35 protein-coding genes and 1 pseudogene are annotated in these 43258 nt (G+C 72.0%); 21 read left to right on the top strand and 15 right to left on the bottom strand.

Features of this window, described 5'->3' with window-relative positions:
* On the bottom strand, positions 1-1913 hold a 1913-nt coding region (locus ACFFNX_RS03365; protein WP_378194872.1), incomplete at its 3' end, for a WGR domain-containing protein.
* A 386-nt stretch (positions 1914-2299) separates the two neighbouring features.
* Here ACFFNX_RS03365 and ACFFNX_RS03360 point away from each other — a divergent pair.
* Positions 2300-3076, top strand: a complete 777-nt coding sequence (locus ACFFNX_RS03360; RefSeq protein ID WP_378194869.1) for an alpha/beta fold hydrolase — start codon at positions 2300-2302, stop codon at positions 3074-3076.
* 180 nt (positions 3077-3256) lie between these two features.
* Here ACFFNX_RS03360 and ACFFNX_RS03355 read toward each other — a convergent pair whose 3' ends face one another.
* Positions 3257-4516 (bottom strand): glycosyltransferase 87 family protein, encoded by a 1260-nt coding sequence (locus ACFFNX_RS03355; RefSeq protein ID WP_378194865.1) that lies wholly within the window; start codon positions 4514-4516, stop codon positions 3257-3259.
* A 160-nt stretch (positions 4517-4676) separates the two neighbouring features.
* Here ACFFNX_RS03355 and ACFFNX_RS03350 point away from each other — a divergent pair, with 160 nt between their 5' ends.
* Complete coding sequence (locus ACFFNX_RS03350; RefSeq protein WP_378194862.1) at positions 4677-5648, top strand: TAXI family TRAP transporter solute-binding subunit; 972 nt, start codon at positions 4677-4679, stop codon at positions 5646-5648.
* On the opposite strand, the gene ACFFNX_RS03345 is transcribed toward ACFFNX_RS03350, so the two are convergent.
* The 3 genes from ACFFNX_RS03345 to ACFFNX_RS03335 all read right to left on the bottom strand — a co-directional run bounded on the left by ACFFNX_RS03345 (position 5638) and on the right by ACFFNX_RS03335 (position 9522).
* Positions 5638-7026: a sensor histidine kinase gene (locus ACFFNX_RS03345; protein WP_378194859.1), complete on the bottom strand. Its 1389-nt coding sequence runs from the start codon at positions 7024-7026 to the stop codon at positions 5638-5640. The two genes, ACFFNX_RS03350 and ACFFNX_RS03345, sit on opposite strands and share 11 nt — an antisense overlap.
* A 7-nt stretch (positions 7027-7033) precedes the next feature.
* A complete protein-coding gene (locus ACFFNX_RS03340; protein ID WP_378194856.1) occupies positions 7034-7762 on the bottom strand; it encodes a response regulator transcription factor in 729 nt (242 codons plus the stop codon).
* Between the two features lie 119 nt (positions 7763-7881).
* On the bottom strand, positions 7882-9522 hold the full coding sequence (locus ACFFNX_RS03335) for an APC family permease (RefSeq protein WP_378194853.1): 1641 nt from the start codon (positions 9520-9522) through the stop codon (positions 7882-7884).
* 201 nt (positions 9523-9723) lie between these two features.
* Here ACFFNX_RS03335 and ACFFNX_RS03330 point away from each other — a divergent pair, with 201 nt between their 5' ends.
* On the top strand, positions 9724-10596 hold the full coding sequence (locus ACFFNX_RS03330) for a 3-hydroxyacyl-CoA dehydrogenase family protein (RefSeq protein WP_378194850.1): 873 nt from the start codon (positions 9724-9726) through the stop codon (positions 10594-10596).
* A complete protein-coding gene (locus tag ACFFNX_RS03325; RefSeq protein ID WP_378194847.1) occupies positions 10593-11399 on the top strand; it encodes an enoyl-CoA hydratase/isomerase family protein in 807 nt (268 codons plus the stop codon). The genes ACFFNX_RS03330 and ACFFNX_RS03325 overlap by 4 nt, the downstream gene beginning before the upstream one ends.
* A gap of 13 nt (positions 11400-11412) precedes the next feature.
* On the opposite strand, the gene ACFFNX_RS03320 is transcribed toward ACFFNX_RS03325, so the two are convergent.
* Positions 11413-12480, bottom strand: coding sequence for a permease (locus tag ACFFNX_RS03320; protein ID WP_378194844.1), 1068 nt, complete (start codon positions 12478-12480; stop codon positions 11413-11415).
* A 214-nt stretch (positions 12481-12694) separates the two neighbouring features.
* Here ACFFNX_RS03320 and ACFFNX_RS03315 point away from each other — a divergent pair, with 214 nt between their 5' ends.
* From ACFFNX_RS03315 to ACFFNX_RS03305, 3 genes are read left to right on the top strand one after another with little or no spacing between them, the layout of a single operon-like run.
* Positions 12695-13717, top strand: coding sequence for an alpha/beta hydrolase (locus tag ACFFNX_RS03315; protein ID WP_378194841.1), 1023 nt, complete (start codon positions 12695-12697; stop codon positions 13715-13717).
* 8 nt (positions 13718-13725) lie between these two features.
* On the top strand, positions 13726-14577 hold the full coding sequence (locus tag ACFFNX_RS03310) for an SDR family NAD(P)-dependent oxidoreductase (protein ID WP_378194838.1): 852 nt from the start codon (positions 13726-13728) through the stop codon (positions 14575-14577).
* A gap of 44 nt (positions 14578-14621) precedes the next feature.
* The gene (locus ACFFNX_RS03305) at positions 14622-15245 is read left to right on the top strand and encodes a carboxymuconolactone decarboxylase family protein (protein WP_378194835.1); all 624 of its coding nucleotides are present in this window, start codon (positions 14622-14624) and stop codon (positions 15243-15245) included.
* 316 nt (positions 15246-15561) lie between these two features.
* On the opposite strand, the pseudogene ACFFNX_RS03300 reads toward ACFFNX_RS03305, so the two are convergent.
* From ACFFNX_RS03300 to ACFFNX_RS03290, 3 genes and pseudogenes are all read right to left on the bottom strand, one after another.
* Positions 15562-15672, bottom strand: a pseudogene (locus tag ACFFNX_RS03300) (TetR/AcrR family transcriptional regulator); the annotation flags it as partial.
* Positions 15673-15870: 198 nt separating this feature from the next.
* Positions 15871-16266, bottom strand: a complete 396-nt coding sequence (locus tag ACFFNX_RS03295; protein WP_378194832.1) for an STAS domain-containing protein — start codon at positions 16264-16266, stop codon at positions 15871-15873.
* Between the two features lie 393 nt (positions 16267-16659).
* On the bottom strand, positions 16660-17724 hold the full coding sequence (locus ACFFNX_RS03290) for a fatty acid desaturase family protein (protein WP_378194829.1): 1065 nt from the start codon (positions 17722-17724) through the stop codon (positions 16660-16662).
* 326 nt (positions 17725-18050) lie between these two features.
* On the opposite strand from ACFFNX_RS03290, the gene ACFFNX_RS03285 reads away from it, so the two are divergent.
* From ACFFNX_RS03285 to ACFFNX_RS03270, 4 genes are all read left to right on the top strand, one after another.
* A complete protein-coding gene (locus ACFFNX_RS03285) occupies positions 18051-18254 on the top strand; it encodes a cold-shock protein (protein WP_378194826.1) in 204 nt (67 codons plus the stop codon).
* 262 nt (positions 18255-18516) lie between these two features.
* Positions 18517-19338: an SAM-dependent methyltransferase gene (locus ACFFNX_RS03280; RefSeq protein WP_378194823.1), complete on the top strand. Its 822-nt coding sequence runs from the start codon at positions 18517-18519 to the stop codon at positions 19336-19338.
* Positions 19339-19528: 190 nt separating this feature from the next.
* On the top strand, positions 19529-19744 hold the full coding sequence (locus ACFFNX_RS03275) for a hypothetical protein (protein ID WP_378194820.1): 216 nt from the start codon (positions 19529-19531) through the stop codon (positions 19742-19744).
* A gap of 107 nt (positions 19745-19851) precedes the next feature.
* Positions 19852-20832 carry a DUF5954 family protein gene (locus ACFFNX_RS03270; protein ID WP_378194817.1) on the top strand — a complete coding sequence of 327 codons (981 nt, stop codon included), beginning with the start codon at positions 19852-19854 and terminating at the stop codon, positions 20830-20832.
* A 62-nt stretch (positions 20833-20894) separates the two neighbouring features.
* Here ACFFNX_RS03270 and ACFFNX_RS03265 read toward each other — a convergent pair whose 3' ends face one another.
* The gene (locus ACFFNX_RS03265) at positions 20895-21326 is read right to left on the bottom strand and encodes a VOC family protein (RefSeq protein ID WP_378194813.1); all 432 of its coding nucleotides are present in this window, start codon (positions 21324-21326) and stop codon (positions 20895-20897) included.
* 64 nt (positions 21327-21390) lie between these two features.
* On the opposite strand from ACFFNX_RS03265, the gene ACFFNX_RS03260 reads away from it, so the two are divergent.
* Both ACFFNX_RS03260 and ACFFNX_RS03255 read left to right on the top strand, forming a co-directional pair.
* Positions 21391-22392 (top strand): helix-turn-helix transcriptional regulator, encoded by a 1002-nt coding sequence (locus ACFFNX_RS03260; protein ID WP_378194809.1) that lies wholly within the window; start codon positions 21391-21393, stop codon positions 22390-22392.
* Positions 22393-22486: 94 nt separating this feature from the next.
* On the top strand, positions 22487-27934 hold the full coding sequence (locus tag ACFFNX_RS03255; RefSeq protein ID WP_378194806.1) for an AAA family ATPase: 5448 nt from the start codon (positions 22487-22489) through the stop codon (positions 27932-27934).
* Here ACFFNX_RS03255 and ACFFNX_RS03250 read toward each other — a convergent pair.
* Positions 27931-28515 carry a TetR/AcrR family transcriptional regulator gene (locus ACFFNX_RS03250; RefSeq protein ID WP_378194803.1) on the bottom strand — a complete coding sequence of 195 codons (585 nt, stop codon included), beginning with the start codon at positions 28513-28515 and terminating at the stop codon, positions 27931-27933. The two genes, ACFFNX_RS03255 and ACFFNX_RS03250, sit on opposite strands and share 4 nt — an antisense overlap.
* Before the next feature lie 100 nt (positions 28516-28615).
* Here ACFFNX_RS03250 and ACFFNX_RS03245 point away from each other — a divergent pair, with 100 nt between their 5' ends.
* Complete coding sequence (locus ACFFNX_RS03245) at positions 28616-29539, top strand: NmrA family NAD(P)-binding protein (RefSeq protein ID WP_378194800.1); 924 nt, start codon at positions 28616-28618, stop codon at positions 29537-29539.
* Between the two features lie 124 nt (positions 29540-29663).
* On the opposite strand, the gene ACFFNX_RS03240 is transcribed toward ACFFNX_RS03245, so the two are convergent.
* Both ACFFNX_RS03240 and ACFFNX_RS03235 read right to left on the bottom strand, forming a co-directional pair.
* Complete coding sequence (locus tag ACFFNX_RS03240; RefSeq protein ID WP_378194797.1) at positions 29664-30572, bottom strand: NAD-dependent epimerase/dehydratase family protein; 909 nt, start codon at positions 30570-30572, stop codon at positions 29664-29666.
* A gap of 84 nt (positions 30573-30656) precedes the next feature.
* Positions 30657-32171: an MFS transporter gene (locus ACFFNX_RS03235; protein WP_378194794.1), complete on the bottom strand. Its 1515-nt coding sequence runs from the start codon at positions 32169-32171 to the stop codon at positions 30657-30659.
* A 75-nt stretch (positions 32172-32246) separates the two neighbouring features.
* On the opposite strand from ACFFNX_RS03235, the gene ACFFNX_RS03230 reads away from it, so the two are divergent.
* Positions 32247-33143, top strand: coding sequence for a LysR family transcriptional regulator (locus ACFFNX_RS03230; RefSeq protein WP_378194791.1), 897 nt, complete (start codon positions 32247-32249; stop codon positions 33141-33143).
* A 10-nt stretch (positions 33144-33153) separates the two neighbouring features.
* On the opposite strand, the gene ACFFNX_RS03225 is transcribed toward ACFFNX_RS03230, so the two are convergent.
* A complete protein-coding gene (locus ACFFNX_RS03225) occupies positions 33154-33573 on the bottom strand; it encodes a RidA family protein (protein ID WP_378194788.1) in 420 nt (139 codons plus the stop codon).
* Positions 33574-33689: 116 nt separating this feature from the next.
* On the opposite strand from ACFFNX_RS03225, the gene ACFFNX_RS03220 reads away from it, so the two are divergent.
* The 6 genes from ACFFNX_RS03220 to ACFFNX_RS03195 all read left to right on the top strand — a co-directional run bounded on the left by ACFFNX_RS03220 (position 33690) and on the right by ACFFNX_RS03195 (position 40883).
* Positions 33690-34172, top strand: coding sequence for a cupin domain-containing protein (locus ACFFNX_RS03220; protein WP_378194785.1), 483 nt, complete (start codon positions 33690-33692; stop codon positions 34170-34172).
* Positions 34169-35074 carry an acyl-CoA thioesterase gene (locus tag ACFFNX_RS03215; RefSeq protein WP_378194782.1) on the top strand — a complete coding sequence of 302 codons (906 nt, stop codon included), beginning with the start codon at positions 34169-34171 and terminating at the stop codon, positions 35072-35074. The genes ACFFNX_RS03220 and ACFFNX_RS03215 overlap by 4 nt, the downstream gene beginning before the upstream one ends.
* Before the next feature lie 38 nt (positions 35075-35112).
* Entirely contained in the window at positions 35113-36774 is a 1662-nt protein-coding gene (locus ACFFNX_RS03210; protein ID WP_378194779.1) for an AMP-binding protein, read from the top strand.
* An 11-nt stretch (positions 36775-36785) separates the two neighbouring features.
* On the top strand, positions 36786-39167 hold the full coding sequence (locus tag ACFFNX_RS03205) for a bifunctional salicylyl-CoA 5-hydroxylase/oxidoreductase (RefSeq protein WP_378194776.1): 2382 nt from the start codon (positions 36786-36788) through the stop codon (positions 39165-39167).
* Between the two features lie 53 nt (positions 39168-39220).
* Positions 39221-40084, top strand: a complete 864-nt coding sequence (locus ACFFNX_RS03200; RefSeq protein ID WP_378194773.1) for a PaaX family transcriptional regulator — start codon at positions 39221-39223, stop codon at positions 40082-40084.
* A 121-nt stretch (positions 40085-40205) separates the two neighbouring features.
* Positions 40206-40883 (top strand): DUF4189 domain-containing protein, encoded by a 678-nt coding sequence (locus ACFFNX_RS03195; RefSeq protein WP_378194770.1) that lies wholly within the window; start codon positions 40206-40208, stop codon positions 40881-40883.
* Between the two features lie 45 nt (positions 40884-40928).
* On the opposite strand, the gene ACFFNX_RS03190 is transcribed toward ACFFNX_RS03195, so the two are convergent.
* Positions 40929-43258, bottom strand: a 2330-nt coding sequence (locus tag ACFFNX_RS03190) for a DUF4132 domain-containing protein (RefSeq protein WP_378194767.1), incomplete at its 5' end; no start/stop codon positions are given.

The raw sequence follows: 43258 nt of genomic DNA, 5'->3' as shown, positions 1-43258 counted from the left end.
GCGGCGTCGGGCACCAGCAGCGCGGCGGCGTCCGCGCCGTGCCGGGCGAACCAGGCGCGGGTCGTGGCCGCGACGGATTTCAGCCGTACGAACCAGTCGGCCATCAGCCGTGCGACCTCCACCTGCCGATAGGGCAGGAGCAGCCCGCCGGCCACCGCGGGCCGGCGCGCCGCGGCGTGCAGCAGCGGCGGCAGTGCGTCCTCCTCCCATCGGGCGGCCACCGGCTTCAGCTCCTCGACGAGCCTCCACATGTGCCCGGGAGTCCACCGCGCCAGCAGCGGGCGGTACGTGTCCGGGCCGTCGGCGAACAGGGCGGCCAGACGATGGTCGTTGACGTCCGTGAAGTGCTCCCGCAGGGTTCGGACGTCGGGATACGGCTCGTTCTGCCGGCGCCGCGCCCGCCGCTCGGGCTCCTCGACGGCGGCGGCCCATGCCTCGCGTTCGCCGGGTCGCCACCGCACGCGGGTCTCCTCCCCGGCGACGAGCCCCTTGACGACTGTCGGCTTCGGCGCCGTCCGCCTGCCCGTCCACGGCGGGCTCACCAGCAGCTCGGGCAACGCGTCGGCGGGGGCGTCGGCGGCGGACGGATACAGCAGCCCCCGCACCACCTCGGCGGCCTTGGGCGGAAACCGTGCGAGCCGCGACTCCAGCAGCTCACGGTGCGTGGCGACATGCGCGGTCAGCAGCTGGCCCAGCAGGAAGGCGTTGCGGTCCGGGGCGGGCGCCGCCCGGCCGGCCAGCAGGCGGGCCGCGCGCACCGGATACCGGCGCACCGCCTCCAGCAGCGCCGGGCGCACCTGTCTGCCGTCCGCGTGGGCCATCAGCAGCTCGAACGCCTCGTCCGTCGGCAGCTCCGCCAGGATGCCCGCCTGTTCTTCCGCCGAGGCCCCGTGGGAAGGCGTGCGGTGCCGCCAGATCTCCGCGATCAGCGCGGCGACGGCCGGGCCGACGCCCTCGGCGACGGTGGCCGCGGTGGAGAGGCTGCCGTCGTAGGCGGACACGCCGCCCGCGCGCAGCAGAGCCCGCAGTTGCTCCTGGTCGTTCAGCGACTCGAACAGCATGGCGCGTACGACGCGGTCCTCTCGGCCGCTCGTCCCCGGGTCGGCGCAGCACTCCGCGACCCAGCCGGTCTCGGCCGGGACCAGATACGAGACCACGATTCGGCGCCGCGCGTCGCCGCGGTGCGCTGCCAGCGCCGCCACCACCTCGCGGTAGTGGTCCTCATCGGCCATCGACAGCAGCGTCCGCACCCGGTCGGCGGCGCCCCGGCGCAACCACAGCCGCGGTGACGAGTCGCCCTCGGGCAGGAAGGCCAGTCTGGTGGTCCGGCCGTGGTCGTCCTCGTGGTCGAGCCTGAACAGCTCCACCGTGGCACGGGCCGCGAAGACCCGCCCGTGCCGCAGCTGCCAGGCGTCGGCGACCGCGTCGTACAGCAGCTTTCCGCGGTCGGTGACCACGGCCAGGACCGCGGCGCCGAGCGGGTCCGCCGTCCCCTCCAGCTGGCGGCGTGCGGCGGCTGCCGGCTCAGGGGCGATGCCCGGCAGGACCGTGCCGGTCCACTCCTCCTTCACCGCCGCGAGCCGCCGGTCCCAGGAGCCGAGAACCGACTCGTGGGGAGCGTGCGAGTGTCGGGCGATGCCGCCCCAGCGCGGGCGAAGCCTCTGCCGCCAGGCGACGGGCAGCGTGAAGGAGTCCTCGTCGGGTCCCGCGGGTGCGTACCCCTCGCGTTCCTTCTCCCGCACGGCTTCGGCCACGTACGCCTCCGCGGCCGCCGCCGAGCCGTGGTCATCGACCCGCGTACGCCCCGGTGCACCGGCCTCTCCGTGCCGGACGGTCACCACCGCGCCGTCCGACCCGACCTCCCAGAACATGGCCGGGCCGTCTCCCTCGTCGGTCAGCTCCCAGCGCGGCACGGCCGCCCCTTCCCCGGACACGCCGACCCCGCGTCGGCGCTCCTGTGATGAGCCCGCTCCCGGCACGGGCGATCGACGGGCCTCACAGTAGGTCCGGGCACTGACAACGGCCGCCGTTCCCCGAGGCCGATTATCGGCCACATGGCGGGCATCCGGTCAGAATGGCGCAAAACAGTCAAAAGGATTCCCGGGCCAGCAACGCTCCATCGAGACGAGCCGAACGCCTCTCCCGAACCGCGCGAGGCCACCGAGACGCTGCTCACGGGGCCGAGAGAGTCTGTGCCCAGCGGGGGCGGGAAGCCGGACCTGCTCCGGCACCGATCGTTCGTGACCCGCTCGTTCGGCGTTGGACCTGGGTAGGCCACTGTGTGATGTCTGAACCGAGGGTGAGGACGCATGGGCCGGGCGGCATGCGGCGGAGCTTCTCCGCAGCAGGCGGATACCGGCTGGCCTCGTGGTGCACGGGACCCGCGGCGGTGACGCCGGTGGTGTGCGTGCACGGTGCCGGGGTCTCGAGCCGGCCGTTGCTTCCCCTGGTGGCGCGGCTGGGGGAGAGCGTTGAGACGTGGGCGGTCGATCTGCCCGGCTCCGGGCAGAGCTCCCGGCCGGCCGAGCCGCTCGGGCTCACCGCGCTCGGTGACGTGCTGGCGGACTGGCTGGAGGCGGTGGAGCTGTCGCGGGTATGCCTGCTCGGCAGCTCGTTCGGCTGTCAGGTGGTGACCGACGCCGCAGTCCGTCATCCGGGCCGGGTGCGGTCGCTGGTCCTCGTCGGGCCGACGGCCGACCCGATGGCCCGCACGTGGCCGCGCACCGTCGCGCGGTGGCTGCGCGACTCCGTCCGGGAGAGCCCGCGGATGGTCCCGCTGAACATCGCCGACTACCGCGACTGCGGCACGCGTGGCGCGCTGTTCGCGTTCCGCGAGTCGCTACGGGACCGGATGGAGGACCGCCTGCCGGCCGTCACCGTACCGACGCTGGTCGTACGGGGAGAGCACGACGTGCTGGTGCCGAGGCCGTGGGCGGAGGAGGTCACCCGGCTCGTTCCGCGGGCACGGCTGGTGACGGTGCCGGGCAGCCCGCACATGGTTCCGTTCCGCGACCCGGAGGCGCTGGCGGCCCTCGTCGCCGAGTTCGTACGGCAGGATGCCGGTGCGGGTGGATGAGCCGATGGCGAGAGTCCTGGACGGATACCCGGCGCCGACGGTGGCCGCCTCACCTGGCGCTGGTCCTCATGGCACGCACCGAGGACCTGCACGGCGATGCCGCGACCGGCGGCATTCCGGGCGGTCTCACGCAGGCCGATCTCGGAGAAGGCCGCCTTCACCGCCCTCGCGCGGCGGCGTTCAGCTCGCCGTCCCGCGGATGTCCTTCGCGGCCGGTGACGGTACCGCGTCGGTGAGGGGTTCCGGCTCGACGGTCGCGGGTTCGGACAAGTCGGCGGGCCGGCGGCGGCTCCAGGGCATGGCGAGGATGAGCAGGGCGATGACGGCGATCGAGCTCCGGGACCACCACTGGTGGTTCTGCCACCAGCCGACGTCGTTGAAGTGGGTCAGGTAGATGTAGCCGAGCCCGGCCCACAGGGCGGCGAGCCCGATCGCGGGGCGGCTGAGGCGGGTCGGCCGGGCGATGAGGAACGGGACGAACCACAGCAGGTACTGGGCGCCCATGCGCGGTGTGACGATCATGAACGCGAGCAGGATGGCCGAGGTCATGTCGATGCGGTCGGCGCGTCGCCACAGCCACATCACCGCGAGCAGCGTGGAGTACAGGACGACCTGCCCGATGCCGGCGGCGGTCGGGGCCAGCGCCCAGTTGCCGCCGGTCATCCACGCCGTCCAGCCCCACTCGCCCACGACCGGTCGTACGCCGCCGAGGTACCGGGCCACGTTCAGCAGGTCCGACCAGCCGACGTGTACGACGAGGGGCATCGTGGCCAGGAAGAACACCGGGACCACGCCGGCCATGACGATGCTGCGGAGGCGTTCGCGCCAGTCGGGCAGCAGCGCCAGCAGTGGCGGGAGCAGGATGACCGGCCACGTCCCGGCCGACAGGGCGAAGCCGAACATCGCCCCGGCCCAGCCGCCGCGCCCGTTGCGTGCCAGGACGTACGCCGCGACCAGGAAGGCGAGCGCGACCGGCTCGATCTGCCCGTGGATCACCGCGACCATCAGGGCGATCGGGTTGCAGGCGTAGGCGAACCGGGCGGCCGGGGCGTTCCGATCGCCGGCCAGCTTCCCCACCAGGGGGATCAGCGCGATGTCGGCGGCCACGGTGACCAGCCGGCCGGCGAGTTCCCAGGGCAGCCCCGCCCGCAGGCCCAGGCCGTACAGGTAGGGGATCATCGGCAGGAAGTGCCACGACCCCTGGGTGGCGAGGACCGGGTCCTGGTGCGCGAGGATCGCCTGCCCGGCCGCCTTGAAGCCATTGGCGAAGTCGAGCGGCTGCCAGGAGTCGGCGGCGGCGCTGATGAGCAGGTACAGCCGCAGGGCGATGCCGACGGCCAGCGCCGTGCGCAGCGAGGGCCGCCAGCCGCGCCACAGGGCGATGGCGGACAGGAGAAGCCCGGCGACCAGGACAGATGCGGTGATAATGGGATGGTCCATCGCTGGTCAGACTGCCACAGGTCGGCGGCGATATCGTCATTGACCTGTGGATTTACAGCCAACTCTCAGCAAGCTCTCGGGTCTCGCGCAGGCGAGTCGCCTCGCGGCCGCAACACCGACGGTGACCCTCCGGCCACGCGCCGAGGTGAGATCATGTCGCATGGCCTCCCTCCCGAGCGTCGTCCCGGCCGTGCCCGGCACCCCGGCCCGCCGGGCGGTGTTGCTCGCGGCGCTGTGCCTGCCGGCCGGATGTGCGCTGGTCGGCGGGGAGCCGTCGTACCGCGGAGGGCCCCTGCCGATCGCCACCGGAGCCGTCGACGGCGTCTACTACCGCTACGCCCGGTCGCTGGCCGCCCGGATCGGCCGTCGCCTGCCGGACGTCCGCCCGTCCGTGGACTCCACCACCGGTTCGGTGGACAACCTGAACCGCATGACCGCCGGCCGCGACCGGCTGGGCTTCGCGGCCGCGGACGCCGTGGGAGCGGCGACCACGGCCCGTACGCTCCGGTCGCTGGCCCGCCTCTATGACGACTACATCCACCTGGCCGTGGCGGGCTCCGGTCCGATCCGGTCGGTCGCGGACCTGCGCGGCCGTACGGTCTCGGTGGGCGCGACCGGCTCGGGCGTGGAGCTCGTGGCCGGGCGCATACTGAACGCCGCCGGCCTGACCTCCGGGCGGCGTCCCACCCGGGTTCGCATGGGGCTGGAGGAGTCCGCCGCCGCGCTGCGCGCCGGGCGGATCGACGCCTTCTTCTGGTCCGGAGGACTGCCGACGGCCGGGATCGAGCGGCTCGCCCGGCAGATGCCCGTCCGCCTCGTCGCGCTCGGCGACCTCGCGACGCCGATCCGCGAGCGCTACGGGCCGTACTACCGCGCGGCCGCGATCCCGGAGGGCACCTACGACCGCGTCGGCGCGACCCTTACGCTCGCTCTGGCCAACTTCCTGCTCGCCACGGCCTCCCTGGACGACGGGCTGGCCTACCGGCTGACCGAGCTCCTCATGCGCGACCGGGACTCCGTCGCCGCCGAGGTGCCCTCGGCGGAGCTCCTGGACGTGCGCGACGCCATCCAGACCGCGCCGATTCCCCTCCACCCGGGCGCCCTGCGCTACTACCGGTCCGTCAAACCGTGACGGCCGGGGAATGGTCCGCCGGGACCGCCATCGTCACCGCCAGCCCGCCTCCGTCGGCGGTGGCGATGTCCAGCCGGCCCCCGCAGGCGGCGAGCAGCGTACGCGCCACGGCCAGCCCGAGCCCGGACCCGTGCACGTTCTGGTGGCGCGGGCTGCGCCAGAACCGATCACCGATGCGGGCCAGCTCCTCCGGGGGCAGTCCGGGCCCCTCATCGGTCACCTCGATCTCGACCGGATCCCCGGCGCCGGTGACCGTCACGCTGACGACCGAGCCCGCCGGGGCGAACTTCAACGCGTTGTCGATCACCGCGTCGAAGGCGCTGCCGAGCGCGGTCGGGTCCGTGACGGTCCAGACCGGGCCGCCCCAGTCGCGCATCACGGCGATGTCCCGCTGGTCCGCGACGACCTGCCAGGCGCTGACCCGCTCCTCGACGAGCGCGGCCACGTCGAAGCGTTCCGCGGTGGCCTCGCGCTGCTCGGCCAGGGCGAGTTCGAGGAGGTCGTCGAGCACGGCGGTCAGCCGGCGCGCCTCCTGGCGGAGGTTCTGGATCTCCTCCTCACGGCCGGGCGGCAGCGCCAGGGCCAGGTCCTCCAGCCGCAGCATGACCGCGGACAGCGGGTTGCGGAGCTGGTGGGACGCGTCGGCCACGAACGCGCGCTGGCGTTCCATCGTGTCCTCCACCTTCTGCGCCATCCCGTTGAACGAGGCCGTGAGACGGCGCAGCTCGGGGGGTCCGGAGGCGCCCGTCGCACGGGCGTCGAGACGGCCGGTGGCGATGGTGTGGGTGGCCGCGTCGAGGGCCCGGACCGGGCGCAGCATCCAGGTCGCCAGGCGGTGGGCGAGCATCAGGAACAGCAGGACGGCGACGGCGGCCGCGCCGCAGAGCGCCAGCCACCGGTGCAGGACGGCGGCGCGCATCCGCTGAGTCGGCGAGACGGTCACCACGGCGCCCACGACGTCTCCGGACTGCATCACGGGCGCGGCCACCGCCAGCGGGCGGTCGCGCCAGGGCCAGATCAGGTGCGGATCGGCGCTGTGCCGTCCGGCGAACGCCTGGCGGAGGACCACCGGAATGTCACCGGAGCCGTTGCCCGCGTAGCCGGGCGTCGCGACCAGCCGGCGGCCGTTCCGGTCCAGCACCGCGGCCGAGATGCCGTACACCTGCTGGTAGCGGGTGAGCTCGGTGTTCAGCGTGGACGTGGGGATGCCCTGGGCCGCGTTACCCGCCAGCGCCGCGAAGCGCACGGTGTCGTCCAGCCGGTCCTGGAACAGCGCGTCCTGGTGCTGACGGACGATGCTCGTCCCCAGCGGGACGCCGAGGGCGAGCAGGATGCAGACCATGAGCGTGATCAGGGTCCCGATGAGTCGCGCGCGCACGGTGGGCTCAGCGTAGGGGGAGGGGGCTCTCGCCGGGCCGCTCGGGCGCCGCGACGATGCGGTAGCCGACCCCGCGTACGGTCTCGATCACGCCGGTCAGCGCCAGCTTCGACCGCAGCGACGCGACGTGCACCTCCAGGGTGCGGTGGTTGCCCTGCCAGCTGGTGTTCCAGATCTCGCTGATGAGCTGCTCGCGGCGGAAGACCACGCCGGGCTCACGGGCGAGCGTCGCGAACAGGTCGAACTCCTTGCGGGTGAGCACCACCGGCGTCCCGTCGACGCTGACGGAACGGCGCAGCCGGTCCAGCTCGATCCGGCCGCCGCACAGCGGCTGCGCCGGCCGCCGGCTCGGCGGGACCGCGCCGCCGGCGCCGCCGCCCGGGGAACGCCGCCGGCTGACGACGTGAATGCGGGCGATGAGCTCACCGACGTCGTACGGCTTCACGAGGTAGTCGTCGGCGCCCAGGTCGAGCCCGTGGATCCTGGACCGTACGTCCGCGCGTGCGGTCACCATGATCATCGGGACGTCGAGGACGGCACGGATACGGCCGCACAGGTCGAAGCCGTCCCGGTCGGGCAGGCCGAGATCGAGCAGCACCACGTCCGGGCCGCCGTCGAGGAGTTCGAGGGCGCCGCCCGCGGTGTGCGCCAGGTCGACCTCGAAGCCGTGCCGCCGGAGCACCGACGACAGCGCCGCCGCGACGTGCACGTCGTCCTCCACGACGAGCAGGCGCATGGCCTCCTCCTTCCCCCGGGAGATCGACTCTAGCGAGACGCGCGGTCCGTCCGCCGCGACCTTCGCGGACCGGACGTACGAGGCGCCCCTCCCCGGCCGGAGAGGGGCGCGTTCGCCGGTTACGCCACGGGTGCGAACTCCTCGCCTTCGGCGGTCTTCGCCGGTCCGGCCTCTCCGGCCACCTCGCGGGAGGGGCCCGCCCATCCGCTGCGGACGCCCCAGGCGTAGAACGCCAGCGACGTGACCGCGACCACGGCCATGTCCACGCCGTACGGGATGAGGTCATGCCCGCCGAACCGGGCACTGCCCAGGGCCGACAGCAGCGCCATCCAGGCGAGGTAGGCGATCAGCCAGACGCCGGCCTTCAGGTGCGGGCCGAACCCCTGGAACCGCTGCTTCCAGCCGTAGTAGAGGTAGATCGGCAGGCCGACCGCCATGATGAGGATGACCTCGCCGGTCAGCGGCCACCGCGACCAGTACATCAGCAGTGACGCGAACGCGAAGCCCGCCGGTGCGATCACCCGCAGGGCCGGCGTCCGCGTGGGCCGGGGCAGGTCCGGGCAGGTACGGCGCAGCACCGTGACGGAGACCGGGCCGGTGACGTAGGAGATGACGGTGGCCACCGAGATCACCGCGGACAGGGTGCCCCAGCCGCGGAAGAGGCACAGGAAGACGAAGGCGATGACCAGGTTGAACCACATGGCCGGCTGGGGGATGCCGTACTTCGGATGGACCCGGCCGAGGATCCGCGGGAAGTAGCCGTTCTCCTGCATGCCCTGGATCATCCGGGCGGTCGTGGCCGTGTAGGTCATGCCGGTGCCGGAGGGGGAGATGAAGGCGTCGGCGTAGAGGGTGACCGCGAGCCAGTTGAGGTTCACCGCGATCGCCAGGTCCGCGAACGGCGAGTTCAGGTCGACGCCCGACCAGCCATGGCCGAGCAGGTGGCCGGGGACCGCACCGACGAACGCCGTCTGCAGGCCGACGTACACGAGCGCCGAGATGAGGAGCGCGCCGATGAGGGCGAGCGGCACGGAGCGGCCGGGGTCGCGCGCCTCGCCGGCCATGTTGATCGGGCTCTGGAAGCCGTTGAACGCGAAGACCACACCCGAGGTCGCGATCGCGGTCAGCACCGCCGCCCAGCCGTACGGCGCGAAGCCGCCGTGGTGGGAGAAGTTGCCGCCGTGGAACCCCGACGCGATCAGCCCGACGATCGTCAGGGCCGGGACGACGAACTTGACGATCATGATGAAGCCGTTGGCCATCGCGTACAGCCGTACGGTCCAGTAGTTGATCAGAAAGTAGATGACGACCAGGAACGCCGCGATCGCGAGCCCGGTGGGATGGAGCTCCTTGCCGTCGTAGAGGCCCTTCGCCCAGTGCCACTTCCACGAGCTCATGTACTGGACGGACGCCTCGGCCTCGATCGGGATGACCGAGACGATCGCCACCCAGTTCGACCAGCCGCCGACGTAGCCGACCAGCGAGCCGTGGGAGTACTGGGCGTAGCGGACCATGCCCCCGGACTTGGGGAACAGGGAGCCGAGCTCCATGTACGCCAGGCCGATGAGCATCATGATGCCCGCGCCGATCACCCAGGCCAGGATGGCCGCCGGCCCCGCGACCTTGGCGGCCTTCCAGGATCCGAAGAGCCAGCCGGAGCCGATGATCGAGCTGAGGCCGACCATGAGGAGCGAGAACGTGCCGAGCCGCCGGTGATAGTCGCCGCCGGCTCCTGCTCGCTCCGGTGCCACGTTCGGCATGCGGGGTTACCTCTCTCTCGTCGGGTGCGGTCGGAACCGCAGAGGCCTCGCGCGCGATTGAGATGAGGGTGCTCCCGGCCGTGGAGACGGGCCAAGGTCTTTGAGCTAGATCTGAGGTTCGGGCCCGGCGACCCCTCGCAGCCGCTGCCAGTACGGTGTCGAACGACCGTTCACCACTTTCTCCAGCGTTGGGAGAGCGCCATGAACACCGCCACGACCGGTTCGACCCCGGCGCGCTGCGGCGTGGTCGGCGGCGGCCGGATGGGCGCCGGCATCGTGCACGCCCTGCTCCTCGCCGGTGCGGAGGTCGTGCTCGTCGAGCGGGACGAGGAGGCGGAGGCCGCCGCGCGCAAGCGGGTGGAACACTCCGTGGCCGGCAGCGTCGCCCGCGGCCGGCTCGACGACCCGGAGCCGGTGCTCGCCCGCCTGACGACCGCGACCGACGTCGCCCGGCTGGCGGACGCGGCGCTCGTCATCGAGGCGGTTCCGGAGGATCTCGACCTCAAGCTCGACACTCTCCGGAGGGTCGCGGAGCACGTCGCCGGCGACGCGGTGATCGCCAGCAACACCAGCAGCATCTCGCTGGAGGTGCTCGCCGACGCGGTGCCCGGTCCGGAGCGGGTCATCGGGCTGCACTTCTTCAACCCCGTGCCGGCCAGCAAGCTCGTCGAGGTGGTGCTGGGCGGCCGGACCTCGGCCGACCTCCGGGCCCGCGCCGAGGGGTGGGTACACGAGTGGGCCAAGACCCCGGTGACGGTGCGGAACTCCCCGGGCTTCGCGAGCAGCCGGCTGGGCGTGGCCATCGGCCTGGAGGCGATCAGGATGCTCGAGGAGGGCGTCGCCACGGCAGAGGACATCGACGCGGCGATGACCCTGGGCTACGGCTTCCCGATGGGACCGCTCCGGCTCACCGACCTCGTCGGGATCGACGTGCGCCTGGGCATCGCGCGCTATCTGGAGAGCGAGCTCGGACCGCGGTTCACGCCGCCCCGGCTGATGGTCGACACGGTCGAACGCGGCGAGCTGGGCCGCAAGAGCGGCCGCGGCTTCTACGACTGGCCGGAGGAATCATGAGTGAGCGAATCGACGGGCAGGGCGCGCCCGGTCCCTCTTCGGACGAAGGAGGACTCTCGAACGAACGGCCGTCCGTGCGGGTGGAGGAGAGCGACGACCGGCTCGTCGTCATCCTCGACCGGCCCGAGGTGCGCAACGCGATCGACGCGGCGATGGTCGACAGCCTCCACGGCGTCTGTGCCGGCCTCGAACGCGATCCACGGCCCGCGATCTTCACCGGCGGGCCCGACATCTTCGCCGCCGGCGCCGACATCGCACAGCTGAAGGAGCGGGGCCGCCTCGACGCCCTCGCCGGCATCAACAGCGGCCTCTTCGACCGGATCGCGCGGCTGCCGATGCCGACGGTCGCGGCGGTGTCGGGACCGGCCATCGGCGGGGGCGCCGAACTCGCCTACGCCTGTGACTTCCGGATCGGCACGCCACGAGCCAGGTTCGGCAACCCGGAGGGACAGCTGGGCATCCTCGCGGCGGCCGGCGCGGCATGGCGTCTGCCGGAGCTCATCGGCGAGCCGCTCACGAAGGAGATCCTGCTCGCCGGCCGGACCCTGAACGCAGAGGACGCGCTGGCCGTACGGCTGCTCAACGAGGTGGTCGAGCCGGACGCCCTCATGGACACCGCGCACGCCTGGGTGGACCGCATCCTGCGGAACGCGCCGCTCGCGGCGAGGCTGACCAAGGCGGCGCTGCACGCGCCCCGTGACGCGCACCCGGCGTTCGACGACGTGATCCAGGCGGTGTTGTTCGAGACCGAGGAGAAGCATCGGCGCATGAACGCGTTCCTCACCCGGCGGCACAAGGAGTGAGCGAGGGCCCGGTTCACCACAGCGCCCACAGCAGCGCCGCGGAGACCAGGCCCGCGACCACGACCGCGCCCGCCATGGCCGCGGTGACACGCCACGACAGCGCTCGTCCCACCATCACCATCGACGGGACGCTCAACGCCGGCAGGGTGATCAGCAGCGCGCCCGCCGTGCCGGCGCCCAGCCCGGCCGCGGCCAGAACGACCGGGATCTCCCCGCCTGTCGGAATCACCAGCAGGGTGCCGATCACCGCGCACACCACCACCGCGAGAACGCCCAGCCGGGCGCCCAGACCGGAGAAGTCCGACAGCCAGCCGCTGAGCGCGCCGACCACCAGGACCACGATGACGTACTCCGGAAGCAGGACCAGCGCGAACCTGGTGAGCGACCGCAGGTAGCGCATCGGGAACTCCCGCAGCCGGACCGGATCCGGCTGCGCCGGCGGCAGCGCCCGTCCGTCGGCCGGCCGGCCCACCAGCGCGCTCACCCCGAACACCAGCAACGCCCCGACGACGATGCGCACGACGCCGAACTGCCACGGCGCGACGAGGAACAGGAACACCAGCACGGCGGGGTTCAGCACCGGGTTCCCCACCCAGTAGGCGAGGCTCGCCGGAACCGCCGCTCCGCGTTTGCGCAGGCCCACCACGACCGGAGCCGTGCAGCAGGTGCACATCAGGCTCGGCAGCGACGCCACACCGCCGGCGAACGCCTGACCGAGCCGGGATCGGCGGTTCATCACCGCCAGCAACCACGTCCTCGGGACCAGGGCGTCGATCGCGGCGGCCGCCAGCACGGCCACCAGCGCCGCACGCCACACCGCCTGGAAGTACGTTGTCGTGAACTCCCACGCCCCCGACCACGACGGCGCCGTCCCCGGATCACCCGACGCCGCGAAGATGGCGCCGCCCGGCCACGTGTGCGTCCGGCCGAGACCGCTCGCCTTGTCCGCGTACGGCAGCCACTTCGCCCAGAGAAGGCCGCTCACGAGCACGACCGCGAGCACGCAGACTCCGGCCAGTCCGGTGCGTACGCCGCGGCGCGAGTCTCCTCGGGTCTGGTCTGCCGGGTCGAGCGTTGTCATGCCAGGGATCATCCCCGCGTTCCGGGCGATCGGCCAGTGCCACCGGCCCGCGCACCGACGTAGCGGTCACGAGATCGCGACCGGCCGCCGCGCACGTGTTGACGCGAGTACGGCGGAGGCTATATGAACAGTCATGTTCTTGGCGAACATCGATGTTCATAGAAGGTGGAGTGAGCTGGTGTCACCGCGATCCCCCACCGCGAGGAGCCGTCCCATGCGCAGGAGATCACTGATCGGGGGCGTTCTCGTCCTCGCCGGGCTCACCGCCGCCTCCGCTCCGGTCCGTGCCGCCGCCTCCGCCTCCGTACCCACTATGCGGAGCGGTCACGGCATCACCGTGACCGCCGAGCACCAGGTGGACGCCCGGCGCATCGACCTGACGGTCACCAGCACCGCCGTCGCCGGACCCCATGACGTCCACGTCCTCCTGCCTGCGGACTACCGCCCGGCCGAGCGCTACCCCGTGCTCTACCTGCTGCACGGCGCGCTGGACGGGCCCGGCTCGTGGCTGACCAATGGCGACGTGGAGCGCATCACCGCCGGCCGGCCGCTGATCACCGTCGTTCCGGACGGCGGGCTCAAGGGCTGGTACACCGACTGGGCGCATCCGCGCGACGCCGCCCCGCAGCAGTGGGAGACCTTCCACATCGACCAGCTCATCCCGTTCGTGGACGACAACCTCGCCACGGTCGCGAGCCGGAACGGGCGGGCGATCGCCGGGCTGTCGATGGGCGGGTTCGGCGCGATGCGCTACGCGGCCCGGCATCCGGACCTGTTCGCGTACGCGGCCAGCTTCTCCGGGGCGCTGGACCTGCTCAACCCGGCGGTGCGCGCGACGATCGTGGCCGAGGAGCTCGGCGTCGTGCCGAACTCCGGCCCACCGGCCGCGGCCGACGCGATCTTCGGGTCGCCGCTCATCGGCCTCGACGGCGGGTGGCGGGCGGCCAGTCCGGCGCGGAACGTCGCGCCGCTGCGCGGCATGGGCCTGGCGATCTACACCGGCGGCGGTTCGATCAGCGATCCCTTCAGCGGATTCGTGGAGAGCAACATCCGCGACACCGCCTGGGCGATGCACCGGTCGCTGGACGCCGCGGGCATCCCGCACTTCTTCGACGACTACGGCGACGGCCGCGGCTATGGGCCGGGGCGCTGCGACGGTAACCACGATTTCGGCTGTTGGAAGAACGACCTGGTCAACGTGCTGCCGCGTCTCCTGGCCGCCGTCTCTCACCCTTGAGGAGCTCAGTGAACGACCCGACCACGCACCGCCTGGCCGACCGCCGGATTCTGATCACCGGCGCGGCCCGGGGCATCGGTGCCGCGCTGGCCCGCCGCCTGCATGAGCGCGGCGCGCGCCTCGCTCTGGCCGGGCTCGAACCGGAGCTGCTGGAGAGCGTCGCGGCGACCTGCGGCGACGCTCCCTGGCGGCACTGCGACATCGCCGACCGGACGGGGGTCGAGGCGGTGATCGGCGACCTGGCCGCCGAGCTCGGCGGACTCGACGTCATCGTGGCGAACGCCGGCATCGCCGCCCAGTGGCCGGTCCTCGACGGCGACCCGGAGGTGCTGGAGACGACACTGCGTGTCAACGTGCTCGGCACGTACCACACGCTGCGCGCCGCCGGCCGTCACATCTCCCACCCCCACGGGTACGCCCTGGCGGTCGCCTCGCTCGCCGCCGCCGTCCACGCGCCGCTGCTCGGCGCGTACAGCGCGTCGAAGGCGGCGGTCGAGGCGCTCGGGGACACCCTGCGGATCGAGCTGCGGCACACCGGCGCGAAGGTCGGCGTCGCCTACTTCGCCGAGCTGGACACCGAGATGACCCGGCGCGGCTTCGGCACCCGCGCCGCCGCCGCGATGAAAGGGCACCAGGGCACCTTCACCGGGGTGACGCCCCTGCGAGCGGGCGTCGACGCGCTGGAGCGCGGGATCGCCCGCCGGTCCCGCCGCGTGTACGCCCCCCGCTGGGTCGGGCCGGTGCTGGTCGCGCCCGGCGTCGCCCAGCGTGTCGTCGAGAAGGCCGTACGCTCACGCCTCCCGGCCGCGCTGGAGATCGCGCGTGGCGAGCGTCCGCCCTTCACCACCGACCAGCCATGAGCGAACACGCGCCCCTGGTCGCCCCGCCGGACGAAGGAGGATCCGTGAGTGGCCGGATCACGCCGGGCGGGGTGAGTCTCCTGGCCAGGGCGGTCGCGTACGGGGCGGGCCGGCGCGTCGGCACCGGTCCGGTGCGGCTCTTCCTGGTGCTCGGCCGGCACCGCCGGCTGTTCACCGGGTGGCTGCACTTCGCCGGCCGGCTGATGCCGGGCGGGCTGCTGCCGCGTCGCGAGACCGAGCTGGTCATCCTGCGCGTCGCTCACCTGTGCGGCTCGGCGTACGAGGTCGCGCACCACACGCGGCTGGGCCGGGCCGCCGGGCTGGGCGAGGCGGACCTGCGCCGGGTGGCCGAGGGCCCCGCCGCGGACGGATGGTCGGCCCGCGAGCTCGCGCTGCTGCGCGCGGTGGACATGCTGCACGCCGAGCGTGACCTGGACGACGCCGCGTGGGCGGAGCTGGGGCGTCACCTGGACGAGCGGGAGCGGATCGAGCTGTGTCTGCTCGCCGGGCACTACGAGATGCTGGCCACGGTCATCCGGACGCTGCGGATCGATCCGGATCCGCCCCGCCGCCGATCAGCCCGCGCAGCAGCCGCATCAGCGGTTCGCGCAGGGTGGGCAGCTCGCCGTCGCGGCCGTGGACCAGCTCGGAGGCCACCAGCTGGCTGACCGCCCCGACCATCATCCGTGCGGCGAACACCGGGTCCGGCAGCCGCTGCCAGGAGGGATCGTCGGCGAAGTTGTCCGTCAGGCTCTGGACGAAGCGCTCCTGCACGACGAACCGCTTGCGCTGGGCCTCCGGTCCGGCGGCGTACGACTCCAGGAAGAACACCCGGGCGAACGCCGGCTCGGCGGCGAGCGTGCCGAGGTAGATCTCCAGCGCACGGTCGAAGCACACCCACGCCCCCTCGGCGCGGGACAGCTCCTCCTCGAAGAACCGCTCCAGCACCAGCGCGCTCCGGTCCAGCACGGTCAAGAAGCAGTCTTGTTTTCCGGAGAAGTGCTGGTAGAACGTCTCGCGCGAGACCCGGCTCCGCTTGAGCACGTCCGCCACCGAGGTGTGGGCGTAGCCCTTCTCCGCGACGGACTCGGCCATCGCCTGCAGCATGCGCCCGCGCTGCGAGGTGCGTACGGCGTCGCGGGACAGATGGTGCCGCCCTCGAGGCAACGTCGCGTACGGACCACGTTCGTCCACCCGGCCAGCCTAGAGCCTGACTCGAAGTCCTGTCCCGTGTGTCAGACGTCGTCGGGAGGCCCGGCCGCGTGCGGGCCGGTACTGCCGCCCGACCGGTGGTCAGCCGATGTGCGGCGACCGCCGGAGAGGCCTGGCACACCGAGTGACGACGGGTACGGCCTGGGCGAGGTTCGAGTAGATCGGGAAGGCCTGGTCGAAGCCGGTGATGCGCAGCAGCCGGCGCACATTGGGACGCGGCCCGGCCAGGGCGACGGCGCGCCCGCACGCGTCCGCCCGCCGTCGTACGGCGACGAGCACCCTCAGCCCCGAGGCGTCGCAGAACGAGACGCCGGACAGGTCGATGATCAGCGGCATGGCCTTGTCGTCCAGGACGGCGGCGATCCGGTCGCGAAGACCGGACGTGGTCGCGATGTCCAGCTCGCCGGAGAGCGCCAGGACGGTATGACCGCGTATCGAGCGGCCGGACAGGCCCACCCCGATGGTGTTGTGGTGCATCGATGGTCTCCGAATCGAATGCCGGGCTCCAGCCGGACGGACCGGCCGGGGCTCGGAGGAAAAAGTCGTGTCAGGTGCGTCGTCCACGTGGTCAGGACGCGGGCCGCACCGCAGGTCGGGCCCGGTGGGCAGGACGACGTCGGGTGGTGGAGCCGAGACGATCGGTGAGGCCTGTCACCCCTGGACGGTCATCGCATCAACGCGCTGCGGCGTCACGGTTGCCAACCCGCTGGCCTGCTCTGATGAGGCCGAAGTAGTGAGATGTCGGGGCCGGCGCCGGCTTGTTGGTGAGCGCGCGGAAAATCCTCGACTGCCATCGACCCTACCCCAACGGAGGCGACCCTGTCCTCACGAACCGGCCGCGAAGCCCCCGGGGGTACGGCCCGGACCCAGTCATCCGGTGTCCGTCACGCGGCGCAAGGGCGCGCCGACCGCGTGCAGGTGGCGGAGGACCTGGCCGTAGGAGCCGAGGACGCTGCTCTCGTGGTACGTCAGGCCATGGTGTCCGCAGTGGGCGCGGACGAGCTCCTGGGCCCGGCGGAGGCTGGGCCTGGGCATGCTGGGGAACAGATGGTGTTCGATCTGGTAGTTCAGCCCGCCCAGCACGAAGTCGACGAACCGGCTGCCGCGGATGTTCCGCGAGGTGAGGACCTGGCGACGCAGGTAGTCCAGCTTGTCCGTCTCGCGTACGGTCGGCATGCCCTTGTGGTTCGGCGCGAACGCGCATCCCATGTAGAAACCGAACACGCACTGGTGGACGACGAAGAAGACCAGCGCCTGCACCGGGGTCAGCACGACCAGGAGCGCGGTGAGGTAGCCGGCCAGGTGGGTCCCCAGCAACAGCGCTTCCACCGGCTTGGACCTGTTCCTGCCCATGTCGTCGCCGAACAGGGCCCGCACACTCGCGACGTGCAGGTTGACGCCTTCGAACAGGAGCATCGGAAAGAACAGGTACGCCTGGTGGCGCGCCAGCGCCCGGGCCGCCCACCGGCGGCGGGCCCGCACGTGATCCGAGGTGAAGGCGATCGCGCCGTTCGTGACGTCCGGGTCCCGGAACTCGTGGTTGGGGTTGGCGTGATGGCGGTTGTGCTTGGTCACCCACCAGCCATAGCTCAGCCCGATCAGCAGGTTCCCGTGGAGCAGCCCGAGCAGGTCGTTGACCCGCCTGGAGCCGGCGATCTGGCGATGACCGGCGTCGTGCCCGACGAACGCGATCTGGGTGAAGACGATGCCGAGGAACGCGGCGACGAACATCTGCCACCACGAGCGCCCCAGGAGCACGAACACCGCACCGGCGAGCCCGAGGGCCGCCAGGTTGGCCGCGATCTTAACCGCGTAGTAACCGGGCCGGCGTTCCAGCATCCCGGCGTTCTTGACCTGCCTGGCCAGGACCGCGTAGTCGCTGCCACGGGCGGCGCTCTCCTCGTCACCGGCCGATCGCAGAGCGTTGGACGTCATCGACTCTCCTTCGGAAAGCAGGTGCGGACCACAGCGCCAACGCGCACAACGGGGCACCGCATCTCTGAGTTCCCCACCTGGGAGCCGCCTGAAGCGCCGAAGGCCGGTCCAGCGAGTACGCCTACTCCGTGTGATAACGTGCCTGCTAGTTGCAGTTGTGGTTCCCTAGACCTTGGTGCGCCTGCAGGCTCTGACCTCCAGGCGCATTTTCGTTTTTCCGGACCTTTCCGAATCGGGTCCGAATCGGGTCCGGGTCGGGGTCATCGCAGCGACGGGAGCCCGTAAGGCGCGCGCTCCGTCATCACCCCAGAAAGAAGAAGAAGATCATGAGCACTGGCACCGTGAAGTGGTTCAACGCGACTAAGGGCTTCGGCTTCATCGAGCCCGACGAGGGCGGCGCCGACGTTTTCGCCCACCAGTCGAACATCATGACCCAGGGCTACCGCGAGCTCCACGAGGGGCAGAAGGTCACGTTCGACATCACGCAGGGCCAGAAGGGCCCGCAGGCGGAGAACATCGTTCCCTCCTGACTTCTGGTCGCGAGCGCCGGTCCGTACCCCTGGGGGCGCGGACCCGGTGCCCCGCGCCGTGTCCAGGCCCGCATGGGCGCCTGGACGAGCACATGGTCCCCGGCTCAGCCGTTAGCCCCGGGCCCGCGGGGCTTCGGCTCCCGGACACGAGTAGCATGCGCGACACGGCGGGGTTGTCGGCTATGGAGATGAGTGGGTTCTGGTGGCGGAAGTCGATCCCGGATCCGGGCAGTCGCCGATGTGGCCGGATCGAGGCGGAGACGTGCGCCGGCCCTCACTCGACCTGCGAACCGATGTTCCGCACGCGGCTCGCCTGTACGACTACTTCCTGGGCGGCAAGGACAACTTCGCCGCCGACCGGGAGGCCGCCGCCAGGGTGTTGGAGATCTTTCCCGGCATGGCCGTCGGCGCCCAGGCCAACCGCCGCTTCCTGGGGCGCGCGGTGCGGTTCGCGGCGGATCTGGGCATCCGCCAATATCTGGACATCGGTACGGGCATCCCGGCGGCCGGCAACACTCACGAGGTCGCCCAGTCGGTGGCCGCCGACTCCCGTGTCGTCTACGTGGACAACGACCCGATCGTGCTGACGCACGCGCGTGCCCTGCTCCGGGGCACCGCCGAGGGTCGCACCGCCTACCTGGACGCCGACTTCCGCGACCACCGGCGGATCCTCTCCGCGCCCGAGACGGCCGACCTCATCGACTTCGACCGGCCGGTGGCCCTGCTCACCGTCGCACTGCTGCACTTCATCCCCGACGAGGACCGGCCGGGGGAGATCCTCGAACGCTACAAGGCGGCTTTGGCGCCCGGCAGCGTGATGATCCTGTCGCACGCCACCGCCGACCTGGTGGACGACCCGGAGGCGTCCCGGGCCGTGGTGGGCAGCTACACCGGCGCCGGGGTGAGCCTGACCGTCCGTTCCCGGGAGCGGGTCGAGGAGTTCTTCGCCGGGTGGGACCTGGTCGAGCCGGGCATCGTCCCGGTCTCGGAGTGGCGCCCGGACGGGAATCTCCACGACGCCGCCCTGACGCCCGCCCAGGCAGGCGCCTTCGCGGGCGTGGCGGTCAAGCGGGCCGGGCACTGACCGCCCGGGCCCGGCGAGTTCGATGGCGGTGGCGCTGCCTCCCGGGCGCGTCCCGCGAGCCCTGATCGGACGGTGTTCCGCCAGGTCGCCGGTGGGAGAAGCCGCCGCCGCGCGTCGGTGTCCTCGGCGACGATCCGGCACGGTGGCGGTGAGGACGGCCGCCTTGTAGTCCGGATGGCTTGTAGTCCGGATGGACGGTGGCCTCCTCGTCGGCGAGGAGACGGGTGCCGAACTGCGCACCGCCCGCGCCGAGGGCAGCGTCGCGGCCGGTCCCGCACCGTCCGCGATGCCGCCGGAGGCAACGGGCGGGCGTGTCCGGTACGGCCGTCACCACGGCACGCACCAGCACCTGCGCTGGTCACCATGGCCGGCGGCGGACCTCCCGCCTCGGCGCCGACCACGATGAGCCCGTCGACGCCCGAGCCGACGGCCTTGCGGGCCACGGGCATCGCCGGGCCCGGCAAAATCGCGGGAACCAGTGCGTGATCGGGTGGTTGCGGACAGTATGGGGCCATGGCCTTCTCTCTGATGCCCGGGTACGACCACATCAACGTGGTCGCCGATCTCGATCCGGTCGTGGCGATGCGCGACAAGGACCTCGGCGAGCGGATGCGGACGTACCCCCGGTTCATCACCGGAGGCGGGCCCGACTTCGGGTTCGCGATTCAGTCCGGGACCACCTGGCGCATCGGCTCCGTCGGCGGAGACGATCCGTACGGGGCCCGGATCGGCTTAGCCAGCCACCTGCGCATCGAGTCGAGAGAGCGCGAGACCGACCCGGAGGTCCGGCGCGCGATGATGGCGGCGGCCGGCAAGCTCGACCCCGAGTCCGGCGAGCAGCTCGCCAAGGACGAGTGGGAGATCGGGAGCAGTCGCTACCGGCTCATCCGGGTCGAGAAGTTCATCCTCCTCGGCGACCGGGTGATGGAGCCGCCCAGGCCCACCGACGTCGACCCGCCCTCCTCCGACGCCGCTCTCCTGCAGGGCCACCCCATCGAGCCGCTCGCGCCGGCCGGGGTGTGGGAGGCGCGAATGAGGTTGAACCTGGTCGCCTGGGTCCCTCCGCTCCCCGAGCCGGTGCCGGAGATGGTGGTGGCCGAGGCGCGGTATGCGATCCGCACCCACCCCGGAGTGATTCTTCTGCCGCCCGAGTTCAACGTGGTGGAGTTCGAGGGCGACAGCATCCGCAGGATCACCGGTGCGGACGGCCCCGACCGGGCCCGCACCAACCTGGCCTTCCACTTCGTCGAGGCGCTGCCCCGGCTCCGTGAGTGGGATGGCGATCCCGCCACACCCGGCGAACTCGCCGAGTGGAAGAAGGCCGCCGAGCAGGTCGAGGCCTCACCCGGACCCGTGTTCGAGGTGCTGGGGCGGCGCTATTGCATCGTCCGCGTCTCGCGCATGATGCGGCTCGGCCGGGACGGTCCCGAAGGCCCACGCCCGTCGGACCAGGATCGCTACGGATGGCCCCGGAACCCCCAGCCCCAGCCCTGACGCGGAGCGGCCGGACGCGGTACGGGAGAGTTCCCCGCGGCCGTACCGCGTCCCGGGCCGCCCTACCGCTCGTATCGCCTGAGAGCGTCCGGGGTGACCGGCGTGAAGAAGTTGACCAGGTTGCCGTCCGGGTCCCTGAACAGCAGCGATCGGTTTCCCCAGGGCTGTGTCGTGGGCTCGTTCACGAAATCGACGTCGAACCGCCTGAGCTGCTCGTACTCGCGGTCGACGTCCTCGACGCGGAACTCGATGATCACGCTCTGGTTGGCCGCCGGCCGGGGCGCGTGCGCGCCGAGCCCCCGCACCGTCCGGGAACTCGCGAAGGCGATCGTGCCGGCGGGGGTGATGATCTCGGCGAAGTCGTCCGTGAACCGCTTCGCCGTCCGGCCCGTGGCCTTCTCGTAGAACTCGACGATCCGGTGGAGGTCGTCGGTGATGACGCGGATCGAAGCGAAGTTCATGGTGGCGTGCTCCCGTGGGTTCTGAGTGGTCATGCGGCCAGACGGTAGGCCGAATACTGGACAGAAACCGTCCACTATTCGCGAGAGACTTGCCGATATGAGTCGTCCTACCGCTCGGGTGCTCGCACTCCTCGAGATCCTCCAGGCGGGCGGTGTCCACACTGTCGCGAGCCTCGCCGAGCGGCTGAGCGTGGACGCGCGCACGGTCCGGCGCTACATCGACCATCTGGTCGACCTCGACGTGCCCGTCGAGTCGGTGCGCGGCCGGTACGGGGGCTACCGGCTCGCGCCCGGATACCGGATGCCTCCGCTGATGCTGACCGATGACGAGGCACTGGCCGCGCTGCTCGGCCTGATGACCGTACGGCGGACCGGGCTCACCACGACGTCGGCCGTGGCCGCGGACACCGCCACCGCCAAGCTCCGCCGGGTGCTGCCCCGACCGCTCGGCCGGCGGTTGGCCGCGCTGCTCGCGACGACGCGGTTCACCGCGCCGGCCGATGACGCCGTCACCGGCCCGGGCGGACGTGTCCTGCTGACTCTCGCCGAAGCCGCCTGGGACCGGAACCCGGTCGAGATGCGATACAACGCCCGCGGCGAGCGGCGCAGCCGACGGACCGTTCACCCGTACGGCCTCGTCGCCCACTCCGGCCGGTGGTACGTCGCCGGCGCGGATTCGATCAGCGGAGAGGTGCGGACGTTCCGGGTCGATCGGATCGAACACCTGCGGGTGCTGTCCGGCACCTTCGATCAGCCCGAGGGCTTCGACGCCGCGGCTCACGTGCTGACCGGTCTCGCGCGGACTCCGTGGGCGCATGAGGTCACGCTCCGCGTTCAGGCGACTCTCGATCGCATCCGGTCGCGCTTTCCTGAGGGGCTCGCGATCGTCGAGGAGATTCCGCCGACGGGGGACGAGCCGGCTCGGGACGAGGGCTGGTTCCGCGTGCGGCTCCGCGCCGAGCGGCTGGAGTGGATCCCGCCCCTGCTCGCCGCGCTGGACCGCCCGTTCGTGATCGAACAGCCGAGTGAACTGCGCGGGCTCGTGGACGATCTGGCGCGGCGCCTCGCCGGGTACGCGGCCGCCGCACCGGGCCGATGACCCGCCGGCCGGGGGCATCGGAGTGGGCTCATCAACGTCTCAACTAGGTGTAGACAGGATATTAAACCGGGTCTGACCAGCGGGGAGGTGTCAGATGGGGGCGGACGGGGTGTTGTCGGGCCGGGCCCCGCCCGATGGGGCGGAGATCCTCCATGAGAGCGAACGGACGCGTGTCACGCGTCTCTTCTTCGCCGGGCTCGCCGTTGTGCGCAAGGAGCCCCTGGGACCGGACGCCCAGCGGCGGCTGTGGCACGAGCGGGCGATCCTCGAACGGCTGCGCGGCGCCGCAGGGGTCCCCCGGTTGCTGGAGGCGCCGCGATACCCGGGGGCGATCGTCTCGGCGGACGTCGGCGGTGTGTGCCTGGCCGGCCTGGCGAAGCCGGTGGCGGTCGATGACCTGATCGAGCTGGCGGTGAAGCTGGCCCGGGCGGTGGCGGAGGTGCATCGGCGGGGTGTGGTGCACCGGGACATCACGCCGGCGAACATCGTCATCTCCCGCGAGGGTGACCCGTGCCTCGTGGACTTCGCCCTGGCGTCGTCGTTCGCCGAGATCCGTCCCGAGTTCACGCACCACACCGAGATCCTGGGGACGCTGGAGTACCTGGCGCCGGAGCTGACCGGGCGTACCGGCCGGCCGGTGGACCAGCGCGCCGACCTGTACGCGCTGGGTGCGACGTTGTACGAACTGGCGACGGGTGAGCCGCCGTTCGGTTCCGGCGACCCGCTGCGGCTCACGCATGATCATTTGGCTCGTGTGCCGGTGCCGCCCGTGGCGGTGAACCGGGCCGTGCCCATCCCGTTGTCCGAGATCATCATGCATCTGCTGGAGAAGGAACCGGACAACCGGTACCAGGCGGCGGAAGGCGTGGTCTACGACCTGGAGCGGTTGCGGGAGGCGGGCCCGGCTTCGGCGGCCGCGCTGCGGGTCGGCGAGCATGACTTCCCGCTGCGGCTGCTTCCGCCGTCCAGGCTGGTGGGCCGTGACGCCGACGTGGCGGCGCTGGAGGCGGCGTTCGAGGAGGCGCTGACGGGCCGGTGCTCCGCGGTGTTCGTCGGAGGGGCGCCGGGAGTGGGCAAGACGGCGCTGGTCGATGAGCTGCGGCCGGTGGTCACGGGCCGCGACGGCTGGTTCGTGACGGGCAAGTTCGACCAGTATCGGCGGGACCTGGAGTTCGACGCGGTCGAGCAGGCGTTCCGCGCGTTGGGCCGGCTGCTGCTGGCCGAGCCGGAGGACGAGCTGGCCGAGGTCCGCCGGCGGATACTGCGGGCGGTCGGACCGAACGCGGGCCTGCTGACCGCCGTGGTGCCGGAGTTCGCGGCGCTGCTGGGGAAGCCGCCCGAGCCGGGAGATCCGCTGACCGCCCAAGTGCGGGCGCAGCGGATGGCGGTGGACGTTCTGCGCGTGGTCGCCTCACGGAAACGGCCGGTGGCGGTGTTCATCGACGACCTGCAGTGGGCGGGGCGAACGCCACTCGGCTTCGTCGACATGATGCTGGGCGAGACACCTGTCGACGGCCTGCTGCTGGTGGGCGCGTACCGGGAAGGCGATGTGGCCCACTCGCTGGCGGCGCCGCTGTCCCGATGGCGTGAACAGTCCGACGTACGGCACCTGAGGCTGGTCAACCTGCCGAGGTCCGGCGTGATCGCCATGGTCGCGGAGATGCTGCACGTGGACCCGGCCGTGTCGGCGGACCTGGCGGAGGCGATCAGTCCGTACACGTCCGGCAATCCGTACGAGACGGTGGAGCTGCTCAACACGCTGCGACGCGGCGGCGCGTTGACGGCGACGGCCGCCGGATGGCGGTGGGACGTGGATGCCGTGCGTGCTCAGCTGGGCCGGACCGAGGTGACCGGGCTGCTGGCGGCCCGGGTCGAGGACCTGCCGACACGGTCGCGGCAGGTGGTGGAGGCGATGGCGTGTCTGGGCGGGCGCGCCGAGCTGACCGTGCTGCGGACCGTCATCGCCGCACCGGCGGGTGTGGTGGAGAAGGCGCTGGCGCCCGCCCTCGACGATGGCCTTCTGACGCCGGAGCCCGGAACACGCCAGGCGGTGCGGTTTCGTCACGACCGGATCCGGGAGGTGGTCCTGGAGGGGCTGGATCCGCGCCGGCGGCGCGCTCTCCAGCTGACCATGGCGCGTCGGCTCGCGGAGGTGCCGGGATGGTTCGCGGTCGCGGCGGGACAGTACATGCCGGTGGTCGACGCGGTCGACGACCCCGCGGAGCGACGCGAGGTGGTGGAACTGCTGCGGCGCGCCGCCGGCCAGGCGATCCTGATCGGGGACTACGCGCTGATGAACGCGCTGCTGACGGCGGCGCTGCGGCTGATCGACCCGCGCCGGACGGCAACGCTGATCCAGGTGTACACCGGCCGTCATCTCGCGCTGTACAGCATGGGGCGCCTGGACGAGGCGGACGAGGACTACCGCACGATCGAGGCGCTGTGCACCACTGCCCTGGAACGCATCGATGCGACGTGCGTCCAGGTGAGAAGCCTGACCCATCGGAACTGCCTGGCCGAGGCGCTCGACCTGGGCATGCGGACGCTCCGTGAGCTCGGCATCGCCGTCCCGGCCGCGGACCGCTTCTCCGCCGGGCTCGACAGCCAGTTCGGCCATCTGTACCGGTGGCTGGACCACACCGAGGGCGGCGCCGGGTCCGCCTGGCGGGACATCACCGATCCCCGGCTGCTCGCCGTGACCTGTGTGATCAACGCGCTTCTGCCGGCGAGCTACTTCGTCGCCGACCAGGACATGCTCGCGTGGATGAGCCTGGAGGCGCTGCGAATCTGGCTGGCGAACGGCTCGGCCCGTACGCTCCTCGGCCCGGCGATCCACGTCGGCTTCTCGGCCGTGGGGCTGCGCGGTGACTACGCCGCCGCGTACCAGGTCGCACGGCGGATCCTGGCGCTGGGCGAGGCCCGCGGCCACGAGCCCGACACGTCACAGGCGCGCTTCCTGTTCGCCTTCCTGAGCTGTTGGTTCGAGCCGATCGAAAACGGCGTCCAGGCGGTCCGGCAGGCCCGTGAGGGGCTGATCGCCGGGGGCGACCTGGCCAACGCCGGATACACCTACGTGCCGGCCCTGCAACACCTGCTGGATTGCGCGCCCTCGCTGGACACCTGCGTCCTCGAACTGGAGGCGGGGCTGGCCTTCATGCGGCGTACCGGGAGCGAGCAGATCGCTCAGGGACTCGACAGCTATCGGTGGCTGGTGGGCGTGCTGCGCGGCGGAAGCCCCGAGGTGGCCGGTGAGGCGACGCCGGACCGGTACGCCGGCAACCTGGTGGCGCTCTTCCAGGCGCACGTCAACCGCGCGATCGCCGCCGCGATCTTCGATGATCTGGCCGATCTGACGCGGCACACCGCGGCGGCGATGCCTCTGCTGCTCCCGGGCGAGTATGCGGCCGCCGTGGCCCGCATGCTGCGCGGCCTGGCCCTTGCCGGGCAGGCGCGTCACAGCCACGGTGACGAGCGCGGCGGTCTGCTGTCGGAGCTGGATGAGGTGACGCGGTGGCTGGCCGCCCGCGCCGTGGACGCTCCGGCGAACTTCCTGCACCTGCTGCGGTTGGTCGAGGCCGAGCGTGCCTGGGCGGCCGGGGATTTCCGCACCGCGGCCGTCGCCTTCGACGCCGCCCGGCGCGAGGTCGCCAAGCATCGGCGCCCGTGGCATCAGGCCCTGATCACCGAACGTGCGGCCCGCTTCTGCCTCGCGCACGGTGTCGAACACGCCGGCTACGAGCTTCTCCTGCAAGCGCACCGGCAATACCTCGAATGGGGCGCCACCGCGAAGGTCGCCCAGCTCGACTGGGCGTACCCGCGTCTGCGGCCGCGGCGCGAAACGACCGCCGGGCCCGGCGGGGACCGCCCCGGTGACGCCCTCCGTCAGCCGACCACCGTCACGACCGGAACCGTCGACCTGCTCGGCATCCTGTCCGCGTCGCAGGCGCTGAGCTCGGAGACCAGCGTCGAATGGCTGCACGCTCGCGTGGTCCGAGTGCTCAGCGCGATGACCGGCGCCACCGCCGTCCACCTCCCGCTGTGGAGCGACGAGCGGCAGGACTGGCTCCTGCCCGTGCCGGGGAGTGGCGGCGCCGCCCTCATCAGCGGAAAGGGCAACGAACGAGCGGTCCCGATGTCCGTGCTGCGCTACGCCCAGCGCACGGGTGAGCCACTGATCGTGGACGACGCCACCCGCGACGACCGTTTCACCCGCGACCCCTACTTCTCCGACGTGGCGTTCTGCTCGCTCCTCGCCATGCCCATCCTCAGCCGTGGCACGCTGCACGCGGTTCTGCTGCTGGAGAACCGCCTCATCCGCAGCGCCTTCACCATCGAACGGCTCGACGCCGTCAGGCTCATCGCCGGCCAACTCGCCGTCTCCCTCGACAACGCCCACCTGTACGCCGAGTTCCGCCGGATCGCCGACGAGCAGGCGGCCCTGCGGCGGGTGGCGACGCTGGTCGCCCGCGGGGTGGCGCCGGAGTCCATGTTCACGGCGGTGGCCGAAGAGATCGCCACGCTCATGGGCGCCGACGACACGGCGATCGTACGGTTCGAGCCGGACGGGGAGGCGACGGTGATGGGCGGCCACGGGTTCTGGGCCTCTCGATCGGGTTCGCGCGGCAAGCTCGACCCCCGCGCGGCCATGACGTCGGTCCGGGCGACGGGCCGTGCCGCCCGGCACGACCTGGACGACCTGACGTGGGCGGGCAGGCCCACCACCGGAGGACCGCGTCACGAGGTCGCCGGCCCGATCGTGGTGGAGGGCCGGGTCTGGGGCGCGATCGGCGTCGGGTCCCGGCGAGAGGCGCTGCCCCAGGACACCGAGCAACGGCTGGCCGACTTCACCGAACTCGTCGCGACCGCCATCGCCAACGCCGCGAGCCGGAACGAACTCACCAACTCGCGCATGCGGATCGTCGCCGCGGCCGACCAGGCACGCCGCCGGATCGAGCGCGACCTGCACGACGGCGCCCAGCAGCGGCTGGTCTCCCTGGCGCTGCGGGTGCGGGCGGCGCAGGCGGCGGCGCCGCCGGAACTCGACGCGTTCGTCGCCGAACTCGACGCGCTCGCCACCGAGGCGACCGACGCGCTCGACCAGTTGCGCGAGATCTCACGCGGCATCCACCCCGCGATCCTGGCCAAGGGCGACCTCGGTGCGGCGCTGCGCGCGCTCGCCCGCCGCTCACCGGTTCCGGTCGAACTCGACGTGCGGACGGAGGGACGGCTGCCCGAGCACGTCGATGTCAGCGTGTACTACCTCGTCGCCGAGGCGCTGACCAACGCGGCCAAGTACGCACGCGCCTCCCTCGTCACGGTCACCGTCGAGGCCGACACCGCGAACGCCGTCCTTCGCGTCGCGGTCCGCGACGACGGCGTCGGCGGCGCCGACTACGTCCGCGGCACCGGTCTGGTCGGACTCAAGGACCGTGTGGAGGCACTGGGCGGCCGCATCCAGCTCGACAGCCCCCGCGGCGCGGGGACCGACCTACGCGCGGAGTTCCCGCTGACGACCCCGAACAGCGACGTCACCTCGCCCTAACCGGGTGCCTTCGCGCGGCTCTGCGGGCTCAGGCCCGCCACGGCCAGCCGGAACACCCGGTCCGCCGCGGCGGCGGGGTCCGGGTGGTGCTCCGTGGCGAGGACGATGCCGACGATCAGTGTGATCAGGTCGGTCATGGTGACGCCTGAGGCCACCACGCCGTCGTGCACGGCGCGGCGCAGCAGGAGGTCCCCCGCCTCCTCCAGCGTCGCCGAGCAGGTGTTCTCGTGCACCGGGTCGGGCGCGACCCCGTCGTAGAGCAGTGCGGCTGCCAGCCCCCGGGCGGAGACGCAGTAGGCGACGACGTCACTCAGCCATTCCAGCAGCGTGCTGCGGCTGTCGCCCTGGCCGGTCAGCTCCTGGGCGCGGGCGCGCAGAGCCTCGATCCGTTTCCGGGACACCGCCTCCAACAGTGCGCGGCGGGTGGGGAAGTGCCGGCGCACGGTCGCCGAGCCGACCCCCGTGATGCGGGCGATCCGTTCCAGGGAGGCGTCGGCGCCGTGGGCGGCGATCTCGTCCTCGGCCACGGCGAGGATGCGCCCGTAGTTGCGCCGGGCATCCGCGCGCTGGCGGTCGGGCATGGCGTCACCTCCAGGGTTGATAAGTGGCGGGCCCCGCCATATCGTAGCGCGGAGTAAACGGCGGGCCCCGCCGTTTAGTTCGGGACACCCGAGGAGCACCATGTCCACAGAATCCGCACCCGTCCTGGTCACCGGCGCCACCGGCAGGCAGGGCGGGGCCACCGCCCGCGCCCTACGCGCGGCGGGCGTTCCCGTACGCGCCCTGGTACGCGACCCGGACACGGCCGCGGCCAGGGCCGTCGAGGCACTCGGCGCCGAACTGGTCACCGGCGATCTCCACGACCGCGACTCCGTGGTCCGGGCCGCAGAGGGCACCCGTGCCGTCTTCTCCGTGCAGATGCCCGCGATGAGCGGGGACGCCGTCGACTTCGACGGGGAGGTGACCCAGGGCGTCAACCTCGTCGAGGGCGCGAAGGCCGCCGGAGTGCCGCAGTTCGTGCACACGTCCGTCAGCGGAGCCGGCCGGCACAGCGAGGCTCCCGGCTGGGCCGAGGGACGCTGGGCTTCGATGGAGGCCACCCTGGGCGCCAAGAGCACGATTCAGGACCGGGTCCGCGAGGCCGGTTTCCCGCACTGGACGCTCCTCAAGCCGGGCTTCTTCATGGAGAACTTCCTCCCGTCCATGGCGTTCTTGTTCCCGCGCGGCGTCGAGGGCGGTCTGGTGAGCGTCGTGAGACCCGAGACCCGGCTGTCCCTGGCCGCGGTGGACGACATCGGCGGGGCGGCCGCCGCGGCCATCGCCGCGCCGGAGCGGTTCGACGGGGTCGAGTTGGAGCTGGCGAGCGACTACCTGTCGATGACGGAGATCGCCGAGATTCTCTCCCGCGTCCTGGGCACGCGGCTGCCCGCGCCGGACATGACCGAGGAGGAGGCCTTCGCCGCTGGAATGCCCGGGATGGGCGCCTCGCATGAGTGGCTGAACGCGGTCGGCCAGCCGGCCCGTCCGGAGTACGCGAGGAGCCTCGGCCTCTCGCTCACCGGCTTCGAGGAGTGGGCGCGCAAGTACATGCGGGCCACGGCCTGACCCGGTTCGCGGCGGACCGGACGGTGCCGTCGACGGGCAACCTCCCCGGCGAAGGTCCGGCCGTACGCCGTGGCACCCGCCCGGTTCACGTCACCGCTGCGACGTGAACCGGATCGCCGGTCGGTCAGCGGTGGTAGCAGCCGCCGTCGAGGTCCTCGATCAAGGTGGGGCCGCCGGGTGCCCAGCCGAGCAGGGCGCGGGTGGCGTCGCTGCTCGCGGCCATATCTGCTCCGTAGAACCTGGTCAGCCAGCCGAAGTGCTCGCCGGCCCGGTCGGCGGGGACGGAGACGACGGGCAGGCCGAGCCCGCGCCCGACGGCCTCGGCGATGTCGCGGGTCGGGACGCCGGTCTCGGCGGTGGCGTGCAGGACGGTGCCGGCCGGGACCTTCTCGTCGAGGGCGAGCCGCACGACGCGTCCGGCGTCGCCGCGGTGGATCGCCGCCCAGCGGTTGGTCCCGTCCTCGATGTAGCCCGAGACCCCCTTGGCGCGAGCCGTCGCCACCAACCCGGCCATGAATCCATGGTCGCCGTCGCCGTCGCCGTCGCCGTGCACGGTGGGGGCGAACCTCGTGACGACCGTGCCGACGCCGAGTTCCGCGAATTCGAGCGCGAGGTTCTCGCTGCCGCCGCGCAGGGAGTCGATGCCGTGGAACGGGGACCGGTCCTGCTCGGTGGCCGCGCGGCCGGAGGCGAGGGAGGCCAGGCCGGAGGCGAGAACGAACGGCCGGTGAGAGCCCGAGAGCTCGTCGCCGATGGCCTGTACGGCGCCCCGCTCGGCCTGGTTGGTCACGACCGGGTTGGCGAAGTCGTGCTTGTTGGCGAGGTGGACGACGGCCTCGGCGCCGGCGGCCCCGGCGCGGATGCCGTCGAGGTCGTCGAGGTCGCCGCGCCGCACCCGGGCGCCCTTGGCCTTGAGCGCGGCGGCGGAGGCGTCCGAGCGGGCGAGGCCGGTGACCTCGTGCCCGGCGTCGAGCAACTGGTCGACGACGGCCGAGCCGATCCAGCCGGTCGCTCCGGTGACGAATACGTGCACGTCGATACTCCTTCATGGGGGTCCGTGACGGTCTGCCGCGGACTGGTCCTGGCGACGACCCGAGCGGGCCGCCGGAGGTATGGGTCACTCGGGCCGGGCGCGTCGGGACAGCAGGGACTGCAGCACGACGAGCCCGCCGAGGACGAGCACGGCGACGCCGATCGCCCGCAGCCCGGAGTCCGCGCCCGAGACGAACGCCGTGACGACGTCGTGGGCGCGGCCGGGCGTGGTCGCCGCGAGAGCCTGGGCCACGGTGTGCGGATGGCGGTCGGCGCGGATGTCCGGAGGAAGCGCGGAGACGAACCGCGCGGTGAGCACCGTGCCGATGACGGCGACGCCGAGCGCGCTGCCGAACTCGCGGGTGGTGGCCTGCAACCCGGCCCCGACCCCGGCCTGGGCCGGCGGCAGCGAACCGGCGATGGAGCCCGAAAGCGTCGGCAGCGCCAGCGTCACACCCACTCCGGTCACGATGAGCCACGCGGCATATCCGGCGTACGGCGTCCGCGCGCCGCTCGCGGACAGCCCGAGCAGCCCGCAGCCGACGAACACGAACGCGAGGGCGATGGTGGCATCGAGGCCGATGCGCCGTGACAGGCGTCCGACATGCCGTGCGCCGAGGATGATCGGGACGGTCAGCGGGATGATCCCAAGACCCGTCCGCAGAACGCCGAACCCCTTGCCGTACTGCAGGAACGACGCGTTGACGTAGAACAGCGCGAACATGCCGAAGAAGATCGCCGTCATGCCGAGGCAGGCGCTGCGCAGGCCCGCGACGCGGAACAGCCGGGGATCGAGGAGCGGGTGCCGGACTTTCAACTCGACGAGCGTCCACACCGCGAACAGCACGGCGGAGCAGACGAATCCGGCGACGACGACCGTGCTGCCCCAGCCCGCCTCCGGGCCCTGGACGATGCCGAGCAGCAGCGCGACCGACGCGCCGACGAGCAACACCGCGCCGAGCGGGTCGAGGCGGCGGTCATGGCGCGGCGACACCGGGGCGACACGTCCGGTGAGCGCGGCGAGGACCAGCGAGATCGGCACGGCGGCGGCGAACAGCCAACGCCATGATCCGCTCGACAGGATCGCCCCGCCGCCGACGTTGCCGGCGACTCCGCCGATGCCCGTCATCGAGGCCCAGGTCGCGATCGTCGCGCCCTTGCGTTCGGCGGGCACGGCGTGCAGGAGGACGGCGAGCGTGTTGGGCAACACGGCGGCGGCGCCGACACCCGTGATCGCCCGGCTGAGGAGAAGAAGGGGCACGTTCGATGCGGCCGCCGACACCAGCGCGCCCACCGCGAAGAGCACCAGGCCGGCGAGCAGGACACCCTTGCGCCCGAAGCGGTCGCCCGCGGCCCCGCCGGGGATCACCAGGCAGGCAAAGAAGATCACGTAGGTGTCGACGATCCAGACCAGCGCCGACGCGGACGGGTGCAGCGCGCTCGCGGCGAGCATGGGGACGGCGAGGTTGATCGCGGCGACCATCCCGACGACGAGTACGACGCAGGCGCACATGAGCGCCACCAGGCCGCGCCGTGCGGCCGGCCGCGATGGTCGCCGCGGCGTCGGAGCGTGATCGCGAATCAGGACTTTCTGTGGCATGACGACGACGTTAGGAACGCCGGTGCCCTTCGCGCCACGCAACTTTCGCAACAGGTGATTGCGTAGCATGCAACCATGCCCGAGCACCTCGACCTCAACCTGCTACGCGTGTTCGACGCGCTCCTTCAGGACGGCAGCGTCACGGCGGCGGCCGAGCGTCTTCACCTGTCCATCCCGGCGACCAGCCGGGCGCTGGGCCGGCTGCGGCGGGCGATGGACGACCCGATCCTGGTGCGTGCCGGTCGGGGGATGGCCCCGACACCGTTCGCGCTGCGCACCGCCCCGCGGGTGCGGTCACTGCTCGATGAGGCGTCGGCCCTGATCAGCGCCGACCGCGAGGTCACGGTCGCCGAGCTCAAGCGCACGTTCACGATCCGCATCAACGACGGCGTGGCCGCGACCCTGGCGACGGCGGCGGTCGAGGCCACGGCCGCGGCCGCGCCGGGCGTGACGCTGCGCTTCGTCGCGGAGGGCAGCGAGAGCATCGAGGCCCTCCGCGACGGCTCGATCGATCTGGACATCGGTGTCGGTGACGCCACGGCTCCCGACATCCGCACCGCCGTGCTGTACCGCGAACGACTGGTCGGCATCGCCCGCGCCGACAGTCCGCTGGGCCGCCACCGCCGGCCGACGCTGACGCAGCTGTGCCGGCATCCCCACGTCTCGGCCTCCCGCCGGGGGCGTGCTCGCGGACCACTCGACGACGCGCTCGACGCCGAGGGTCTCCAGCGCCACGTCGCCGCAGTCGTGCCCACCTTCGCCGTCGCCGCGCTCCTGGTCGCGTCGAGCCGCTACGTCGGGCTCATCCCGCAGCGCCTCGCCGAGCAGTACGGCCGAGCCCTCGGCGTCCGCTGGTTCCCCATCCCCGCGGCCCTGCCGGAGCTCCAGGTCCGGCTGTTCTGGCACGTACGGCTCGATGCCGACCCGGCGCAGCGCTGGCTGCGCGACACCATTCGCGACGCGCTCCGCTGACCACCCGCCTTCATCCGCCCGGCGTACGGAGCCGGTGTTCGGGGATGACGGCCACCCCGAGAATCTCGATCATCGCCTCGGGCTGCCAGAGGGCGGTGCAGCCGATGCCGGCCATGGCCGGGTACACCGGGCCGGCGAGCTCGCGCCAGACCTGGCCGATCTCCTTCCCGCGGGCCTGGTAGCCGGGGATGTCGGTGAGGTAGAGGGTCACGCTGACCAGGTCTTCCGGCTCGCCTCCCGCCTCGCGCAGCGTGGTCAGCAGGTTGCCGAACGCCTGCCGGAACTGCTCGACGATGCCGCCCGGAACGATCTTCATCTCGGCGTCCAGAGCGGTCTGCCCGCCGAGGTGGAGCGTGTTCCCCACGAGGGTCCCGTGCGAGTAACCGCGAGGGGACGGGAGCGCGGCCGGGTTCACGGCGACGGGAGTCATCGGGCCTCCTGTTCGGCTTGCGAGATCTGTATAGAGATTACTTGACGGTCGTTAAAAACACGAGATACAACGAAATCATGCCCGCCGGACCGGCCACGACCAGAACGGAGCGGATCATGGAGCCTGACCTCAGCAGATATCGGCTTGAGGGCGACAACTCGATGTATCGGCTGCCCAGCGGTCTCGTCGCTCCGGTCGTGACGCGCGGCGGTGGTGAGGACGCCAACGCGGCCGACTCGGGCGGAGCGGTCCGGATCTCGGGGGTCAGCATCCAGCACACTCCGGCCACCAGGCTCTGGTTCGGCAAGGTCAGCAACGAACCCGGCTACCGCTCGGTCACCCACCACCACGGCGAGGCCGAGACCGGCGGCTACGTCCTGTCGGGCCGGGCGCGCATCTACTTCGGCGAGAAGTTCGAGGACTACGTCGACATGGAGGAAGGCGACTGGGTCTTCGTCCCGCCGTTCATGCCGCACATCGAGTGCAACCTCTCGCGCGTCAAGCCGCTGACCTGGATGACCGCCCGGACGCCGGAGAACATCGTGGTCAACCTGTCCGACGTCGCGGACGCGGACCTGCGCGACTGGCTGGACCGATGACGACCGAGACCTTCGCGACCTCGGAGATCTTCACCTCCGCCGTCACGCTGGCGCAGGAGACGCCCGAGCATTTCGACCTGGCGTTCACCGCCGTCACGCAGCCCTGCCCGTGGCCCAAGGCGTACGGCGGAGATCTGGTCGCCCAGGCCGCCGCGGCGGCCATGCGGTCGGTGACCGACGGCAAGACGCTGCACTCGATGCACAGCTACTTCCTGCGGCCCGCCGACATCGGGGCGACGGTGCGGTACGAGGTGGAACTGCTGAGGAACGGCCGCGGTTACAGCACCCGCCAGGTGCGCGGCTACCAGAACGGTAAGCCGATCTACGTGTGCCTGGCCGGCTTCGCGGCGGGGGAGCCGGGCGGTGCCTTCCGGGCCGAGCTCGCCGAGGCCGTCCCCGATCCCGGGGACCTGCCGAGCTCCGCGGCGTATCTGGCGGGGCGCGACGGCGGCTCGATGACCGAGCGATCGAAGGCGTACTGGTCCGGCGGCCGGAGCTTCGACATGCGGCATGTGCCCGGTCCGGTCTACCTCGGGGTCGAGGGGGAGCGGGTGCCGCACCAGGCCGTGTGGGTGAAGCCCTTCGACCCGCTCCGGCCGGTGCGAGGGCTGACCGACGCCCAGCGGGACCAGGTCGCGCTCGCCTACGTCTGCGACTACACGATCCTCGAGCCCGTCCTGCGGGTGCTCGATCTGGCCTGGGCCCAGCCGGAGCTGGTCACCGCCAGTCTCGATCACGCCATCTGGTTCCACCGTCCCGGGCCGGTCGAGGGCTGGCTCCTCTACGCGCAGGAAGCCGTCGCCGCCGAGTCGGGCCGCGGCGTGGGCCTCGGCCGCTTCTTCACCCCCGACCGCCGCCACCTGGCCACGGTCGTCCAGGAGGGCATGATCCGCCTCACCTGATCCGTGACGCCCGTCGGCGGCTACCGGAAGGGACTCCGTTGCTTTCCTCCACCTCAGCGCATCTGGACACTTTCGCGCGCGACCATCTGCCTTCGGCACACCTGTGGCCGACGATCGAGTTCACCACGCCGGACCTGCGCTACCCGGAGCGGCTCAACGCCGCCACCGAACTCATCGACGTCTCCACCGCGACCTTCGGGGCCGACCGCCCGGCACTGCGCACGCCGGGCGGTCGGACCTGGTCCTACGGGGAGCTTCGAACCCGGGCCAACCAGGTCGCCCAGGTGCTGACGGAGGACCTCGGCCTGCTGCCCGGACAGCGCGTCATGCTCCGCTCGCCCAACAACCCGTGGACGGTCGCGGCCTGGCTCGGCGTGCTCAAGGCCGGCGGCGTCGTCGTGACCACCATGGCCGCCCTGCACGCCCGCGAGATCGCCCCGATCGCCGAACGGACACGCCCCTCGATCGCGCTGGTCGACCACCGCTTCGCCGAGGACGCCCACATCGTCCGCGACACCGTACTGCCGTCGCTGAGAGTCATGGAGTACGGCGGCGCCGGTCGCGACGATCTCCTCGCGCACACCGCGACGAAGTCCGGCGAGTTCACCGACGTGGCGACCTCCGCCGACGACGTGGCGCTCCTCGGGCCGACCTCGGGCAGCACCGGCGTCCCGAAGATCACCATGCATTTCCACCGGGACCTGCTGTCCATCGACAACACCTTCGCCCGCCATGTGTTGAAGCCGACCGCGGATGACCTCTTCGCCTGCACGGCGCCCCTCGCCTTCACCTTCGGCCTCGGCATGCTCGCCGTCTTTCCGCTGCGGGCCGGCGCCTGCGTTCTCCTGACCGAGGCCGCGACCCCGCTCCAGCTGGCGGGGCTCGTCGAACGGGAGGGGGTCACCGTCCTGGCCACCGCACCCACCGCGTACCGGGCGATCCTGCGTGCGGGGGAGGAGCATCGGCTCGCCGGGCTGCGGGCCGGGGTGTCGGCCGGCGAACACCTGCCCCGCAGCGTCTGGGAGCGGCTGCGGGACGGCCTGGGCCTGAGGGTCATCGACGGCATCGGCGCAACCGAGATGCTGCACATCTTCATCTCGGCCGCCGGCGACGACATCCGTTCCGGCGCCACCGGAAAGCCGGTGCCGGGCTTTCGCGCCACCATTCTGGGCCCCGACGGCGCCGAACTCGGACCGGGAGAGCCGGGGCGGCTGGGAGTGATCGGCCCGGTCGGCTGCCGCTACCTGGACGACGAGCGCCAGGAGGCGTACGTCGTGAACGGCTGGAACGTCACCGGCGACATCTTCTCCAGGGACGAGGACGGCTACTTCTACTACCACTCCCGCAGCGACAACATGATCGTCTCGTCGGGCTACAACATCGGCGGGCCCGAGGTCGAGACCGCCATCGACACGCACCCCGACGTGCTGGAGTCCGCCGTCATCGGCCGCCCCGACGCCGAGCGGGGCTCGGTCGTCTGCGCCTTCGTCGTTCTCCGCGACGGCGTGACCGGTGACGCGGCCAAGGCGAGAGAGATCCAAGACCACGTCAAGCGACTGCTGGCGCCGTACAAGTACCCACGCGACGTGCGGTTCTGCGACTCCCTGCCCCGCAACGCCAGCGGCAAGCTCCAGCACTTCGCGCTGCGCGGGCTCGTCGAGGCCGAGCAGGCCGCCGAGGCGCCTGCCACCACCCAATGAGAGGAGCTCCCATGAAGGTCGCGATCGCCGGTGGTGGCCCCGGCGGCCTCTACTTCGCCGCCCTCATGAAGCAGCTCGACCCGGCCCACGACATCACCGTCTGGGAGCGCAACGCGCCCGACGACACCTTCGGCTTCGGCGTGGTGTTCTCCGACGAGACTCATCGCGGCATCGAGAACGCCGACCTCGGCTTCGCCGAGGCCATGGCGCGCCGGTGCGCCCGATGGACCGACATCGACATCCACTTCCGCGGAGAGACCCACACCGTCGGCGGCCAGGGCTTCGCCGCGATGGGCCGCCGGGAGCTGCTCGACCTGCTGCGGGAACGCTGCCGCGCGCTCGGGGTCGTCGTTCACTTCTCGACGCCCGCCCCCGACGTCGACGCCCTCCGCGCGTCGCATGACCTGGTGGTCGGGGCCGACGGCGTCAACTCCCCGATCCGGGCGGCCCACGCGGAGGTGTTCCGCCCGGCGCTGGACCGGCGGCTCAGCAAGTACATGTGGCTGGGCACGGACCTGGTCTTCGAGGCGTTCCAGTTCTTCATCAAGGAGACGGAGTGGGGGACCATGCAGGTCCACGGCTATCCCTACTCCGAGACCGGCTCGACCTTCATCGTGGAGATGCACGAGGACGTCTGGCGCCGGGCCGGCTTCGACGCCACCGAGGCAGTCGAGTTCCCGCCGGGCGCCTCCGACGAACGGGCCATCGCGCGAATCGGTGAGATCTTCGGCGAAGAACTCGCGGGCCACCGGCTGTTCGCCAACAACTCCAAGTGGCTCGAGTTCGTCACCGTACGGAACGAGCGGTGGCACCACGGGAACGTGGTCCTCCTCGGCGACGCCGCGCACACCGCGCACTTCTCGATCGGGTCGGGGACGAAGCTGGCGATGGAGGACGGTCTCGCCCTCGCCGCCTGCCTGCACGAGCACCGGGAGGTCGAGCCGGCGCTGGCGGCCTATGAGGCCGAGCGGCGCCCGGTCGTCGAGTCCACCCAGCGCGCCGCCCAGGCCTCGCTGGAGTGGTTCGAGAACATCGGCATGTACGTCCGCCAGGAGCCGACGCAGTTCTGCTTCAACCTGCTCACCCGGTCACGCCGCATCACCTACGACAACCTGCGGACCCGCGACCCGGAGTTCGCCGACCGCGTGGACGGCGCGTTCGCCGCGGCGCAGGGGCTGGAGAGCACCACGCCGGCGATGTTCCAGCCCTTCCGGCTCGGCCGGCTGGAGCTGAAGAACCGGATCATCGTGTCCCCGATGGACATGTACTCCGCCGTGGACGGCGTGCCCGGCGACTTTCACCTCGTCCACCTCGGCGCCAAGGCGATGGGCGGTGCCGGGCTGGTGATGACGGAGATGGTCTGCGTTTCGCCCGAGGCCCGCATCACGCCGGGCTGCACGGGTCTGTGGACCGACGGGCAGCGCGATTCGTGGGCGAGGATCGTGTCGTTCGTCCACGAGCGGAGCACCGCGCGCATCGGCCTCCAGCTCGGCCACTCGGGCCGGAAGGGTTCCACCCGGCTCATGTGGGAGGGGATGGACGACCCGCTGCCGGAGGGCAACTGGGAGGTCGTCGGCCCGTCGCCGATCCCGTACGGCACCGGCTCGGCGGTTCCGCGCGAGGTGACCCGCGCCGACCTGGAGGGGATCGTCGCCGACTTCGTCGCGGCGGCGCGGCGCGGTGCCGAGGCGGGGTTCGACCTGCTCGAGCTCCACTGCGCACACGGCTACCTGCTCTCATCCTTCCTCTCACCGATCGCGAACCGCCGCACCGACGAGTACGGCGGTCCCCTGGAGAACCGGCTCCGGTTCCCGCTTGAGGTGTTCGACGCCGTTCGCGCCGTCTGGCCGGCCGAGCGGCCCATGATCGTGCGCATCTCGGCGACCGACTGGGTGCCGGACGGCAACTCCGAGCACGACGCGGTCGAGATCGCACGCGCCTTCATCGCCCACGGGGCGGACGCGATCGACGTCTCGTCCGGTCAGGTCGCCGAGCAGGAGCGCCCCGCGTTCGGCCGCTCGTACCAGACACCCTTCGCGGACCGGATCCGGCACGAGGTCGCGGCGGCCACCGGCACGGCGGTCATCGCCGTCGGCGCCATCGCGTCCTATGACGACGTCAACTCGATCCTGCTGGCGGGCCGCGCCGACCTGTGCGCCCTCGGGCGCACCCATCTCTACGACCCGCACTGGACGCTGCACGCGGCGGCGGAGCAGGAATACCAGGGTGCCGCGGCGGACTGGCCGGTGCAGTTCGGCGCGGGCAGCCGCAAGCCGCCGACCTCACGCACCGACGCGGTACGGCCGCGTCTCTCCCTGCTGCGGGCCGAGGAGCCCGGGCCGGACGTCCACCTTCGATGGACGCCCTCCCCCAGGTCCGTCCCGGTCTCCTGAGACGTGGCCCACCGCTTCGTGGTCTCGACGCAGCGTGACGTAGGGTGCGGGGCATGACGGCAGAGCTCCAGTCGATCTCCGATTCCGTGAGCGGCCGAAATACCCGCCTCGCTCAGTTCATCATCACGATCTTCGGCCTGTACGCCCGCGCCGAGGGTAACTGGCTGTCGGTCGCGTCCGTGGTGGAGCTGATGGCGGACCTTGGAGTGGAGGGACAGGCCGTACGGTCCTCGATCTCTCGTCTGAAGCGCCGTGGCGTACTCCACAGCGAGCGCCGCGCGGGCGTCGCCGGCTACACCCTCGACGCCCCGACACTGCAGGTGCTCGCCGAGGGTGACGTGCGCATCTTCGAACGCACCCGGGCGTCGGTCGAGGACGGCTGGATCGTGGTCGTGTTCAACGTGCCCGAGGCCGAACGGGAGAAGCGGCACGCGCTGCGGTCGAGCCTGACCCGGCTGGGCTTCGGCACCGCGGCGCCCGGCGTGTGGGTCGCCCCGGGAAACCTGGCGGCGGAGACGCGCCAGACCCTGGAGCGCCGGGGCCTGTCCGCGTACGTGGACATCTTCGCCGGCCACCACTTCGCCTACGGGGACCTGGCCGCGAAGGTCCGCACGTGGTGGGACCTCGTCGAGCTCACCTCGCTCTACGAGGACTTCCTGCGGCGCTATCGCCCCATTCTCGATCGGGCGTCGGCCGAAGGCACGACGGCGCGAGAGGCGTTTCAGATCTACGTACCGATGCTCACCCTGTGGCGGCGGCTGCCCTATCGCGACCCGGGCCTGCCACTGTCGCTGCTGCCCGCCGGATGGAACGGAATGACCGCGGGCGCGTTGTTCGACGAACTGAATGAAGTGTTGCGGCCTTTGGCGCAGGAGCACGCCCTGGCAGTGCTCCACGGAGAGCGTTCCGCCGACTGAGATTCTTCGCCCCCATAGTTGGGAACCAATTCGCCGGAAATGGCGTCCTAGTTCTGCTTCACAGTGATGAGGCAACCGCTACGATTTTCCGGACATTGACGCATCTGGGGAGTGGGTCGCCGTGCAACCCCCGCAGCCGCCGTACGGCGGCCAGCCGCCCTCGTACGGGCCACCGCCTCCGCCGGGACCGCCCGGACCGCCGATGCCGCCCGGACCGCCGGGACCGGGGTGGGGGCCGCCGGGACCGCCCGGGCCGCCACGACGGCCGAACAACAACGCGGCGGTCATCATCATCATCGCGGCCGTGGTGGTGCTGTTCGGCGGTGGCGCCGTCCTGTGGTGGGGCTTCGACATCGGTGCGTCGGGGGTCCGACACGCGGCCGCGGCGCCCACGTTGCCGGACATACCGACGCCGCCCACTTACAGCCCGCCGTCGCTGCCCGACTCGCCGTCCTCCCCGCCCGACTACACTCCGCCGGACACGTACTCACCGCCGGACACCTACTCGCCGCCCCCGGAGCACTGGGGAGCCATCGCCGTGGCGAGCGATGGCAGCGTCGGCAAGTCCTGGGACTACAGCACGTCGTCCGCCGCCGAGAAGCGAGCGTTGAACGAGTGCCCCCGCTCCGGCTGCAAGGTCCTCGTGAGCTTCGTCAACAGCTGCGGCGCCGTCGCGTACAACCCCCACACCAACAGGTACTGGGGCGGTCGTGGCTCCAGCCGGAGCGCCGCGGAGAAGAACGCCATCTCCAACGCGGGCGGTGGCCACTGGATCACCTGGGTCTGCACCACCCGATAGCTCCCCGAGGCCTGTCTCAAAGCCACGCTTTGAGACAGGCTCTCGCTATGACGCGCTGCGGACGAGGTCGTGGACGGCCTCGCTCATCGTGACCGGATCGACCTCGCCGAGGGGCACCGTGTCCTTCGGCGAGTGGGCCGGCGCCGGGCCCGCCCACAGAGCGTTGATCTTCTGGTCCTCGCCCTCGCCGTACATGTAGTGGTAGAGGCCGGGGCTCAGGTCCGCCACGACGTAACGGCCCGCGGGGTCGCGCCGGGCGAGCCACCCGCCCGCGAACTCTCCGTCGGCGTCCACGGACTCCCAGCGTCCCTGGGAATGGCCTCTGGCCTTGCCGTAGGAGAGCACGAGCCCCTCCACCCGGGCGAGCCGGTGCGCGGCGCGCTCGTCGTCCGTGAGCCGGTAGACCGGGCGCCCGAGCTGTGCGAACGGCTGCAGGATCTCGTAGTCGGCGAACAGCTCCGCCCAGGCGTCGAGGTCATCGTCCAGCAGGATCGGGTGGGCGATGCCGACGCGGGCGTCCGGCGCCGGGGTGAACAGGTCGTCGCCGACGTCGGCGTAGGTATCGTCCTCGGCGACGCGGAACGACGCGCCGCCGTCGGTGATCCACACCAGCCGGCGGGCGATGTGCCCCAGCAGCGGGTGGGCGACGAACAGGGCGTGGAAGTCGTCCGGCGTCCAGCTCCGCCGGGTGATCATGGCCAGTTCGAGGCGCTTGATCTCCTGGTCGGCGATGGTCCGCAGGTCCTTCTTGAGGCCGGTGAACAGGGCGTACGCGGCCGGAGCCAGGGCCGGATCGTCCTTGGGGCCGGGCTTGGGCGCGCTCTTGCGGACCTTGCCGTTCTGCGCCACGACCAGCGGCGCGAGCTGCTCGTCGAAGGTCACGGTGAAGCGGCGCGGGCCGTAGTCGAGGACGAGGGTGCCCTGGTCGTCCAGGCCGAAGTCGGGGACGGCACGGTCGGCCAGCTCGTCCGGCGTGATGCCGCGCGCGGCGGCGATCTCGTCGATCTTCTGGACCGCCTTGGCCTTGAGGCCCTTGTACCTGCCCCGGCGGGTCAGCTCGAACAGGTGGGTGAGGGCGACGTCGGAGCCGATGCCGGCGAGGACGTCCAGCGCGGCGGTGGCCCGGCCGGTGCCGCCCTCGCCCGGCCAGATTTTGATCAACGGGCTGAGCCGCCGCACCGTCGTGTCGTCGCCGATCAGGCCGAGCTGCGCCAGCGCCCAGTTGTGCCGGGTGGGCGAGCCGAACGCGTACCAGTGCTGGAACAGCGCCCAGGAGAACTCCGCCAGCGAGTGACGGTCGCAGAACTCGCGGACCTCCGCGACCTCGGGGGCCTTCTTGGCGAGCAGGTGCAGGAGGCACCTGGTCGCGTTCGCGGGCAGGGCGCGGTCGCCGCCACGCGTGAGGATCCGCGGAAGCAGCGCCGGGTCGGCCCAGTCCGCCTTCGCGCTGCGGGCGGGCCGGCCCGCGAGAACGTCCGGGAGGTCGTCGCAGTCGGGGACGGCCGGGCGCGGCAGAAGCGCCTCGACGGACCCGGAGGGCAGCGTCTCGGCCAGGCCGGGCTCGGCGTACAGCAGCCCCCGCAGCAGCCCGGCCGCGCGAAGACCCCGGGTCGTGCCGTTGTCGGCGAGCGGCGCCAGCGCCCGGAGCGCGTGCACCGGGTGCCGTTCGACCGCCTCTCGCAAGGCGGCGGGCCCGCCCTTGTCGCCCAGGTGGTCGAGCAGGATGGAGAAGATCCGCTCGTCGGCGAGCTCCAGGAGCGCCCTCCGTACGATCGGGCGGGTCTCGTCGGCGTTTCTGCCGGGGTATCCGAGCGCCTGGTCGAGCAGCGGGACGGCGTCCGTGCCCAGCCCGTCGAGCAGCGTCCCGAGCACGGCGGGAGTCGGCGGTATCCAGCCGATCCGGCCGACGTGCGCGCCGCTGGACAGCGAGCAGACCACGTGTTCCTGGTCGAGGAGCCCGCTGGAGGGGTGGTTCAGGGACTCGTCCACCCAGGCCGTCTCGGTCGGGACGAGGTAGGCGGCCGTGCGGCGCCTCAGGTCGTCGCCGCGATGGGCCGACAGCCGCGCGACGGCGTCGCGGTAGTCGGCGTCGGGAGCCGCCGCCAGCAGCGCGCGGAGCCGCTTGAGCACGGGGTCCGCGGCGATCCACTGGTTCACGCCGAAGTGCTCCTCGGAGGTCATGCGCCGGATCTCGCCGCGCCATCCACCGTGCCCCGAGCCGGCGTAGGCGACGAGCCGGATGACGCCGTCAGGACCGGGCGTCGCGGTCCGCGGCGCCGGGCCGAGCGCGATGGAGGACGCCTCGGTGACCGCGCAGGCGGCGAAGGCGAGCCCGTGGTCCAGCACCCAGGCGTCCAGGATGGCCGCGCCGTCGG

The sequence above is a fragment of the Actinoallomurus acaciae genome, assembly GCF_042429965.1.
Classification (GTDB): Bacteria; Actinomycetota; Actinomycetes; order Streptosporangiales; family Streptosporangiaceae; genus Actinoallomurus; species Actinoallomurus acaciae.
Note: the sequence above shows the minus strand (reverse complement) of the source record. Positions and strands in the feature narration are given on the sequence as shown.

What these genes read in the sequence shown, in the direction of transcription:
- ACFFNX_RS03355 (WP_378194865.1), bottom strand. Translation starts at nt 4,516, where the DNA reads ATGGACCATCCCATTATCACCGCATCTGTCCTGGTCGCCGGGCTTCTC.
- ACFFNX_RS03350 (WP_378194862.1), top strand. Translation starts at nt 4,677, where the DNA reads ATGGCCTCCCTCCCGAGCGTCGTCCCGGCCGTGCCCGGCACCCCGGCC.
- ACFFNX_RS03340 (WP_378194856.1), bottom strand. Translation starts at nt 7,762, where the DNA reads ATGCGCCTGCTCGTCGTGGAGGACGACGTGCACGTCGCGGCGGCGCTG.
- ACFFNX_RS03335 (WP_378194853.1), bottom strand. Translation starts at nt 9,522, where the DNA reads ATGCCGAACGTGGCACCGGAGCGAGCAGGAGCCGGCGGCGACTATCAC.
- ACFFNX_RS03330 (WP_378194850.1), top strand. Translation starts at nt 9,724, where the DNA reads ATGAACACCGCCACGACCGGTTCGACCCCGGCGCGCTGCGGCGTGGTC.
- ACFFNX_RS03325 (WP_378194847.1), top strand. Translation starts at nt 10,593, where the DNA reads ATGAGTGAGCGAATCGACGGGCAGGGCGCGCCCGGTCCCTCTTCGGAC.
- ACFFNX_RS03320 (WP_378194844.1), bottom strand. Translation starts at nt 12,480, where the DNA reads ATGACAACGCTCGACCCGGCAGACCAGACCCGAGGAGACTCGCGCCGC.
- ACFFNX_RS03315 (WP_378194841.1), top strand. Translation starts at nt 12,695, where the DNA reads ATGCGCAGGAGATCACTGATCGGGGGCGTTCTCGTCCTCGCCGGGCTC.
- ACFFNX_RS03295 (WP_378194832.1), bottom strand. Translation starts at nt 16,266, where the DNA reads ATGCACCACAACACCATCGGGGTGGGCCTGTCCGGCCGCTCGATACGC.
- ACFFNX_RS03290 (WP_378194829.1), bottom strand. Translation starts at nt 17,724, where the DNA reads ATGACGTCCAACGCTCTGCGATCGGCCGGTGACGAGGAGAGCGCCGCC.
- ACFFNX_RS03285 (WP_378194826.1), top strand. Translation starts at nt 18,051, where the DNA reads ATGAGCACTGGCACCGTGAAGTGGTTCAACGCGACTAAGGGCTTCGGC.
- ACFFNX_RS03275 (WP_378194820.1), top strand. Translation starts at nt 19,529, where the DNA reads ATGGACGGTGGCCTCCTCGTCGGCGAGGAGACGGGTGCCGAACTGCGC.
- ACFFNX_RS03270 (WP_378194817.1), top strand. Translation starts at nt 19,852, where the DNA reads ATGGCCTTCTCTCTGATGCCCGGGTACGACCACATCAACGTGGTCGCC.
- ACFFNX_RS03265 (WP_378194813.1), bottom strand. Translation starts at nt 21,326, where the DNA reads ATGACCACTCAGAACCCACGGGAGCACGCCACCATGAACTTCGCTTCG.
- ACFFNX_RS03260 (WP_378194809.1), top strand. Translation starts at nt 21,391, where the DNA reads ATGAGTCGTCCTACCGCTCGGGTGCTCGCACTCCTCGAGATCCTCCAG.
- ACFFNX_RS03255 (WP_378194806.1), top strand. Translation starts at nt 22,487, where the DNA reads ATGGGGGCGGACGGGGTGTTGTCGGGCCGGGCCCCGCCCGATGGGGCG.
- ACFFNX_RS03250 (WP_378194803.1), bottom strand. Translation starts at nt 28,515, where the DNA reads ATGCCCGACCGCCAGCGCGCGGATGCCCGGCGCAACTACGGGCGCATC.
- ACFFNX_RS03245 (WP_378194800.1), top strand. Translation starts at nt 28,616, where the DNA reads ATGTCCACAGAATCCGCACCCGTCCTGGTCACCGGCGCCACCGGCAGG.
- ACFFNX_RS03235 (WP_378194794.1), bottom strand. Translation starts at nt 32,171, where the DNA reads ATGCCACAGAAAGTCCTGATTCGCGATCACGCTCCGACGCCGCGGCGA.
- ACFFNX_RS03230 (WP_378194791.1), top strand. Translation starts at nt 32,247, where the DNA reads ATGCCCGAGCACCTCGACCTCAACCTGCTACGCGTGTTCGACGCGCTC.
- ACFFNX_RS03225 (WP_378194788.1), bottom strand. Translation starts at nt 33,573, where the DNA reads ATGACTCCCGTCGCCGTGAACCCGGCCGCGCTCCCGTCCCCTCGCGGT.
- ACFFNX_RS03220 (WP_378194785.1), top strand. Translation starts at nt 33,690, where the DNA reads ATGGAGCCTGACCTCAGCAGATATCGGCTTGAGGGCGACAACTCGATG.
- ACFFNX_RS03215 (WP_378194782.1), top strand. Translation starts at nt 34,169, where the DNA reads ATGACGACCGAGACCTTCGCGACCTCGGAGATCTTCACCTCCGCCGTC.
- ACFFNX_RS03205 (WP_378194776.1), top strand. Translation starts at nt 36,786, where the DNA reads ATGAAGGTCGCGATCGCCGGTGGTGGCCCCGGCGGCCTCTACTTCGCC.
- ACFFNX_RS03200 (WP_378194773.1), top strand. Translation starts at nt 39,221, where the DNA reads ATGACGGCAGAGCTCCAGTCGATCTCCGATTCCGTGAGCGGCCGAAAT.